Source organism: Kribbella sp. NPDC020701 (genome assembly GCF_055562215.1).
The window spans coordinates 72,072-125,750 of sequence record NZ_JBVHFT010000013.1; the positions used below are offsets into that span (position 1 = coordinate 72,072).

Annotated in this window: 55 protein-coding genes and 1 pseudogene; 21 read left to right on the top strand and 35 right to left on the bottom strand. The window is 68.8% G+C overall.

Annotated elements, in window-relative coordinates:
- Window positions 1-173: 173 nt before the first annotated feature.
- The gene (locus ACZ3HV_RS28595; RefSeq protein ID WP_360376965.1) at window positions 174-521 is read right to left on the bottom strand and encodes a PspC domain-containing protein; all 348 of its coding nucleotides are present in this window, start codon (window positions 519-521) and stop codon (window positions 174-176) included.
- A 157-nt stretch (window positions 522-678) separates the two neighbouring features.
- Between ACZ3HV_RS28595 and ACZ3HV_RS28600 the strand changes: the two are divergent.
- The 4 genes and pseudogenes from ACZ3HV_RS28600 to ACZ3HV_RS28615 form a co-directional block, all read left to right on the top strand.
- Window positions 679-837, top strand: a pseudogene (locus ACZ3HV_RS28600) (SigE family RNA polymerase sigma factor); the annotation flags it as partial.
- 121 nt (window positions 838-958) lie between these two features.
- Window positions 959-1,171: a sigma-70 family RNA polymerase sigma factor gene (locus ACZ3HV_RS28605; protein ID WP_465688811.1), complete on the top strand. Its 213-nt coding sequence runs from the start codon at window positions 959-961 to the stop codon at window positions 1,169-1,171.
- Window positions 1,168-2,010, top strand: a complete 843-nt coding sequence (locus tag ACZ3HV_RS28610) for a PASTA domain-containing protein (RefSeq protein ID WP_465688813.1) — start codon at window positions 1,168-1,170, stop codon at window positions 2,008-2,010. The genes ACZ3HV_RS28605 and ACZ3HV_RS28610 overlap by 4 nt, the downstream gene beginning before the upstream one ends.
- A 31-nt stretch (window positions 2,011-2,041) precedes the next feature.
- Entirely contained in the window at window positions 2,042-2,383 is a 342-nt protein-coding gene (locus tag ACZ3HV_RS28615) for an MmcQ/YjbR family DNA-binding protein (protein ID WP_465688478.1), read from the top strand.
- Here ACZ3HV_RS28615 and ACZ3HV_RS28620 read toward each other — a convergent pair.
- Complete coding sequence (locus tag ACZ3HV_RS28620; RefSeq protein ID WP_465688480.1) at window positions 2,380-2,943, bottom strand: GNAT family N-acetyltransferase; 564 nt, start codon at window positions 2,941-2,943, stop codon at window positions 2,380-2,382. The genes ACZ3HV_RS28615 and ACZ3HV_RS28620 overlap by 4 nt on opposite strands.
- A 234-nt stretch (window positions 2,944-3,177) precedes the next feature.
- Between ACZ3HV_RS28620 and groL the strand changes: the two genes are divergently transcribed.
- Entirely contained in the window at window positions 3,178-4,803 is a 1,626-nt protein-coding gene (groL, locus tag ACZ3HV_RS28625; protein ID WP_465688482.1) for a chaperonin GroEL, read from the top strand.
- A gap of 71 nt (window positions 4,804-4,874) precedes the next feature.
- Here the strand turns inward: groL and ACZ3HV_RS28630 are convergent, their stop codons facing one another.
- Complete coding sequence (locus ACZ3HV_RS28630) at window positions 4,875-5,843, bottom strand: glycoside hydrolase family 6 protein (protein ID WP_465688484.1); 969 nt, start codon at window positions 5,841-5,843, stop codon at window positions 4,875-4,877.
- A 238-nt stretch (window positions 5,844-6,081) separates the two neighbouring features.
- On the opposite strand from ACZ3HV_RS28630, the gene ACZ3HV_RS28635 reads away from it, so the two are divergent.
- Both ACZ3HV_RS28635 and ACZ3HV_RS28640 read left to right on the top strand, forming a co-directional pair.
- Window positions 6,082-7,014 carry a GNAT family N-acetyltransferase gene (locus ACZ3HV_RS28635; protein ID WP_465688485.1) on the top strand — a complete coding sequence of 311 codons (933 nt, stop codon included), beginning with the start codon at window positions 6,082-6,084 and terminating at the stop codon, window positions 7,012-7,014.
- A gap of 124 nt (window positions 7,015-7,138) precedes the next feature.
- Window positions 7,139-7,615, top strand: coding sequence for a hypothetical protein (locus tag ACZ3HV_RS28640; protein ID WP_360374650.1), 477 nt, complete (start codon window positions 7,139-7,141; stop codon window positions 7,613-7,615).
- Here ACZ3HV_RS28640 and ACZ3HV_RS28645 read toward each other — a convergent pair.
- Window positions 7,599-8,789, bottom strand: a complete 1,191-nt coding sequence (locus ACZ3HV_RS28645) for an epoxide hydrolase family protein (protein WP_465688487.1) — start codon at window positions 8,787-8,789, stop codon at window positions 7,599-7,601. The genes ACZ3HV_RS28640 and ACZ3HV_RS28645 overlap by 17 nt on opposite strands.
- 75 nt (window positions 8,790-8,864) lie before the next feature.
- On the opposite strand from ACZ3HV_RS28645, the gene ACZ3HV_RS28650 reads away from it, so the two are divergent.
- Both ACZ3HV_RS28650 and ACZ3HV_RS28655 read left to right on the top strand, forming a co-directional pair.
- Window positions 8,865-9,557 (top strand): Crp/Fnr family transcriptional regulator, encoded by a 693-nt coding sequence (locus ACZ3HV_RS28650; protein WP_465688489.1) that lies wholly within the window; start codon window positions 8,865-8,867, stop codon window positions 9,555-9,557.
- Window positions 9,469-10,338, top strand: coding sequence for an NADP-dependent oxidoreductase (locus ACZ3HV_RS28655; RefSeq protein ID WP_465688490.1), 870 nt, complete (start codon window positions 9,469-9,471; stop codon window positions 10,336-10,338). The genes ACZ3HV_RS28650 and ACZ3HV_RS28655 overlap by 89 nt, the downstream gene beginning before the upstream one ends.
- A 46-nt stretch (window positions 10,339-10,384) precedes the next feature.
- Here ACZ3HV_RS28655 and ACZ3HV_RS28660 read toward each other — a convergent pair whose 3' ends face one another.
- The 12 genes from ACZ3HV_RS28660 to ACZ3HV_RS28715 form a co-directional block, all read right to left on the bottom strand.
- The gene (locus ACZ3HV_RS28660; RefSeq protein ID WP_465688492.1) at window positions 10,385-11,104 is read right to left on the bottom strand and encodes an FHA domain-containing protein; all 720 of its coding nucleotides are present in this window, start codon (window positions 11,102-11,104) and stop codon (window positions 10,385-10,387) included.
- Window positions 11,101-12,378 carry a vWA domain-containing protein gene (locus tag ACZ3HV_RS28665; protein WP_465688494.1) on the bottom strand — a complete coding sequence of 426 codons (1,278 nt, stop codon included), beginning with the start codon at window positions 12,376-12,378 and terminating at the stop codon, window positions 11,101-11,103. The genes ACZ3HV_RS28660 and ACZ3HV_RS28665 overlap by 4 nt, the downstream gene beginning before the upstream one ends.
- Window positions 12,379-12,393: 15 nt before the next feature.
- Window positions 12,394-13,449 carry a protein phosphatase 2C domain-containing protein gene (locus ACZ3HV_RS28670; protein WP_465688496.1) on the bottom strand — a complete coding sequence of 352 codons (1,056 nt, stop codon included), beginning with the start codon at window positions 13,447-13,449 and terminating at the stop codon, window positions 12,394-12,396.
- Window positions 13,446-15,821, bottom strand: a complete 2,376-nt coding sequence (locus ACZ3HV_RS28675; RefSeq protein ID WP_465688498.1) for a serine/threonine-protein kinase — start codon at window positions 15,819-15,821, stop codon at window positions 13,446-13,448. Before ACZ3HV_RS28675 ends, ACZ3HV_RS28670 begins: the two co-directional genes overlap by 4 nt.
- Window positions 15,818-16,942 (bottom strand): hypothetical protein, encoded by a 1,125-nt coding sequence (locus ACZ3HV_RS28680; protein WP_465688500.1) that lies wholly within the window; start codon window positions 16,940-16,942, stop codon window positions 15,818-15,820. The genes ACZ3HV_RS28675 and ACZ3HV_RS28680 overlap by 4 nt, the downstream gene beginning before the upstream one ends.
- A gap of 4 nt (window positions 16,943-16,946) precedes the next feature.
- Window positions 16,947-17,903 carry a glutamate ABC transporter substrate-binding protein gene (locus ACZ3HV_RS28685; RefSeq protein WP_465688502.1) on the bottom strand — a complete coding sequence of 319 codons (957 nt, stop codon included), beginning with the start codon at window positions 17,901-17,903 and terminating at the stop codon, window positions 16,947-16,949.
- A complete protein-coding gene (locus tag ACZ3HV_RS28690) occupies window positions 17,900-19,234 on the bottom strand; it encodes a hypothetical protein (protein WP_465688504.1) in 1,335 nt (444 codons plus the stop codon). The genes ACZ3HV_RS28685 and ACZ3HV_RS28690 overlap by 4 nt, the downstream gene beginning before the upstream one ends.
- Window positions 19,231-20,664 (bottom strand): AAA family ATPase, encoded by a 1,434-nt coding sequence (locus ACZ3HV_RS28695; RefSeq protein ID WP_465688506.1) that lies wholly within the window; start codon window positions 20,662-20,664, stop codon window positions 19,231-19,233. The genes ACZ3HV_RS28690 and ACZ3HV_RS28695 overlap by 4 nt, the downstream gene beginning before the upstream one ends.
- Window positions 20,661-21,233 (bottom strand): hypothetical protein, encoded by a 573-nt coding sequence (locus ACZ3HV_RS28700; protein ID WP_465688508.1) that lies wholly within the window; start codon window positions 21,231-21,233, stop codon window positions 20,661-20,663. The genes ACZ3HV_RS28695 and ACZ3HV_RS28700 overlap by 4 nt, the downstream gene beginning before the upstream one ends.
- Before the next feature lie 31 nt (window positions 21,234-21,264).
- The gene (locus ACZ3HV_RS28705) at window positions 21,265-22,530 is read right to left on the bottom strand and encodes a toxic anion resistance protein (RefSeq protein ID WP_465688510.1); all 1,266 of its coding nucleotides are present in this window, start codon (window positions 22,528-22,530) and stop codon (window positions 21,265-21,267) included.
- A gap of 120 nt (window positions 22,531-22,650) precedes the next feature.
- Window positions 22,651-23,106 (bottom strand): dihydrofolate reductase, encoded by a 456-nt coding sequence (locus ACZ3HV_RS28710; RefSeq protein WP_465688512.1) that lies wholly within the window; start codon window positions 23,104-23,106, stop codon window positions 22,651-22,653.
- Between the two features lie 76 nt (window positions 23,107-23,182).
- A complete protein-coding gene (locus ACZ3HV_RS28715) occupies window positions 23,183-23,974 on the bottom strand; it encodes a thymidylate synthase (protein ID WP_465688514.1) in 792 nt (263 codons plus the stop codon).
- A 33-nt stretch (window positions 23,975-24,007) separates the two neighbouring features.
- Here ACZ3HV_RS28715 and ACZ3HV_RS28720 point away from each other — a divergent pair, with 33 nt between their 5' ends.
- Window positions 24,008-24,658, top strand: coding sequence for a peptidyl-tRNA hydrolase (locus ACZ3HV_RS28720; RefSeq protein WP_465688516.1), 651 nt, complete (start codon window positions 24,008-24,010; stop codon window positions 24,656-24,658).
- Here ACZ3HV_RS28720 and ACZ3HV_RS28725 read toward each other — a convergent pair.
- The 4 genes from ACZ3HV_RS28725 to ACZ3HV_RS28740 are packed head-to-tail and all read right to left on the bottom strand — an operon-like array spanning window position 24,637 to window position 26,636.
- The gene (locus ACZ3HV_RS28725) at window positions 24,637-25,227 is read right to left on the bottom strand and encodes a dihydrofolate reductase family protein (protein ID WP_465688518.1); all 591 of its coding nucleotides are present in this window, start codon (window positions 25,225-25,227) and stop codon (window positions 24,637-24,639) included. The two genes, ACZ3HV_RS28720 and ACZ3HV_RS28725, sit on opposite strands and share 22 nt — an antisense overlap.
- Before the next feature lie 2 nt (window positions 25,228-25,229).
- Window positions 25,230-25,835, bottom strand: a complete 606-nt coding sequence (locus ACZ3HV_RS28730; RefSeq protein ID WP_465688520.1) for a dihydrofolate reductase family protein — start codon at window positions 25,833-25,835, stop codon at window positions 25,230-25,232.
- A gap of 1 nt (window position 25,836) precedes the next feature.
- Window positions 25,837-26,307, bottom strand: a complete 471-nt coding sequence (locus ACZ3HV_RS28735) for an SRPBCC domain-containing protein (protein WP_360374616.1) — start codon at window positions 26,305-26,307, stop codon at window positions 25,837-25,839.
- The gene (locus tag ACZ3HV_RS28740; RefSeq protein ID WP_465688522.1) at window positions 26,304-26,636 is read right to left on the bottom strand and encodes an ArsR/SmtB family transcription factor; all 333 of its coding nucleotides are present in this window, start codon (window positions 26,634-26,636) and stop codon (window positions 26,304-26,306) included. Before ACZ3HV_RS28740 ends, ACZ3HV_RS28735 begins: the two co-directional genes overlap by 4 nt.
- A gap of 124 nt (window positions 26,637-26,760) precedes the next feature.
- Here ACZ3HV_RS28740 and ACZ3HV_RS28745 point away from each other — a divergent pair, with 124 nt between their 5' ends.
- The gene (locus ACZ3HV_RS28745; protein WP_465688524.1) at window positions 26,761-26,985 is read left to right on the top strand and encodes a hypothetical protein; all 225 of its coding nucleotides are present in this window, start codon (window positions 26,761-26,763) and stop codon (window positions 26,983-26,985) included.
- Window positions 26,985-27,506 (top strand): Clp protease N-terminal domain-containing protein, encoded by a 522-nt coding sequence (locus ACZ3HV_RS28750; RefSeq protein WP_465688526.1) that lies wholly within the window; start codon window positions 26,985-26,987, stop codon window positions 27,504-27,506. Before ACZ3HV_RS28745 ends, ACZ3HV_RS28750 begins: the two co-directional genes overlap by 1 nt.
- On the opposite strand, the gene ACZ3HV_RS28755 is transcribed toward ACZ3HV_RS28750, so the two are convergent.
- The 6 genes from ACZ3HV_RS28755 to ACZ3HV_RS28780 form a co-directional block, all read right to left on the bottom strand.
- Window positions 27,503-29,008 (bottom strand): multicopper oxidase family protein, encoded by a 1,506-nt coding sequence (locus ACZ3HV_RS28755; RefSeq protein ID WP_465688528.1) that lies wholly within the window; start codon window positions 29,006-29,008, stop codon window positions 27,503-27,505. The two genes, ACZ3HV_RS28750 and ACZ3HV_RS28755, sit on opposite strands and share 4 nt — an antisense overlap.
- Entirely contained in the window at window positions 29,005-29,436 is a 432-nt protein-coding gene (locus tag ACZ3HV_RS28760; protein WP_465688530.1) for a hypothetical protein, read from the bottom strand. The genes ACZ3HV_RS28755 and ACZ3HV_RS28760 overlap by 4 nt, the downstream gene beginning before the upstream one ends.
- On the bottom strand, window positions 29,433-29,807 hold the full coding sequence (locus ACZ3HV_RS28765) for a hypothetical protein (protein ID WP_465688532.1): 375 nt from the start codon (window positions 29,805-29,807) through the stop codon (window positions 29,433-29,435). The genes ACZ3HV_RS28760 and ACZ3HV_RS28765 overlap by 4 nt, the downstream gene beginning before the upstream one ends.
- A gap of 133 nt (window positions 29,808-29,940) precedes the next feature.
- Window positions 29,941-30,285 carry a hypothetical protein gene (locus ACZ3HV_RS28770; protein WP_360374602.1) on the bottom strand — a complete coding sequence of 115 codons (345 nt, stop codon included), beginning with the start codon at window positions 30,283-30,285 and terminating at the stop codon, window positions 29,941-29,943.
- A gap of 179 nt (window positions 30,286-30,464) precedes the next feature.
- Window positions 30,465-30,680, bottom strand: a complete 216-nt coding sequence (locus ACZ3HV_RS28775; RefSeq protein WP_465688534.1) for a hypothetical protein — start codon at window positions 30,678-30,680, stop codon at window positions 30,465-30,467.
- Window positions 30,681-30,793: 113 nt separating this feature from the next.
- Window positions 30,794-31,831: a LacI family DNA-binding transcriptional regulator gene (locus ACZ3HV_RS28780; RefSeq protein WP_360374598.1), complete on the bottom strand. Its 1,038-nt coding sequence runs from the start codon at window positions 31,829-31,831 to the stop codon at window positions 30,794-30,796.
- Window positions 31,832-31,979: 148 nt separating this feature from the next.
- Here ACZ3HV_RS28780 and ACZ3HV_RS28785 point away from each other — a divergent pair, with 148 nt between their 5' ends.
- The gene (locus ACZ3HV_RS28785) at window positions 31,980-32,684 is read left to right on the top strand and encodes a copper homeostasis protein CutC (protein ID WP_465688537.1); all 705 of its coding nucleotides are present in this window, start codon (window positions 31,980-31,982) and stop codon (window positions 32,682-32,684) included.
- A complete protein-coding gene (locus ACZ3HV_RS28790; protein WP_360374594.1) occupies window positions 32,681-32,953 on the top strand; it encodes a DUF4031 domain-containing protein in 273 nt (90 codons plus the stop codon). Before ACZ3HV_RS28785 ends, ACZ3HV_RS28790 begins: the two co-directional genes overlap by 4 nt.
- A 17-nt stretch (window positions 32,954-32,970) precedes the next feature.
- On the opposite strand, the gene tuf is transcribed toward ACZ3HV_RS28790, so the two are convergent.
- Both tuf and ACZ3HV_RS28800 read right to left on the bottom strand, forming a co-directional pair.
- A complete protein-coding gene (gene tuf / locus ACZ3HV_RS28795; protein ID WP_465688539.1) occupies window positions 32,971-34,158 on the bottom strand; it encodes an elongation factor Tu in 1,188 nt (395 codons plus the stop codon).
- A gap of 345 nt (window positions 34,159-34,503) precedes the next feature.
- On the bottom strand, window positions 34,504-36,885 hold the full coding sequence (locus tag ACZ3HV_RS28800) for an outer membrane protein assembly factor BamB family protein (RefSeq protein WP_465688541.1): 2,382 nt from the start codon (window positions 36,883-36,885) through the stop codon (window positions 34,504-34,506).
- A 176-nt stretch (window positions 36,886-37,061) separates the two neighbouring features.
- On the opposite strand from ACZ3HV_RS28800, the gene ACZ3HV_RS28805 reads away from it, so the two are divergent.
- Window positions 37,062-37,937, top strand: coding sequence for a Gfo/Idh/MocA family protein (locus tag ACZ3HV_RS28805; protein WP_465688543.1), 876 nt, complete (start codon window positions 37,062-37,064; stop codon window positions 37,935-37,937).
- Window positions 37,938-37,947: 10 nt separating this feature from the next.
- On the opposite strand, the gene ACZ3HV_RS28810 is transcribed toward ACZ3HV_RS28805, so the two are convergent.
- A complete protein-coding gene (locus ACZ3HV_RS28810; RefSeq protein ID WP_465688545.1) occupies window positions 37,948-40,209 on the bottom strand; it encodes an outer membrane protein assembly factor BamB family protein in 2,262 nt (753 codons plus the stop codon).
- A 126-nt stretch (window positions 40,210-40,335) separates the two neighbouring features.
- The gene (locus ACZ3HV_RS28815) at window positions 40,336-40,647 is read right to left on the bottom strand and encodes an ArsR/SmtB family transcription factor (protein ID WP_465688547.1); all 312 of its coding nucleotides are present in this window, start codon (window positions 40,645-40,647) and stop codon (window positions 40,336-40,338) included.
- Window positions 40,648-40,735: 88 nt separating this feature from the next.
- Here ACZ3HV_RS28815 and ACZ3HV_RS28820 point away from each other — a divergent pair, with 88 nt between their 5' ends.
- The 3 genes from ACZ3HV_RS28820 to ACZ3HV_RS28830 are packed head-to-tail and all read left to right on the top strand — an operon-like array spanning window position 40,736 to window position 44,389.
- Window positions 40,736-41,926, top strand: coding sequence for an MFS transporter (locus ACZ3HV_RS28820; protein ID WP_465688549.1), 1,191 nt, complete (start codon window positions 40,736-40,738; stop codon window positions 41,924-41,926).
- Between the two features lie 31 nt (window positions 41,927-41,957).
- The gene (locus ACZ3HV_RS28825; RefSeq protein WP_465688551.1) at window positions 41,958-42,980 is read left to right on the top strand and encodes a hypothetical protein; all 1,023 of its coding nucleotides are present in this window, start codon (window positions 41,958-41,960) and stop codon (window positions 42,978-42,980) included.
- Window positions 42,977-44,389, top strand: a complete 1,413-nt coding sequence (locus ACZ3HV_RS28830; protein WP_465688553.1) for a hypothetical protein — start codon at window positions 42,977-42,979, stop codon at window positions 44,387-44,389. The genes ACZ3HV_RS28825 and ACZ3HV_RS28830 overlap by 4 nt, the downstream gene beginning before the upstream one ends.
- Here the strand turns inward: ACZ3HV_RS28830 and ACZ3HV_RS28835 are convergent.
- The 5 genes from ACZ3HV_RS28835 to ACZ3HV_RS28855 form a co-directional block, all read right to left on the bottom strand.
- The gene (locus ACZ3HV_RS28835; protein ID WP_465688555.1) at window positions 44,386-46,404 is read right to left on the bottom strand and encodes a HelD family protein; all 2,019 of its coding nucleotides are present in this window, start codon (window positions 46,402-46,404) and stop codon (window positions 44,386-44,388) included. The genes ACZ3HV_RS28830 and ACZ3HV_RS28835 overlap by 4 nt on opposite strands.
- A gap of 38 nt (window positions 46,405-46,442) precedes the next feature.
- Window positions 46,443-47,234, bottom strand: a complete 792-nt coding sequence (locus tag ACZ3HV_RS28840) for a phosphatase PAP2 family protein (protein ID WP_465688557.1) — start codon at window positions 47,232-47,234, stop codon at window positions 46,443-46,445.
- Between the two features lie 123 nt (window positions 47,235-47,357).
- Complete coding sequence (locus ACZ3HV_RS28845) at window positions 47,358-48,275, bottom strand: carbohydrate ABC transporter permease (protein WP_465688559.1); 918 nt, start codon at window positions 48,273-48,275, stop codon at window positions 47,358-47,360.
- On the bottom strand, window positions 48,272-49,039 hold the full coding sequence (locus ACZ3HV_RS28850) for an ABC transporter permease subunit (protein ID WP_465688815.1): 768 nt from the start codon (window positions 49,037-49,039) through the stop codon (window positions 48,272-48,274). The genes ACZ3HV_RS28845 and ACZ3HV_RS28850 overlap by 4 nt, the downstream gene beginning before the upstream one ends.
- Window positions 48,939-50,837 (bottom strand): type 2 periplasmic-binding domain-containing protein, encoded by a 1,899-nt coding sequence (locus ACZ3HV_RS28855; protein ID WP_465688561.1) that lies wholly within the window; start codon window positions 50,835-50,837, stop codon window positions 48,939-48,941. The genes ACZ3HV_RS28850 and ACZ3HV_RS28855 overlap by 101 nt, the downstream gene beginning before the upstream one ends.
- Window positions 50,838-50,884: 47 nt before the next feature.
- Between ACZ3HV_RS28855 and ACZ3HV_RS28860 the strand changes: the two genes are divergently transcribed.
- Genes ACZ3HV_RS28860 through ACZ3HV_RS28870 form a run of 3 tightly spaced genes read left to right on the top strand, consistent with a single transcriptional unit; the run spans window position 50,885 to window position 53,647 of the window.
- Window positions 50,885-51,958, top strand: a complete 1,074-nt coding sequence (locus tag ACZ3HV_RS28860; RefSeq protein ID WP_465688563.1) for a sialidase family protein — start codon at window positions 50,885-50,887, stop codon at window positions 51,956-51,958.
- A 14-nt stretch (window positions 51,959-51,972) separates the two neighbouring features.
- Window positions 51,973-52,908: a dihydrodipicolinate synthase family protein gene (locus ACZ3HV_RS28865; protein ID WP_465688565.1), complete on the top strand. Its 936-nt coding sequence runs from the start codon at window positions 51,973-51,975 to the stop codon at window positions 52,906-52,908.
- Between the two features lie 28 nt (window positions 52,909-52,936).
- Window positions 52,937-53,647, top strand: coding sequence for a FadR/GntR family transcriptional regulator (locus ACZ3HV_RS28870; protein WP_360374564.1), 711 nt, complete (start codon window positions 52,937-52,939; stop codon window positions 53,645-53,647).
- The last annotated feature ends 32 nt before the right edge of the window (window positions 53,648-53,679 follow it).

Sequence of the window (53,679 nt, forward strand, 5' to 3'; positions counted from 1 at the left end):
TCTTCGGCGTGGGGTGTCCGGTCCTTCCCCCCCCCCCCCCCCACCCCCCCCTCCCCCAACCCCACCAACCCCCCTCGAGATCTCCCCCCTCGTTGGGGGGGGGCGCCGCGGTTTTTCCCCCCCCCCCCCCGCAGTTTGGTCGTGTACTGCGCCCGAGCTCGGCGCAGGTCGGATCATGCTGCCGGCGGCTTGTTGTTGGTGTCGGTCTTGCTGTCGTCGTAGATGCGGGAGGCGATGTCGGCCTCGGGTGAGTTGTGCTGCTGGTTCACCGACTGCTGGACGTTCTGCCAGACCGCCTTGCCGTCGGACTCGGGGATCACGATCCAGGCCACCGCGTAGCCGAGCAGAGCGGTGCCGCCGGTGATCAGCGTCAGGCCGACGATGCCGAGGCGGACCAGGGTGACGTCGATGTTGAAGTACTCCGCGATACCGCCGGAGACGCCGGACAGCATGCGCTGCTCGCGGGAACGACGGAGGACCTTGCCGGAGAGGTTGGAGAACGGTGCGTTGGAGTTCGTCATGGCTCAACTCTCCCGTCCGAGGACCCTCCGGCACATCAGGATCGGTACCGACCGACCCCTGATCCGACCCCTGGGACCCTGATCCAGCCCCCTGACGACTTTCGTGGAACCCGGGCGTGCCGTCAGCCTGTCTTTACGGGTGAAGGGCGGGTGACGAATGGACGACTTCAGCGAGTACGTCGCGGCGCGCTGGCCCACGCTGGTGCGCTCCGCGGTGCTTCTGGGGTGCAGCCATCCGGAAGCCGAGGACCTCGTCCAGACCGCCCTGGAGCGGTGCCTGGTGAAGTGGAACAAGGTACGGGCGGCCGACGACCGCGACGCGTACGTGCATCGGGTCCTGATCAACAGCTTCCTCTCCGCCCGGCGCCGCCGCTGGCACGGGGAGAGACCGACCGCGGTCCTTCCCGAGTCCGCCGGGTACCGACCAGACCGCCGGCGTGGACGAAACCGACGCAGTGATGCGCGCACTCGACCGGCTGCCGACCGACCAACGCACCGCCGTCGTACTGCGGTACTACGCGCACCTGAGCGAGCAGCAGATGGCATCCGCCCTGGGCATCGCCACAGGCACCGTGAAGAGCCGCCTGTCCCGCGCGGTGAAGGCCTTGGCGCAGGACCCGAACCTGGCAGAACTGCGAGAAACCCAATGATCGAATCGAAGCTGACCGAGCTCCTCGAACGCACCGGCGACCAGACGGCCGTCGGCCCGCCACCACTGGCCGCCCTCCGCGCCCGCGCCGCCCGCCGCCGTCACCGCCGTACCGTCACTTGGTCCGCGGTCAGCGCGGTGGCCGTGGCAGCAGTGATCAGTGGGGCGACTCTTCTCGCGACACAGGACCCTGGCGACCCGTCACCGGTCGCCACCGCGACGCCGGGGCCGGTGCCTGCCGGGATGCGGTTGGTCGGTTTGGGGCACGCGGCGATCGCGGTGCCGGAGGACTGGGGGACGAACCAGAGCCAGTGCGGAACGCCGCTGCGGGACACGGTTCTCATCGATGACCCGAGTGCCGCGCAGTATTGCATGAGGGACCTGGTTCGCGGGGTCGAGAGTGTGGAGCTGGCGATCGGCAAGCCGCGCTTCGCCTTCCACGCCGATCAGACCTTCGAGCTCGACGGCGTGCCCGCAGAACGTCAGCGAACCAGCTGCAGCGAGGGCGTGATCAACCACGTCGAGTTCTGCGCAGGCACGGTGTTCATTCCGTCTCTCAACGTGTCGTTCCGGGCGGAGTCCTCGACCAGTGCTGACGAGGTCGACCGCATCCTCGAACGGATCACGCGGGTGCCGGACCAGGTCGGCGTACTCGGCTATCAGTCATTGCCCCGGGCTGCGCAGTACTCCGCCGCGCTCAAGAAGGCCGGGCTGACACCCATCATCGAGACCGCGAAGCCCTACGGATATCCGCTGGGTCAGGTGCTGGGTGTCTCGCCTGCGCCCGGGACGATGCTGCCGGCCGGGGCTTCCGTGCGGATCACGGTCGCTGGGTCCTGAAAGTGTCGGTGGGGGCGCTTACGGTCGGGGGATGGACGTCGACTTGCTGCAGAAGGTCGTGTTGGGACTGCCGGGCGTGGAGGAGCATGAGGGGTGGGCGGGGCAGCCGGTGTTCAAGGTGAAGAACAAGAGCTTCGCCTATATGTCGGAGGACGAGACCAGGCTGCAACTGAAGGCGCTGCGCGAGGAGCAGGAGGCGCTGGTGGCCGAGGACCCGGAGGTGTACTCACCGTCCTGGGCGGGCGGCCGGTTCGCGTGGGTCGGCGTGGACATCGTCGCGGCCGACGACCAGGAGCTGCGCGAACTGGTCACCGAGGCCTGGCGCCTGACCGCCCCGAAGTACCTGATCGCCCAGCTCGGCGCGGAGCTCTAGTCGAGGCTGAGCCGGACCAGGACCCACTGAGGGCTGGTGCGGCTGACTTCCTTGAAGCCGGCGTCCAGGAACACGGACAGCGGGCCGCGGTAGAGGTCGGCCGACGGGGTGCGCCCGGCGAGGGCCGTGTCGACCGCGCAGCCCTCGACGGTCTGAGCGCCGTACTTGCGGGCCATGTCGATGGCGCCGGCGGCGAGCTCGCCCGCGATGCCCTTGCGCCGGTGTCCGACCGGTACGACGAAGCAGGTGATCACCCATGAGTCGGGATGCTCGGTGCGCCAGTTCGGTGACGCGACGACCCGCGGGTACGCCGTGCGCGGGCCGACGGCACACCAGCCGATCGGAGTGTCACCGTCGTACGCCAGGACGCCGGGTGGGCGCTCGCCCTCGCACACCTGGGCACGCAGCGCGTCACGGTTGCTCGCGGGGGTAGCGTCGGACCAGGCGCGGCCGCGGAGGCGGAAGTACTGGCACAGGCAGCGCCCCGGATCGCCGCGTTCGCCCATCACCGCGGCCACGTCCGTCCAGGCGTCCGGACCGGCCTCGCGCAGCGTCACCATGGGTTCACCGTAGCGGGGGCCTGGCTTGCACTCGCTTGGGGCGAGTGCTAATACTTGGTTAGCACTCCAAGGGTGAGAGTGATAAGACTCCCTGCCCGCGGGTGTGACAGAAGACGGCCTCGATGAGGTGCTGGAGACGTGGCGGGACGTGACCGTCGCGGGGCCGGCGCCGTCCGTCGCGGGCATCTCGGCCGGCTGAACCACAAAGACTCGACGCGGGAGGACTCGCGGAGAATGCCCAAGCTGATTTCTTTCAATGAAGAGGCGCGCCGTGGCCTCGAGCGGGGTATGAACACCCTCGCCGACGCCGTCAAGGTGACGCTTGGCCCGAAGGGCCGCAACGTCGTCCTGGAGAAGAAGTGGGGCGCCCCCACGATCACCAACGACGGTGTCTCCATCGCCAAGGAGATCGAGCTCGAGGACCCGTACGAGAAGATCGGGGCCGAGCTCGTCAAGGAAGTTGCCAAGAAGACCGACGATGTCGCGGGTGACGGCACCACCACGGCCACCGTGCTGGCCCAGGCTCTCGTCCGCGAGGGCCTGCGCAACGTGGCGGCCGGCGCCAACCCGATGGGCCTGAAGAAGGGCATCGAGAAGGCGACCGAGGCCATCAGCGAGCAGCTGCTGTCGCTGGCCAAGAACGTCGAGACCCGGGAGCAGATCGCGGCCACCGCGTCCATTTCTGCCGCGGACAACCAGGTCGGCCAGATCATCGCCGAGGCGATGGACAAGGTCGGCAAGGAAGGCGTCATCACCGTCGAGGAGAGCAACACCTTCGGCCTCGAGCTCGAGCTCACCGAGGGTATGCGCTTCGACAAGGGCTACATCTCGCCGTACTTCGTGACCGACACCGAGCGGATGGAAGCGGTCCTCGACGACCCGTACATCCTGATCGTGAACAGCAAGATCTCGAGCATCAAGGACCTGGTCCCGGTGCTGGAGAAGGTCATGCAGACCGGCAAGCCGCTGGCCATCATCGCCGAAGACATCGAGGGCGAGGCCCTGGCCACCCTGGTCGTCAACAAGATCAAGGGCACCTTCAAGGCCGTCTCCGTCAAGGCGCCGGGCTTCGGTGACCGCCGCAAGGCCATGCTGGTCGACATCGCCGTCCTCACCGGCGGCGAGGTGATCTCCGAGGAGGTCGGCCTCAAGCTCGACACCGTCGACCTGGAGCTGCTCGGCCAGGCCCGCAAGATCGTCGTCACCAAGGACGAGACGACCATCGTCGAGGGCGAGGGTGACGCCGACCAGATCTCCGGCCGGGTGAACCAGATCCGCGCCGAGATCGAGAAGTCGGACTCCGACTACGACCGCGAGAAGCTGCAGGAGCGGCTGGCCAAGCTGGCCGGTGGCGTTGCGGTGATCAAGGTCGGCGCGGCCACCGAGGTCGAGCTGAAGGAGCGCAAGCACCGCATCGAGGACGCCGTTCGCAACGCGAAGGCGGCCGTCGAGGAGGGCATCGTCGCCGGTGGCGGCGTGGCTCTGCTGCAGGCGAGCGTGCTGGCGTTCGAGAAGCTGGACCTCGAGGGTGACGAGGCCACCGGTGCCGCCATCGTGCGGTCCGCGGTCGAGGCGCCGTTGAAGCAGATCGCCGTGAACGCCGGCCTCGAGGGTGGCGTCGTGGTGGAGAAGGTTCGCAACCTCGAGCCGGGCTGGGGCCTCAACGCCGCGACCGGTGAGTATGTCGACCTGATCGCCACCGGCATCATCGACCCGGCCAAGGTGACGCGCTCGGCGCTGCAGAACGCGGCGTCCATCGCGGCCCTGTTCCTCACCACCGAGGCCGTCATCGCCGACAAGCCGGAGAAGGCCTCGGCCGCTCCGGGTGGCGCGCCTGACATGGGCGGCATGGACTTCTGATCCACTGAAGTCCAGCAGTACAGAGCAGTACAAAGAGCGGTCCCGGGTCCCAGCCCGGGACCGCTTTGCGTTCACGTGCCGGTGATGAGGTGGTTGGCCAGCAAGGGGGAGAAGGTGCCGGCGGGGATGTCTGGGCCGAGGCCGCAGGTGCCGTCGGAGTCGCCGGGGACTTTGAGCCACGCCACGAGGTCGACGCCGGCGGATTGGGAGGGCTTGCCGGCGACCTGCGTGGAGACGCCGAGCTTGCGGCCGGCCGGGTTGCACCACTGGTTGCTGGATCCGTTGCCGTTCCGGCTGGTGTCGATGACGAACTGACCGGTGCCACCGAGCGCGGCCCGGATCGCCGTGCCCTTCGTGACCGACTGCTCGGTGGTGTAGAAGTTCGAGGTGTTCAGCGCGAACCCGCGCAACTTGCCGACGTCGACCAGCCGCAGCCGCCGCGCCATCTCCTTCGCCTCGATCCAGGTCGCGTTACCGCCGTCCATGTAGGCCCAGGTGTTCCGGTTCCGCAGTGCGAACTGGTTGGCGGCGTACTTGAGCAACGCGATCCGCGTCGGGCGCTCCTTCTCCGGCAGGCAGTCGAGCTGCGCCAGCGCGTCCGGTTCGATCACCACGATCGCGGGCCGGCTGCCGATCCCCGCAGCGAACGCGGCAATCCACTGCTGGTACGCCGCCGGCGACCCCGCACCACCGCCGGAAGGACCACCGCAGTCGCGGCCCGGGATGTTGTAGGCGACCAGGATCGGCAACTTGTCGGCCTGATCGGCAGCGGTCGTGTACGCCGCGATCGCCTTCGTGATGTCACCACTCCAGGCGCCGAACCACCGGGCTCCCGGCTGGTCCGCGATCTTCGCCTTGATCTCGGTCTCGCCCGGATGCTGCTTCACATACCGTGCGGGGCTGGAATCCGGATCGACGTAGAAGCCGCTGGTCAGATCGAGCGGATTGCCGGTCGCGACGGCCAGCCCAGGTGAGGGCCGGCCGCCGGCGATCAGGCCGACGGCAAGCAGGCCGGTCACGGCCGTGCGGAGCATCGACATCGTGAATGAGTCCTTCCGTCCAGGGCGGGATGGTCACTCAACGTGTCGACGACGTTACCCTCCAGGTGTGAATAACGGTTGGACTCTGACCCCGGTCGGGCCCTAGAGTCTGACGCGGCGAGAACGATCCGGAGCGGAAGGAGCGACCGATGAACACACTGACTTGTTTCCCGGCGCGACCGATCCGCTCGCACAGCTCGCACTGAGCGGAGCCGCCGCGCCTCCTGTTGGAGGATTTGTGACCATCCGCACCACCGTCGAGGCTGATCTCGACACCATCCTTTCCCTGATCGAGCAGAAGTCGGTCAACACCGTCACGCTCGACCGCTTCCGCGAGTACCAGGCTGAGGGCTACTACCGCAACGACTGGACCTTGGTCGTCGAAACCGACGGCAAGATCCAGGCGCTGGCTATCTGGTGGGGCATGCCCAACGGCGACCAGCCCTACAGCATCGACGGCCTGTACTACGTCGGCGACGGCGACCCGGTCCCGGTCTGGACGGCGCTCATCGAGCACACCATCGCGTCCCGCCCGGCCGATGCCGAGCCGCCGGAATACCACTTCTTCCTGGACAGCGACTGGCAGGACAACCCGGACGTGGTCGCCGCACTCGAGCCGCGTCGGCAGGCAGCGGCGGCCGCGGGGCTGACCCAGATCACCGACCGGCTGCGGTACGAGTGGAAGCCGGCGTACGGCCTTCCGCCGCGGTCCACCCGGCTGCGGTTCGAGCCGGCCGACGACGAGGCGTTCGTGGACGTCTTCAGCCAGGTCAGCCAAGGCAGCCTGGACGCCGGAACCGCGCGGGAGATCGCGCGGCTCGGGGTCGAGGGCGCGGCCCGCGAGGAGCTGGACATCTACAAGTCGATGCCGGGCGACCGGGCTTGGTGGCGGCTCGCGTACGACGCCGACGGGAAACTGATCGGGTTCGCGATCCCGTCGGCCAACGCCGGCGGGCCGGTGGTCGGGTACCTGGGCGTCCTGCCAGAGCACCGCGGGCACCGGTACATCGACGACCTGCTGGCCGAGATCACCCACATGCTCGCGGAGACCGGCGCCGAGCAGATCAGGGCCGACACCGACTTCGGCAACGTGCCGATGGCGAAGAGCTTCGAACGCCAGGGCTACCGGAACTTCGCAGTCCGCCGGGTGCTGTCCTTCCCGGAGAGCTGAGCACCTCCCTCGGCGTGCCCAAGTGGGCGCGCCGAGGGGGAGACTCTAGCTGCTTCGACGCTTATGCTCCCTGACATGTCAGAGTGCTCCGGGGGGAGCGGGGAGTGCGGGGAGGGGACCGGCGATGCGTGACATCGCGCTGATCCTGCATGTGGTGGCAGGAATCCTGGCGGTGGTGTTCGGACCGCTGGCGATCGTCATGACGTTGCATCGGCGCGGGCTGAACTGGGCCGGCGAGGTCTACCACTGGGCCATCGCGCTGGTCTGCCTGACCGCTCTGGTGATGGTCCCGTACGACTGGGCGCGGCTGTGGTTCTTCTGGCCGATCACGATCGCGTCGTACCTGTTCGTGTATCTGGGCCAGCGGGCCGCCGAAGCGCCCGGCGGCCTGTGGTACCGCGGCGTCCTGCGCGGGTACGGCGGGGGCTGGATCGCCTTGTGGACAGCGATTGCGATCGTCAGCCTGCCGCATCAGCCGTGGGCGTGGGCGGTCCCGATCGTGGTCGGGTCGACCGTGATCGAGTGGCTCTGCTTCAGGCCGTCGCCGAGCTGGACGCATGAGCCCCAGCCCGGCAACGGAGGTCCTACCGCAGTGGCTTGAAGAAGGTTCGCAGGTCGCCGGTGAGTAGGTCCGGCACCTCCATCGCGGCGAAGTGACCGCCACGGTCGTACTCCTTCCAGTGGCTCATCTTGCCGGCCGGGTCCGCGATACTGCGGATCGCGGTCTCGGCACCGAACACGGCGACACCGGTGGGCGGCCCGCTGACTTGCTGGCCTCCCCAGCCTTCGCCGTCGGTCTGGTGCGCGAGCATCGCCTTCCAGGCCTGGACGCCGTCGTACACCGAGTGTGCCGTCGAAGCACCGGAGCCGGTGAACCAGTAGAGGCTGACGTTGGTGAGCAACTGGTCGCGGTCGACCGCTTCCTCGGGAAGCTTGTGGATCGGGTCGGTCCACTCCGCGAACTTCTCCACGATCCAGGCCAGCTGCCCGATCGGCGAATCGTTGAGTGAGTACGCCAGCGTCTGCGGCCGCGTCGCCTGCAGGAAGAAGTAGCCGAAGCCGTCATCGAGCGACTTGTTGAACCGTTCCGCCCGGGCCCGGTCCGACTCCGACAACCCCTCCAGCGGAATCGGGTCCCCGAACGGCGCCCCGGCACCCACCCCGGCCAGATGTACGCCGACCACGTGAGCCGGATCCACCATCGGCAGCATCCCCGCGACCCCGGATCCCGCGTCCGTACCGTGGGCGGCGTACCGCTCGTACCCGAGCCGGTTCATCAACTCAGCCCACATCTGCGCGACCCCGAACAGGTTGAACCCGTTCGGCCCGAGCGGCGTGGAGAACCCGTACCCGGGCAGCGACGGTACGACGACGTGGAACGCGTCGGCCGCGTCACCGCCGTACGCGACCGGATCGGTCAGCCGGCCGATCACCTGCTGGAACTCCACCGGCGACCCAGGCCATCCGTGCGTGAGGATTAGCGGCATGGCATCCGGTGACGCCGACCGCTGGTGGAAGAAGTGGATCCGCTGACCGTTGATCTCGGTCATGAACTGCGGGATCTCGTTCAGCGCGGCCTCCGCGGCCCGCCAGTCGTAGCCGTCGGCCCAGTACCCGGCCAGGCCGCGCAGGTAGGAGACCGGAACGCCGCGGCTCCAGTCGTCCACGGCCGGCGTGGCCGGCCAGCGCGCACCGGCCAGCCGGGCCTTGAGGTCGTCCACCTCCGCCTGCGGGATCTCGATCCGGAAGGGCCTGATGTCCGTGTTCGTTGTCATGTCTTCACGGTAGGAACTATTGCGGCGAGGTTCCTTCCGCAATAGACAACGAATGTGAGCGGGGACAATGGTCAGGTGACCAGCCACTTCGACCGCTTCCTGGCTCAGCTCCCCGAGGTCGATGCCGATCGTGGCCGCGCGCTGTTCCGCCCGGCCCGGGTCGAGCGCGGCGAGTTGCTGGTCCGGGCCGGTGATCGGCCTGAGCGCGTCGGGTTCGTCGAGCGCGGGCTCTTCCGGCTCTACCAGACCGACGCCGCGGGCACCGACCGTACGCTCGCGTTCCGCGCCGAGGGTGAGCTCGTCTGCGCCTACAGCGCGGTGCTGCGCCGGGAGACCTCCCAGGTGACGATCGAGGCGCTCGAGCCCGCCGATCTGATGGTCGCTCCGCGGTCGGCGTACGACGCGATGGTCGCGGCGAGCTCGGGCTGGCAACAACTCGTCGCCAGGCTGACCGAGGCGCTCTACCTGCGCGTCGAGCAGCGGCAGGCCGAACTGCTGCTCGCCGACGCGGCCGAGCGGTACCGGCTGTTCCTGGCCGGCCACGAGGACCTCGCCACCCGGCTCACGCAGCGCCACATCGCGTCGTACGTCGGGATCACGCCGGAAGCCCTCAGCCGGATCCGGCGGCGATTGATCTCGATCAACGACGAGCGGCCGGATGCTGCCTACGGTCGGGATCATGACGACGATGCGCGCGATGGCAACCGATCAGGTCGGCCCCGGAGCACGGCTGCGGCCGCACACCCTGCCGGTGAAGGAACCCGCTGACGGCGAGGTCCTGATCAAGGTGATGGCCGCGGCGGTCAACCCCGCCGACCTCGGCATGGTGGCCGGCAACTACCGCTGGTACGACGAACTCCGGCTGCCACTCGTACCTGGGTACGACGTCGCCGGCGTGGTCGAGGGTGGGGACTGGGTTGCTGGGGCTGCGGTGATCGCGAGTACCGGTCACTCGCGGACGCAGGTTGGCGGGTTCGCCGAGTACGTGACGCTGCCCGCCGCACAGGTGGCGGCGGCTCCCGCGAACCTCGACTGGACCGAGGCGGCCACGCTGCCGCTCGCCGGACTGACCGCGTACCAGGCGCTGGAGCTCCTCGACCTCGCACCGGGCAGCACGCTGCTGGTCAACGGGCCGCGCGGTGCTGTCGGCCGGTTCGCTGCTGAGCTCGCCGTCTCGCGCGGAATCACCGTGCTCACCCCGGATCGGGGAGAGGAGTCGGCGCCGGGGTCGGCCGATGCCGCCCTCGACGTGGTCGGTGGTCCGCGAGCTCGTGCGGCGTTCGCGGCGGTGCGCGACGGCGGGAGCTACGTGACGACCGTGCCGGAGTTCTGGGTTCCGGGCGGTCAGTTCGCCGCGGACCGGGGCATCGATCCCAGGATCGTCCGTGCCGAGCCAGACGGGCGCACGCTGGATCACCTCGCCCGCGCTGCGGAGGCGGGTCACCTCACCGCGACCGTCGCCAAGACACTGGCGCTGACGGACGCTGGGGACGCCCTCGATCTGCTGCAGGCCGGGGGCGTCCGCGGCAAACTCGTCCTGGTCCCCTGACCCGCCGGCCGCTCGGAGCTGGCCCAGCCGCGAGTCGGGTAGCCGGTCAGGCCTGGCCGGCCTGCTCCTCTGGGGTGGCCTTGCGGACGACCAGGCGGGTCCAGGCGCCGACGTAGACGCGGTCGTCCGGGTTCAGCTCCTGGCGCTGGCCCGGGATGATCGGGTCCTCGGGGAGCGGTCCGGCGGCGGGAGCGACGTACGTACCGTTGGAGGACTGCAGATCCTCGACCCACCAGCGCTGGCCGTCCGTGGTGAGCTGCGCCTGGCGCCGGCTCACCCCGGTGTCGTCGCCGCAGTCGATCTCGGGGGAGATGTTGCGGCTGCGGGACGGGCGCCCGATCAGCACGCTCTTCTCGACCAGCGGGATCACCGCCGGCAGGCCCGGAGACGGACACGGGTCGTCGCTCTGCTGCACGGCGTACCAGTCGGGGTCGACCCAGCGTTCGACCACCCAGTCGGCGACCGCGGTCGGCGCGGGCGGCACCGGCGGTGGAGTGGACAGGTCGAGGGACGAAGCCGCCCGCGGCATGGTGCCGGTGGTGAAGTCGTAGCCGCAGTTCTCACAGAAGAGGGCGTCCGTGGCCGCCGGCTCCGAACAGTTCGGGCATGTCTGGGCCGTGGGTGCCGGTGCCGGCGCAGCGACAGCCGGGGCCGGTACCTGCGCGGCGGCCGGGGCACCCGCCGCGGCGCCGATCGGCAGCCCGCAGACGTCGCAGTAGTCGGTCGAGACGGACGGGTGCCCGCTCGGACAGCTGACTGTCGTCATTTCTTCACCCGGGTGGTTTTGGTGGAGGCCGTGTCGAGCGCCATCTCGTCGGCCTTCTCGACCGTCCGCTTGAGCCGCACCGTACCCGTGTCCTGGTCGTCGATGTCGACGACCTTGCGCAGCCGGGTGGTGGCCTCCTCGTTGCCGGTCTGGGCGGCGAGCTGGACCGCGCGGCCGAGCTTCGTGGTCGCCGTCGCGGTGTCGCCCGCGGCCTTCGCGGCCAGGCCCTCCTGGATCGCCTCGGCGAGCTCGGTCTGCCCGGTGTAGTGCGCGACCTCCGGGCTGATCCGCGTGGTCAGCGCCTCGTCGGCGGACCACAGCGCCTTGACCAGGCCCTGCGCGACCACATCGTCGCCGAGCACCAGCTGCACCCGGGCGGCGAGCTGCTCCTGCCCGACGCCCTTGGCGGCAAGGCGGATCGCCACGTGGTAGTCGCGGGACTCGTCACCCCACGAGCCGGTCGGGTACGAGCCGGTCAGCGCGTTGATCGCCGTACGTCGAGTGGTCAGGTCCTCGACCGTGGGAGCGACCTGGCGGACGAACAGGACCTCGGCACCCTGCGGCGCCCAGACCCGGAGGTCGGCCTGCGCGACACCGCGGCTCATCGCGTTCTGGATCAGCTTGGAGAACTCGGCCGCCAGCTGGTCCGGGGCCGGGATGATGTCGACCGTACCGAGGAGCGCTTGTGCGATCCGCCGTACCTCGTCGACCTGCCAGGCCACGCCGACGCCGCGGCAGTCGCACTGGAACTGGCCGGTGACGGCCTGGATGGTCTGGGTCAGTACCTCAGGCGTCTCGTGCTGGTTCTCGCCGTCGGTGAGCAGGATGGCGTGCTTCTGGGTCAAAGACGGCACGGTCGCGAACACCCGCGAGGCGAGCCGCAGCCAGGTGCCCATCGCGGTGCCGCCGTCGGCGTAGAAGCGGGCCACCGCGTCCTTGGCCGCCTGCCGGGTGAACTGGTCCATCCGCACCATCACCGGTTCGGGTGACGGCGGGAACGCCAGCTGGGCGCGGTCGTTGCCGGAGATCACCGCGAACCAGACCCCGTCGAGGATCTGGTCGAGCGCGGTCTGCGCGGCGAACGCGGCGGCCCGGACCCCGTCCTTGCCCATCGAGCCCGACGTGTCGACGATGATGATCTCGCCCGCGTCACCGCTGCCGGACTGTCCGGCCGCGCCGGCGCCGCTGCAGTCCACCGTGACGATGGCGTGCACATCGGTTCCGCCGTCGGGCAGGAATTCGTTCTGGTAGACGGAGGCGGTGAAGTCGGCCATCTCGGGTCCCTCTCCTTAGATTCGCGCCAGCGCGACGGTGATGTTGTCCTGACCGCCCTGGGCGTTGGCCCAGTCGACCAGGGCGGACGCGGTGGCTTTGGGCTCGCCACCGTTCGCCGCAGCGGTCTGACGTACGAGGTCGGCCAGCGGTGCCGCCTCGGAGCAGTAGTTCCACAGTCCGTCCGAGCAGACCACGACCCAGCCGGGACCGGTCACGTGGACTGTCGTCGTACGAGGCGTGTGGTCCGGAGCGTCCTTGCCGAGCCAGCGGGTGATCGCGTGCGCATGCGGACCGGACTCCGCCTCCGCCCGCGAGATGCCGGTCGCGATGAGCTCCGCGGCCCAGGAGTCGTCCACGGTGAGTGCGACGGCCTCGGCGTCGTCCGGGAACCAGTACGCGCGACTGTCCCCTACGTTGCCCGCCACGAGCAGACCGTCCTCCAGGACCGTCGCCACGAACGTGCACGACGCCGGGTTGGGACTGTCCGGACTCGTGTTGTCGATGACAGCGTCATTGGCCGCGTCGGCAGCCGCCTTGAGCCGGGCCACGATCGCACTGCCCCGGGACGACTCGGTGCCCATGCCCAGCGCGTGCCCAGCAGTCAGTACGTCGCGAGCCGCGCGGGCCGCCGCCAGCGAAGCGACATCCGAGTCCAGTGACGAGCTGACACCGTCGCAGACGACCAGCAGCGCCCGGCTGCCCGGCTCAGCGTCCGCAGCGATCGCCATGGCGTCCTCATTGCGGCTGTGCCTGATACCCCGGTCGCACACGCCGGCGACCCACGGCGAGGGCTGCTCGCTGAAGTGATCGCGGACCTTGGCGGCCTTGGTGCCGCAAGTCTCGCAGTAGCCCTCCGCACCGATCACACCGCCACAGGACTGGCACGGGCCCGCGACCGGAATGGCGCCGGTATTGATCTCGATCGTCGGCTCGGTGTCCGTGTCCAAGGCAGGTGTGCTGGGCGTGGCGCTGCCCGGGTTGAGCTCGGCGCCGCAGGCCTCGCAGAAGCGATCGGACTCGGAGACCGGCCCCCCGCAGCTGGGGCAGACCGTCTGGGTCGTACTCGTCATCGCAACGTCCATCCTCGAACTTCGTTGGCCTGGTCAACCAGGGCGATCCGTTCCGGCCGGCTCCCGGCCTGGTCGGCCAGCTGCCGGTAGGTGGCCTCGAGCCCGTCCCGCAGGGCCGGCTCGGTGGCCTCCCGGCCGTCGATCCGCAGCTCCTTCTGCGGACCGGACTGCTGGACCTCGGCCAGCGCGGTCCGGAACACGTCCGCGGCCAGGTTGGCCCGGTCGACCGGGTCGATGGTCAGCGACTCGATGCTGTTCATCGCCTGGGCGAGCGCGGGAAGGCCACGGCCCGATCCTGCCAGGAGTCCGGCTCGCTGGCGACGAGCCCGCACGTACGAGCCGCTGGTGCGCGGCACCAGGTCGAGCGCGGCGAGGGCGCCGTCGAGGTCGTTGCGCTGCGTGCGGATGGCGGCCAGACCGAAGGCCGAGGGGGCGATGTAGTTGGCGTCGGTCCGGGCGCAGGTGAGATAGAGGCCCTCGGCAACGTCGAACTCGTTGCTCAGCTCACAGGCGATCCCCAGCGCGAGCTTCGGCGCCAGCTCTCCCGGGACCTGGCCGTAGACGGCGTTGAAGGCGGACTGCGCGGCTGCCGAGTCGCCACGGGCAAGCGCGACCAGTCCGGCCATCCAGACGGCCCGCCACTCCCACGGGTCCGCCGCGAGCAGGTCGGTCACCGCGGTGTCGACCATCTCGTAGCGGGACTCGCCAACCTCGAGTGCGGCCTCCGCGACCTCCAGCAGGGTTTGCGGAGACTGCTCCGGCGCGTCGACGAGCAGCTCGAGCCGCTTGGCGGGGTCCGGCACGCTGACGGTCTTCAGCCAGCCGGCCATCTTGTCGCTGTCGTCCGGCGCGAGCGAAGGCAGCTGCTGCCATGGTGCGGCCGCGTCACCCAGTCCGGACGCCTTGTCGCCCGGCGTACCGAACAGCAGCGACGACGCGGAGTGCTGCGCCGCCTTGACGCCCTGCTTGTCCGCGACCACCTCACGCAGTACGCCGAGGAGCTGGACCCGGAACTCGTCCGCGCTCTGGAACCGGTCCGCCGGGTCCTGGGCGCAGGCCTTGGTCAGCAGGCGGTACACCGAGTCGTACTTCTGGAACAGCGGTACGTCGGTCACGGGGGGCAGCGAGTCGACGTACCGGGACTGGTAGCCGCGGAACTCCATCGCGAGCACGCACAGTGTCCGGCCGAGCGTGTAGATGTCGGACGCGATCGACGGACCGACCTCGGCCACCTCGGGGGCCTGGAAGCCGACCGTGCCGTAGATCGCGGAGTCCAGGTCGTCGATCCGCCGGACACCACCGAGGTCGATCAGCTTGACCGCGTCACCGACCTGGATGATGTTGTCCGGCTTGAAGTCGCAGTACAGCAGGCCGAGGTCGTGCAGGTACGAGAAGGCCGGCAGGATCTCCAGGAGGTACGCGATCGCCTGGTCGATCGGCAGCGCGTCGTACTGACCGTTGTTCGCGGCCATCCGTTGCTTGAGCAACGTCTTCAGCGAGGTGCCGCCGACGTACTCCATCACGATGTAGCCGGCGCCGTCATGGGTGACGAAGTTGTAGATCTCGACGATCAGCGGGTGCTCGACCCGGGCCAGGAACTGCTGCTCGGCGATCGCGGCCGCGACGGCGTCGGGGTCCTCGGAGTTCAGCAGGCCCTTCAGCACCACCCAGCGGTCGGACACGTTCTTGTCCCGGGCCAGGTAGATCCAGCCGAAACCACCGTGTGCCAGGCAGCCGGCCACTTGGTATTGACCGCCGACCAAGTCGCCCGCCTGCAGCTTCGGCGAGAACGAGAAGCGGTTGCGGCACTTCGGGCAGAAGCCCTCGGTCCGGCCGGGCTGGCCCGCGCGGGACCGGCCGACCGGGTTGCCGCAGTTCGGGCAGTTCCGGCGGTCCTCCGGCACCTGCGGGTTGACCAGGATCGCTTTGCTCGCGTCGATCGCGGGGATCGTCGGTACGTGCGTCAGCCCGGCACCGAGCCGCGCTCCGCGCAACCGGGTGGACGACGTCCCGAGCTTGCGGGTCAGCTTCGACCCGGCCTGGGCGGCCCGGGCGGAACCGAGCGGCGTCGACGCGAGCCGGTTCGACGCGCGGGACACGGTCGACGGCGTACTGATCGGGTCGGGATCGCTGGTCACGGCCGGGGCGCCGGAGACGGCCGACGGGCTCGTGGTGCCGTCGGGCGCGGGGGAGCCGCAGACGTCGCAGTACCCGTCGACGAAGGTGCCGGTGCAGCCGGGCTGATTGCAGGCGCCGGTCGACGGGTCAGTCGACGTGGCGGGGGCCGCGGCCGCGGGTGAGCCGCAGACGTCGCAGTACCCGTCCAGGATCGTGCCCGTGCAGCCGGGCTGGGTGCAGGCGGTGGTCGTCATTTCGTCCCTCCTGTGGCTTCCAGGTAGGCCTGGTACGCCGTCACGAGTGCGCCGAGCCGGAGCGTGTCGACCGGCTCCGCCTCGATCACCTGGCGGCCCCGCCGGTAGAGCTCCGCGAGATCCTCATTGCCTCGGGCAACACTGTTCGCCTTCACCTGGTAGGCGTCCAGCCGGGCGGCCAGCTCGTCGCGGCGTTCGAGTGCGGCGCCGTACGCCGCCTGCGCCTGACCCAGCGCCCGCCGTACGGCGTCCAGCCGGGTCAGGTACTTCTCCAGCTCGGCCGGGGTGTTCGGCACCGGGCCGAGTGCGGTCACATCGGGTACGGCGAGCCGCGGGGCGGGTGTGACCGCGGCGACCGCCTTGTCGGCGAGGGCGCGCACCGCGGTGCCCTGCGCCTCCAGTTCACCGCGCAGGGATCGGGCGCGGGCGACGTCGGCCGCGCGCTCCTTGCGGGTCGCGGCGCCGACGATCAGGTCGCGCTCGGTCCGGGCCGCGTCGATCTCGAGCGGACCGATCAGTCCGCCGATGTCCGCGCCGCGCTTGTTGCGGTCGGTCAGATCGATGACGCGGCGATCGAGGTCGTGGTGCTCGGCGAGCGCCGCGTTGCGGACGGTTGCCGGCTCTTGCTTGACGAGGTCGCTGATCCGCTCGACCTGAGCGCGCAGCTGCCGCAGGTGGGCGGCGAGGTCGGCGTCGCCCGGCTCCAGTGCCAGCTTCGCCCGCAGGCTCGACGCGAGCGCATCCGACAACTTGCATGCCTCAGGCAACGAAACCGCGAGCGACCCGCCGGCGCCGCCGGTGTCCAGGCCGCCCCAGATCAACGTCGAGATCCGCTCGGTTTCCTTGGTCCCGACCCGACCGGAGTCCCAGGTCACCAGGATCAACTCATACCGATCCGATACGGCCTTCCACACCGCCATGCTCAGTACGACGTCCGCACTCAGAGCATCCGCATCCGGCGCATGCAACGCAGCCTGATCCAACTCGTCGAGCTCAGCCTTCCGCCGATCCCGCCAAGTCCCCAACGCATCGAGGAAGGACAGCAGCTCCGAAGCCGGAACGCTGCTCCCCATCCTCCCCGGCGGCGCCGGCGCACTCGCCGTCGGCGTACGAACAGTCATCGATTCACCGGCCGTACACAGGCGCCGGCGGAGCCTTCAGCTCGCCCAGCGCAGGCTTGAGCCACGTGTTGTACGACGTCATCCAGGTGCCGTTCTCCTTCATCTGCGCGAGCACGCCGTTCACGAACTTCACGAAATCCACGTTCTGCTTCGGGATCCCGAGGCCGTACGGCTCCTCGCTGAACCTCTCGTCGAGCACCTTCGCGTACGGGTCCTGCGCGACATCGCCGGCCAGCACCGTGTCGTCACCGCTGATGCCGTCCGCCTCGCCCTGCTGGAACAGCACCAGACAGCCGGTGTCGGTGTCGGCGGTGATCGGCTTGACCGCCGGGTTCGCCTTCTTCAGGTTGTCCAGGCTGGTCGACCCGGCCGGGGCGCAGATCGTCTTGCCGGACAGGTCGGCCACTGTCTTCGCCGTGGAGTCGCTCTGCACCAGCGTCTTCTGGCCGGACCGGTAGTACTCGGCGGAGAAGGCGATCTGCTGCCACCGGGCGCAGTTGATCGTCATGTTCCGCGCGACGATGTCGACCGAGCCGGCCTGCAGGGTGGGGATCCGCTGCGGGCTGGAGATCACCCGCAGCTCGAGGTGCCCCTTGTCAGTGCCGAAGATCGCCGTCGCGACGGCCTTGACCATGTCGATGTCGAAACCCCGGATCTGGCCGGTGATCGGGTCCCGCGCTCCGAGGTTGAAGCTGTCCGCGGAGACCCCGGCGATCAGCCGGCCCCGGTCCTTGATCTTGGCCATCGTGGTGCCGGCCGGCATCGCTCCAGGGGCAGGCAGCGGCCCGTCCGGCGCGTACGACGCCAGCGGGTTCCCGCAGTTGGGCTGGGCGGCCGGCGGTGCCGCCGACGTCACGGTGGGCTGCGGCTTGGCGGGGATCTCGGTGGCGGCGTAGTCGCCGGAGCCGCAGGCGGTCAGCAGCAGGGCGGCCGCGGCGGCGATCGGGATGAGCTTCTTCATCGGTATTCCCCCAGTCGCTGTGACATGCCCCAGGCCACCAGGAGGGCGGCGACGATGCCGATCGGCAGGCCGAGCCAGCCGATCGGCGGGAGGCCGTCGCGGGCGTCGGTCAGTTCGTCGCTGACCGCATCACTCGTGGTCTGCAGCTGGTCGGCCGAGCTCTCGTCGAACGCGGTGAACTTGTCCACGCAGTCGTTCTCGTTCTGCTCGCTGCCGACGGCCAAGGCAACGGCGCCGTCCCAGTCGCCACGCGTGTCTGCCTTGCGGACCTGGCCGTGGACGATCTTGTACGCGGACCAGCGGTCCTGCAGGCCGTCCGTCGTACCCGAGGCCTTGCCGAGTTGGTCGTCGACCACCGCGGCGGCGTCGTTGTAGGCCTTGTCGAAGGCGTCGCCCGAACCGCGCGCGATCAAGGTGAGGCTCTCGTTCGACCTGGCGTCGTACGCCGCGATCCGGGCCCGCGACAACGCCAGGGTCTTGGCGTACGCATTGTCGCCCGTGTCGGACGCCTTCCCGGCGGCGCTGGACAGCGCGACCCCGCCGACGATCGTGGTGAGCAGGACGAGCAAGGCGCCGGCCGCGATCGGGACGTTGACGTAGCGGTGGGTACGGCGGGCCAGCCAGCGGAGCGTGATCGCGAACACCACCAGGGCGAGCAACCCGCTCACGACGACCCAGATCGTGCCTTTCCCGACGCCGTCGAACTCCGTGTTGACCCGTTCCTCATTGGCCTGCACCAACGCCTTCACCAACGGGAGCGAGTCGTTCTGCAGTACGGCGTTCGCGTCCTTCAGGTACTGCGATCCGATCGGGAGGCCCTGCCGGTTGTTCGCGCGGGCCTGCTCGATCAGGCCTTCGTACGTGATCAAGGTCTGGTTGAGCGCACCCAGCGCCTGCTGATCGGCCGGCTGGGCGGTGGCGGCTTCCGTGATCAGAGCGGCGGCGTTGCCCAGCGAGTCGACGAAATGCTGCCGCTGCTCCGGCGGCTCGAGACCGCCGACGAGGAACGCGTTGGTCGCGTCGGCGTTCGCGCTGACCAGGTTGGTGTGGATCGCCTGGATGCGGACCAGTTGCGCGGCGTTGGCCTCGGCGCGATCGAGGGCCCCGTCGGACTGCCGGAAACCCTGGGCGGCGGCGAGACCGAAGATCACGCTCATCGCCGCGGCGGCGAGCAGGAAGGCGCGCATGCGCCCCGGTGTGCCTTCGAACCACGCGGCAACCGCACTCCGCGGGCTGCGCGTCCGCTTGGCCGGCACCTGCTGCGTGACGTTGCTGGGTTGCTGCGCCGGCGGCGACCAGGTCGCGGGCGGCGCACTCTGTGTTTGGGTCACCCGTCGTCTCCTTGCTCGGACTGGTCTGGTTCCTCGGACTCCCCTGGCGGCTCGGGCTCGGGCTCAGGCTCTGCCTCGGGTGGCGGCTCGGGGTCGTCGGTCAGGTCTTCGGCGAGGATCTGACGCAGTTGGTCCTTCGTCGGTGCCGTCACGTCGCGCAGCCGCCAGGCGTGCCGGCCGATCGCGGCTTCGAGCGCGTTCCGGGCGAATCGCCCGTTGCCGAACGAGCTGCCGCGCGGCGTCGTAGCCAGGATCTCCCGGAACTTGTCGAGCGCTTCCGGGACCAACTCGTAGTCGGCGGCCTCGGCGAGGCCGGTGAGGATGTCGGTGAGTTCGTCGTCGGTGTAGTTCTCGAACCCGATCGTGGTCCGGAACCGGCTGGCCAGCCCCGGGTTCGCGGCGATGAACGCCTCCATCGGCTCGGGGTACCCGGCAACGATCACGACCAGGTCGTCGCGCCGGTCCTCCATCTCCTTGACCAGCGTGTCGACGGCTTCCCGTCCGTACTGGTCGGCCCCGTTGTCACCCGAAGTCAGGCTGTACGCCTCGTCGATGAACAGCACCCCGCCGGCCGCGGACGCGACCACCTCGGCGGTCTTCGTCGCGGTCTGGCCGAGATACCCGGCGACCAGTTCGGACCGGTCGACCTCGACGAGCTGTCCCTTCGACAGCAACCCGAGCACCTTGTAGATTCCGCTCACCAGCCGCGCCACCGTGGTCTTGCCGGTGCCCGGATTCCCCACGAACACCAGATGCCGCGTAATCGTCGGGCTCTTCAACCCGGCCTCGATCCGCAGCTTCTCCACCCGCAGTACGGCGACCTGCCGGTGCACTTCGCGCTTTACCCGTGCCAGCCCGGTCAGCTCATCGAGGTCGGCCAGCAACTCCTCAACCGTCTTCGCCGGCTCTGCCTCAACGGCCTCGGCGGCTGCGGCCGGCTCCGCTTGCCCGGCCTCGGCGGCCGACGTCGCCGGGACCGCCGGCGTTGACCCGGCCTGCACCGGCGTCGCCCCAACCTGAAGAGGCCGGGCACCCGCCGCCTGCAGTTGCGCGGCGGCGGCAACAGACGCGTTGCCAATGACCCGCATCGTCGGTTCGCCGAGCGTGCAAGCCGCCGACGCCACCTCGGCGAGCGCCTCGGCATAGGCGACCTTCTCGGCCGACCCCTCGGCGATCAGTTCACTCAGCACCGCGGTCGGTGCACCTCGCCAGCGACGACCGCGAACGGCGCTGTCGAAGAAGTCCCGCGTGGTCGCACCGGGGTTGGCCTTCGCCCAGTCCACGGGCGCGCCTGGAGCGGACTCGGCCAACGCGGCGGCCAGCGACAGCGCCTCCGTGCGGGCGCGATCCTCCGCGACACCGGCGCGCGCGGCGACGGTCAGCAGCTCGGCGAGTGCCTGCTGCAGTGACTTGCCCCCCTCGCCGCTCATGCCCCTCCTCGTCCAGGTGGTGGTTGCAGTGGTCCGGTGTCCGGTGGTGGTGTCGATTCCGTCGGGCCGAGGGCCAACGCTCCACCGGTCGACCCGGTGCCGAACTTCTCCTGCAGGAATCGGCCGTGGGCGATCAGCGCCGCCGCGTCGGCCCGGTTGACCGCGTCGAACACTTTGTCCATCGTCGCGGCCAAAAGGTCCAACTGGTCGATCAGGATCATCAGCGACGTCTTGCCCCGGTCCACGGGCCGCGTGTCCGCCCACTGCCGTGGCAGCCGCAGGTACCCGCCGATCGCCTCCGGCAGGTAGTCGGTCGCCGTCGCCATCACGGAGTACGCCTGCGCGCTGCCACCGAGGTTCCCGAGCCGTGGGATCGTCTCCCGCACGGTCCGGACCACCCGGTTGACCCGTGACGCGACCACGGCCGGTACGGCGCCGTCCGCGACCAGCTGCTCGACGCGGACGAGCGCCGCGAGCAGGTCGTCGTTCGTCGGAGCGCGGGGAGACGGGGCAGGCTCGGGCTCCTGCTTGCGGCCGGTCAGCCGCGCCAAGAAGTCACCGAGTGTCATGCAGTTCCCTGTCCCCCAGTTGACTTCTGCTTCAGCGACCGAGGTCGAGGTCGAGGCTGCCGTGGACGACCCGCTGGTCCTGCTGCGCGACCCGGTCCAGGTAGCTGCGGGACTTGGTCACCTCGGTCTCCAGCGTGCCGATGGTGGCGGCCATGTTGTCGAGCGCCTCGACCTTGAAGGTGTCGATCGCGTCCATGGTCGCGTAGATGTTCGCGAACGCGGCCTGCAGCTGCGGCAGCCCGATCGTCGCGGATGCCGCCTGCTGCTGGATCGCGACCGAGTTGTCCTTCAGCATTTGCGACGTGCGCTCGATCATGTTGCTGGTGGTCGTGTTCAGCGCGCTGATCTGGTCGAGCACGAGCTTCTGGTTGCTGAGGGCCTGCGCCACGATGACCGCAGTACGCAGCGCCGAGACGGTCGTGGTCGAGGCGCGGTCGACGCCCTTGATCAGCTCGATGTTGTTCTTGATCACGATGTCGATGGCCAGGTAGTTCTGGATCGACACGGCCAGCTGGGTGAGCAGGTCCTGGTGCTTCTGCCGGACGTAGAACAGCAGGTCCTCGCGGAACGCCTTCGCCTTGTCCGGGTTGGTCGCGTCCAGCTCGGCGATGGCCGCGGACAGTCGGGCGTCGAGCCGCTCGGCGACGTACACGTACTGGTTCAGCCGGGTCATGGCGTCCCAGAGGTTCTGCTTCTCCAGGTTCAGCGCGGCGTTGTCCTTGCCGAGCTCGTCCTGGCCGTTGCGCAGTGCGTGAAGGATGCCATCGAGGTGGCTCTGCGCGCTCTGGTACTTGCGGAAGTAGTCCTCGATCTTGTTCCCGAACGGGATCATCCCGAGCAGCTTCTTCGGCCCGGCGGCTTCCTTCGGGTCCAGGTCCTCGACCGTACGGCGAAGGTCGAGCAGCGTCTTGCCGACGGTCGACCCTTCGGACAGGCCGCCCTCCTGCAGCGCCCGTACCGGTGCCTTGAGCAGGCGGTTCGAGCTGTCCGCGGCGGCGCGGATGTCGACGTCGCCCATGCTCCGGACGTCACTGGCCTTGGCCGCGAACTCCGGCGACCGCGGCTCGGCCGCCATCAGCGAGGTCAGGAAGGTGTCCACCTTGGCGTCGAGCGCCGGCAGGGCCGCCGCGTCCACGGCCGGTGCCAGACTCGGAGCGGCCGTCGCGGCGACGGGCTGTGACGGTGGCGGAGCGGTCAGTATCAGTCCCGGAGCTGTCGCGGTCGGCGGCTGCAACGGCGACACCGCCGGCTGCGCCGCGGCGGCTCCCGCACCTGCTGTGTTGTCTGCTTCGGTCATCGTCGTTCCCCTCCGGTGGCCTCCGCGAGCGTCCCCTCGCCCGCGCACTGTCACCTCCGTGACGCGCACACAATCTACGCGGTTCCAGGTCTTTCTGACTGTCCCGTTGCCTACTCGTTGTTAGCTGCGACGGTAGCCAACGAACGCAAAGCCGTCGTGGGGGTCGCGGGCGGTTTCGGTCCAGGCGGCGGGGTCGAGATCCGGGAAGGTGATGTCGCCCGTGGGGGACTGGTCGACCTCGGTGAGTTCGAGGCGGTCGGCGTACGGGAGGGCCTGGCGGTAGATCTCGCCGCCGCCGGCCACGTAGAGGTCACCTTCGTACTTGAGCGCTTCTTCGAGGGTGTGGACGACCTCGACGCCGTCGGCGGACCAGTCCGGTTGGCGGGTGACGACGACAGTACGGCGACCGGGGAGCGGCCGGCCGATCGAGTCGTAGGTCTTGCGGCCCATCACGAGGGTGTGGCCGAGAGTGAGCTGCTTGAAGTGCTGCAGGTCCTCGCGGATCCGCCAGGGCAGATCGTTGTCCCGCCCGATCACACCGTTCCGCCCGACCGCGGCAATCAGAATGATGCTCATCCACGTCCTCGCTTCGCTCCGGGCGCGGATGAGACACGAGGCCGGCTGTGCTTGATGATGCCCTCGCTTCGCTCGGTCATACGGCGATGGGCGCCTTGATCCCGGGGTGCGGGTCGTACCCGATCAGTTCGACGTCGGCGATCTCGTAGGAGTCGATCGAGTCGCGCTTGGCGAGTTGGAGGGTCGGGAGCGGCCGGGGCTCGCGGGTGAGCTGCAGGCGGGCCTGGTCGAGGTGGTTCAGGTACAGGTGGGCGTCACCGAGCGTGTGCACGAAGTCGCCGACCTCGAGCCCGGTCTGCTGCGCGACCATGTGCGTCAGCAGCGCGTACGACGCGATGTTGAACGGGACCCCGAGGAAGATGTCGGCCGACCGCTGGTACAGCTGGCAGGACAGCCGGCCGTCGGCGACGTAGAACTGGAACATGGTGTGGCACGGCGGCAACGCCATGCTGTCCACGTCCGCGACGTTCCACGCGCTCACGAGGTGCCGGCGGGAGTCCGGGTTGTTCTTGATCGCCTCGATCACGCCCGCGATCTGGTCGACGTGCCGGCCGTCCGGCGTCGGCCAGGACCGCCACTGGTAGCCGTACACCGGGCCGAGCTCGCCGTCGGCGTCGGCCCACTCGTCCCAGATCGAGATGTTGTTCTCGTGCAGCCACTTGATGTTCGTCGACCCGCTGAGGAACCAGATCAGCTCACCGATCACCGACCGCAGATGCAGCTTCTTGGTCGTCACCGCCGGGAAACCGTCGCGGAGGTCGTAACGCGACTGGTGGCCGAACACGCTCAGCGTGCCGGTCCCGGTCCGGTCGCCCTTCTGCACCCCGTTGTCCAGCACGTGCCGTAGAAGATCCAGGTACTGCTGCATGTGGTCAACCTACAGCCCTGGCAGACTCGCAGCGTGGAACAGGTGCTCACCCTCGTCGTGCGAGTCGAGAAGAACGCGCGGCCCGCGCAGACGGATGCGTTGGAGACGGCGGCGCGGGCGGTGCTGGCGATCCTGGCGGACGAGCGGTCGGCGGATGTGGGGGAGTGGGCCGAGGCGATGCACGCTTGGCAGGACGACCGGATCCGGAAGATCGTGAAACGCGCCCGCGGCATCGAGTGGCGCCGTGCTGAAGGGGTGCCGGGAATCACGATGACCGGGGTGACCGCGGAGGTACGCGTGTTTCCGCCGACACCGGTGGATGCCGTCCCCGCGGAGATCGCCAATCTGCAGGTGAGTGGCACCGACTTCGAGGATCCCGAGGAGCTTCCGGCGCTGGAGCCCGGCGTACCAGTGCTGTGGTTGAACCCAGGGCTGGAGATGTCGAGCGGGAAGGCGATGGCGCAGTGTGGTCACGCGGCGCAGCTCGCCTGGTGGGAGTTGTCGGCCGAGGCGCGCAAGGAATGGGCTGCGGCGGACTTCGCGCTGGCGGTCCGTACGGCAAGTCCGGCCCGGTGGAAGGCCTTGCTGGCCCGCGGCCTACCCGTGGTCCAGGACGCGGGCTTCACCGAAGTTGAGCCCGGGTCCCGGACCGTGATCGCGGATCATCCTTTGCTCACGCGGTAGTGCAGGTGTGTGACGCGGTCACCTACGACGATCTTCGGGTCGTCCAGCAGGATCTGGTCGCCGACGTAGTCACCGAAGAAGCGGACTCCGGTGCCGAATACCACCGGGACCAGGTTGTACGCGATCTCGTCGACCAGACCGGCGGCCAGTGCCTGGCCGGTCAGGTTGCCGCCCGTGACCGAGACGTCGTGGTCGCCGGCGTACTCCTTGGCCTGGGCGACCGCTTCCTCGATCCCGTTCACGAACGTGAACGGCGCGTCGGGGAACGGCCAGTCGGCCGGCGGCTCGTGGGTGACCACGAAGACGTGGTCGCCGACCGCGGGTACGCCGTTCCAGCCGTTGGTGATGTCGAACAGGCGCCGGCCGATCACGCACGAGCGGACGTTCGGCCAGGTCGAGTTGATGTAGTCCGCGCTGGCCTGGCTCACGTGGAACGGCCGGTCCTGGTCGGTTCCGTAGATCTCGATCGGTCCGTTGTTGTACCAGTCGAACAGCGGGCCGACCCCGTCCTCGGTGTCGGCCACCAACCCGTCGAGCGAGACGACCGCCGCGGCGATGACGTTGCCCATGGCTACTTCTCCTTCACGACCCGATAGGTGAGGTGCTGCGCGGCCGGCGTCGAGACGGACTCGACCAGCTCCAGCCCGACAGCAGGTGCGGCGGTGGCCGGGAACAGGCGCGTCCCGTCGCCCAGTACGACGGTTGCCACGTGCAACCGCAGTACGTCGGCCAGCCCGGCCGCGAGCACCTCGTGACAGACCTGACCGCCGCCCATCACGTAAACGTCCTTGTTGCCGGCAGCCGCACGAGCCTGCTCGACGGCGTCCTCGACGGTGCGGACGAACCGGAATCGATCGCCCAGCCGGGTCTTCTCGGGTGCGGAGTGGGTGACCACGAAGACCGGCGGATTCACCTCGCCGGTCGGCTTGGCGCCGTACCCCATCTCCTCGTTCCAGCCGCCGGGACCGTCGATGATGTCGAACAGGTTCCGGCCCTGGATGACCGCACCGGTCGCCTCGAAGGCCGAGTCCAGGATGGCCTGGTCCGCGTCGGTGCCGTGGAAGACCCAGTCGTGCAAGGCCTCGCCACCGTCACCGAGCCCGTTGTCGAGACCGACGTTGGGCCCGGTGACGTAGCCGTCCAGCGACACCGAGATGTCGATGACGACCTGGCTCATGTCAGCTCTCCTTCGCGAGCAGCTCGGCCAGGCGGTCCATCGAGTCGTTGATGCCGTTCGCCATGCCGTACTCGATCGACTGGTCGCGGCTCTCGACCGAGGGGAACACCGACTGCTGGTGCAGGCGGACGCCCTTCTCGGTCGGCTCGAGCGTCATCTTCTCCAGGCAGACCTCGCCCGGCGCGCCCTCCCACTCGAAGGTCTGGATGATCACCTTGTCCTGCTCCACGGTGTGGAAGACACCACGGAAGGCGTACTCACCGGAGTCGTCCTTGTGGATGTAGCGGTACGTCCCGCCCGGGCGTACGTCGTACTTCTCGACCGTCGCGTCGAGGTCGCGCGGGCCGAGCCACTGCACGACCAGGTCCTTGTCGGTGACGATCCGGAACAGCTGCGCCGGGGTGGCGTCGAACTCGCGGATCACCTCGACGAACGGGGTGCCGGCGGGGGTGTTGATGGTTGTGCCACTCATCGTTCTTTCTCCCTCTGCAGTAGTGCTTCCATTCGGCGGAAGCGGCGTTCGGTCTCGAGCCGGTACTCGTCGATCCAGCTCGTCAGCGCTTCCAGGGCGGCCGGCACCAGGTGGCAGGGGCGGCGTTGCCCGTCCCGGGTCCGGGTGATCAGCCCGGCGGCCTCGAGCACCTGGATGTGCCGCGACACCGCCTGCTTGGTGATCGGGAACGGTTCGGCCAGCTCGTTCACGGTGGCCGGCCCGCGGGACAGTCGCGCGATCATCGCCCGCCGGACCGGGTCACCCAGTGCGGTGAAGGCCCGATCGAGCTGGTCGTCGTCAACCGTCATCTTTATCAACCATTCCCTTGATCAACCGATACGTTGAATATAGGAAGGCGGTCTGCCTGGTGTCAAGGGGTCTGTTTAAGCAACCTTGGTTGACATTCGAGCGTTGTCAACCTAAGTTGCTTAGATGACCGAGTTGGTGGATCCCGAGGACCCCGCGGCGGGCCTGGCCGCGGTGGTCGCGTTGCGCCGGCTGGCCGACCGGCTGGAGGACAGCCAGGTGGAGCAGGCGATGCGGGCCGGCTGGAGCTGGTCCGACGTGGCCGAGGTGCTGGGGGTCACCCGGCAGGCCGTACACAAGAAACACGCCCGGCGGCTGCTCGCCGCCGGCGTCGCCCTGAGGAGGCGTTGATGCCGTCGGATGCGCCCGGACGCGATGAGCTGTCCAAATCTGCGAAGGACATTCGCGCGCTGCTGGTCCGCGGCGCGCGCGAGGAGGCCCGCCGGGACGGATCCCGGACGATCGAGGCCGAGCATGTGCTGCTTGCGCTGGCCGCCACGGAGACGACGTCCGAGGCGCGGATGCTGGCCGAGGCGGGGCTGACCGAGGAGGCGATCCGGGCCGCGCTGACCCGCGAGTGGGAGCACAGCCTGGCCGTCGCCGGGATCGCGATCAAGATCGGCTTGTTGCCGATGGCAACAGCTGATGAGCACCGCGACCCGCACATCGGTGAGTCGACCAAGCTGCTGCTCAAGCGCGCGATGGACGCGCCACCGAAGATCGGCGCCGGCCGGATCGGCCCGACCCGCATCCTGGTCGGCCTCCTCGACACCGAGCGCGGCCGCGTCGCCCGCGCCCTCGAGGTGGCCGGCGTCGACCGCGCCGCGCTGCGCGCCAAGGCCGCCGAAGCCCTGGTCCAAGGCGTCCGCTAGATCGTTTCGAAGCCGGCCATCATCGCCATGTCTTCGTGTTCGAGGTTGTGGCAGTGGATGAGGTATTTGCCCTTGTGGGCGGTGAATCTGATCAGAACGTCGACGACCTCGGCCGGCCGGACGTCGACGGTGTCCTTCCAGCCGGCGTCGAACCCGCCGGGCTTGCCACCGCCGCGGCTGAGCACCTGGAAGGGCGCGAGATGGACGTGCACCGGGTGGTGGACGTCGGTGACGAACGACCAGATCTCGTCCTGATCCAGCTTCACCTGCGCCTGCATCACCGCGGGGTCGAACGGTTTTCCGTTGATCGTCCACCCTTTGTGCTCGCCCGCGTCTCCCCGGCTGAACCGCCACTTCCTCCGGACGACACCGGCGGGCTTCGGGAGTACGGCGTACGACGAGAGTTTGGCCGGGATGCTGCTCTCGTCGACGGCCTTGCGGGCGACCTTGAAACGCAGGACGTTGGCGTTGTTGTCCAGCTTGTTGACCAGCGTGACCTCATCGCCAGGCTGGTACGGCGAGAAGTCCACGATCACGTCGAAGCGCTCGGCCGGGGCGATCACCAAGGTCTTGTGCTCGGCCGGTGCGTCCAGCAGTCCACCATCGCTGCCGATCTGGACGAACTTCGCCGTCCCTTTGTCGAACGCGAGCTCGTAGCGGCGGGCGTTGCTCGCGTTCAGGATCCGCAGCCGATAGCGGACCGCGTCCACCTCGTGCACCGCCCACGGTGCGCCGTTCACCAGCGTGACATCACCGATGACGCCTTCCATGTACTGCGGCTCGACGCCGATGCCGTCCTTGGCCACCGGGTACAGGAACCCGCCGTTGTCGTCGAATGCGCGGTCCGCGATCACGAGCGGGATCTCCCGATCGCCTGCAGGCAAAGGCAATCGATCTTCCTCGTCGTCCCGGATGATGTGTACGCCGAACAGGCCGCGATAGACCTGTGGAGCGGTGTAGTCCATCGTGTGGTCGTGGTACCAGAGCATGGCGGCCCGCTGCGTGTTCGGGTACGCGTACATGCGAGTGCCCGTCTTCACGTCACCTCCACGCATGGCGTGGTGACCGGCGTGGCTCTCGCCCGGTGGCATCAGGAGGTCCAGCGGCCAGCCGTCGCTCGTGGCCGGCGTGTGACCGCCATGCAGGTGTACGACGGTCGACGAGTCGAGCTCGTTGACCTGCTCGATCACAGTGGTCCGCCCACTTCGTACGTCGAACGTGGGTCCTGGCAGGAGGCCGTCGTACCCCATCACCTCGGTCTTGAGGCCGGGGAGGATCTCCAGCCTGGCCTTGCGCTGCACGACGCGGTAGTAGTCGGCGGCGGCATCAGTGCGGACGGGCTTCTTCAGCGGTGGTATGGGCAGCGGCACCTTGAACGGCTCGGGCAATGGCGCCTTGCTGCGGAGGAGTTCACCGGCTTGGGCGGGCTTGGCCTCACTTCCGCAACTGGTCAGGGTCAGAGCAGCACCAACGGCTAGGAATCCGCGGCGGGACAGGGTCATCGCTTGGCCTCCCGGCGGCTCAGGCGTGCGGTGGGACGGAACGACCAGACGGTCATCCAGATGACGGTGATGACGATCGCCGTACCGAGTGGGACGTGGACGGCGAAGTTCTGCAGGTAGCCGAAGGTGAGCTGGACGAATTCGGCGACGAACAGCACCGCGGTGAGGAGGGTCGGCCAGACCCGACCGCCGCCGCCCAGCCAGTAGATCGCCGCGGCGACGAACTGGATCATCGCGACCATCCAGACCGTCGACCCGATCGGGCCGTGGATGTTCATCGCGTCGACGTTGCCGGACAGGAAGTAGCCGGCCAGGATCGGTTGCGCTCCGACGAGTACGGCGTGCAGCAGGAGGGTGATCCGGAGTCCCCAGAGGCTCGCGCGTGGCCGGCGTACCTGAGTCTTGATCGGCTCGATGGTGGTCGTCATACCGTCACCTGCACCCTCGTCGGTTGGCGCGCTGTCCAGAACGCGAAGGCGACCGCGGCTGCCACCAGGGCGATGCCTAGCGGGATGTGGATGGCGAGTTGGCGCGAGTACCCCATTGCGACCTGGAGAGCCTCGCCGAGCGTGATGAGCAGTGTCACCGCCGGGGCGAACAGCCGGCCGCCGGACCGCCACCAGATCGTTGCTATGAGCAACTGGATGAGGGCGGTGAAGGTGAGCGCCAGGCCGATCGGCTCGTGCAGGCGCATCGCCGGGCCGGAGCCGTTCAGGTACACGCCCGCGAGGATCGGCTGCAGGCAGATCGCGACGGCATGCACGCCGGCGACCACTCTGAGGGCGGTGAGGGGCTTCATGTAGACAGACAATAGTAGCCTGGCTACATGTAGATCAATCAGGTATCCCCCGGACGCGCAGAACCAGGGTCGGTGCGGTCCGGCGCGGCGTGCGGGGCGGCGTCGGTGCGCTCCGGTGGAGGTTCGGGTGGTGTCAGGTGAGGTGGCCGAGGGGCGCGACGTCGATGCCGGCGCGCTCGCAGACCCAGTGCGGGTCGGGGCCCAGCTCCGGCTCGATGCGGAGCTCGTGGTCGTGCAGGTCGTCGCAGGCGGTACACCGCGGCCAGCGAACACCGGAGTCGACCAGGCGGTCCTGGACATCCTGGGCGACCAGTCCGGCGATGTGTTCCGCGCCGTCCGGCCACTGATCCAGCCACCACTGCCGTCCGGCGACCGCGTCCTCGAGCAGCGACACCATCACGGCATCGTCGAATCCCCGCGCGGCCAGGTCATGCAAAACCATGGCCCGGGCGGTCAGCAACACACCTGGCTCACTCATCGCCCTTCAGAGTGCCAGACCCGACCGACAAAACCCCACGCCTCGCGTAAGACGTGGGGTTTCCCAACACCCATCACAGTGCTTGCGCCCTCACCTGGAGGGTTGCCCGGTCAGATTCTCAGTGGGCAACCCTCCAACTCGGGGGTTAACCACCGAGCTGGAGGGTTGTGCCACCGGGGTTAGGTGGTGGTGGGGCAGGTGGGGTCGATGCGGTCGGCCAGGCGGAGTTCGCGCTGGGCGGCGGTGCGGAGTACGGCGCTGAGCCGGGTGCGGACCGTGATGGCGCGGCGCGGGGCCGGCTCGTCGTACGGCTGCTGGGGAGCGTTCGGGAGCGCCGACTGCGACAGGGCGCGAGCGTTCTCGACTGCTGTGTTGCCGGCGATGAAGTACGTCATGATGCTGCTCCCTTCTGAGAGCATGGTGGTTCGGCCGGCGACCGGTCGGCCGTCGGATGTCGTGCGGTATCAGCCCGGGAACCCGATTGGGTCCTGGGTGTGCTGTGTGGTTGTCAGAGTTTCGGTGCGGGTCCGCTACTCGAGCGGACGACCAACTCGGTGGGCATCAGGAGCTGACGCTCGGTGCTGGCCGGGTCCAGCAGGATCCGGCCGACCGCGCGGCCCTTGTCCTTGATCGGCTGGTGGACCGTGGTCAATCCGGCCGGTCCGGCCGCCGGGATGTCGTCGAAGCCGGCCACGGTCAGGTCCCGTCCCGGGACCAGTCCGCGGACCTTCATCGCCTCCATCACGCCGAGCGCCTGGACATCGCTCAGTCCGACGATCGCGCTCGGACGGTCCTGCGAGTCGAGCACCCACTCCGCGCCGGCGAGCCCGGAGCTGAAGGCGTTGTGACCGCCGGAGACGATCCGCAGCCGGGCATCCGGCATAGCCTTCTGCAGGCCGCGAATCCGCAGCTCACAGTCGGTGTACCCGACCTCGTCGAGCGTCAGCTCCACCGGCCGGCCGCCGGCCGCCTGGGCGTTGTCGACCAGTACGACGATCTCGCGGTGACCGAGCCGGGCCAGGTGCTCGCCCAGCTGGGCGGCCGCTTCCACCTCGTCGATGGCGACCCAGGACAGGTCCGGGTGGTCGCCGCGGTCGGTGGAGACCGCCGGGATGCCGCGGTTGGCGAGGATGTCGAGCGCGGGGTGACCACCTGGGACGCAGAAGATCGCGGCGGCGTCGATGGCGGCCTGCTGGACGGCGTTGCTGCCGCCGGTGATGTCGGTCGAGCTGAGTGGCATCAGCAGCAGGCTGGTGGCGAACTCCTCGGCGACCTCGGCCAGGCCGGCCAGGAAGCCGACCGCGTACGGGTCCGAGAAGGCGTAGGCCAGCTTGTCGGTGAAGAGCACCCCGACCGAACCGGCCTTGCCGCTGCGCAACGCACGGGCGGATGCGTCCGGTCCGGCGTACCCGAGCTCGTGGGCGGTGCTCAGGATGCGCTCGCGCAAGGCGGCGGACAGCTGGTCGGGCTTGTTGTACGCGTTGGAGACGGTCGACGGCGACACACCCACGGCCTTCGCTACGGTCTTCAGCGTGACTCCTGCCATCACTCCACCTCCTCGTCCGGGGACCGCTCTGTGGCAGTCTTCTGTATCGTTCTTCTAAATCGTTCTAGAAAAACGATACAGAAGACTCTGAGGGAGTGCAACACCTATTTCCGCGAGGTCTGACCGCGGGTGCGAGATGATGGCACGCATGGGGTCGTTGCTGGAGGTCATTGCGCTGCATCCGGCGGATGCGGAGGCGGCGCAAGAGGGTGGGGCGGACCGGCTGGAGCTGTGCGCGTCGATGGAGGCGGACGGGTTGTCGCCGTCGGTGTCGACGGTCAGTGCGATCCGGCGGTCGACCGATCTGCCGTTGCGGGTGATGCTGCGCCTGACGGACTCCTTCACGATCAACGGCGCCGAGCTGAACCGGCTGACCGCCATGGCGCAGTCCTATCTGTCCGCCGGCGCGGATGGCTTCGTGCTGGGGTTCCTGACTCCCGATAACGTGGTGGATGCGGAGTCGGCGGGTGCTCTGGTCAGCACGTTCGCCGGTACGCCGTGGACGTTCCACCGCGCGATCGACGCCGTACTGGAGCAGGCGTCGGCCTGGCGTGCGTTGCGGTCGTTGCCCGGGCTCGACTGTGTGCTGACTGCTGGGTCGTCGATCGGAGTCGGGCACGGACTGGACGATCTGTGCAGGCTGGCCAAGGAGGACTCCGCGGTCGCGAGCGTGATGATGGCCGGCGGTGGACTGCAGCCGGAGCACGTGCCGTGGCTGTACCAGAGCGGCGTACGGCGATTCCACGTCGGCTCGTCGGTCCGCCAGGACGGCTCGTGGACCAAGGCCTATGTGAACTCGCGCTTCGTCCGCGCCTGGCGGAACCTGCTCGACGCCCAGGACGCGCGCGAATGATCCTTATCGACCCACCGGCCTGGCCGGCGTGGGACAGAGTCTGGTCCCACTTGGTCAGCGACGAGTCGTACGAAGAGCTGCACACCTTCGCCAAAGCTGCCGGCATCCCGGCCCGGGGCTTCGACCGCGACCACTACGACGTCCCCAGCGACCGCTACGACGACCTGATCGCCGCCGGCGCCGTACCGGTGTCCAGCCGGGAAATTGTTCGGAGACTGACTGCCTCTGGTTTACGTCACCGGAAAGGACAACGGCCCCCAACCGAGTGAGGTTGAGGGCCGTTGTGTCAGTCGAGGAGCTCGGTGACTGTGCCGGCGGCTACGGTGTGGCCGCCTTCACGGACCGCGAAGCCGAGGCCGACGTTCATGGCTACGGGCTTCTCGAGTTCTACTCCGAGCTCGATGGTGTCGCCCGGCATCACCAGGGTGATCTCACCCAGGTGGATGCCGCCGGAGACATCCGTCGTACGGAAATAGAACTGCGGGCGGTAGTCCGCGGCGAAGGGCGTGTGCCGACCACCCTCGGCCGTGGACAGTGCGTGCATGGTCGCCCGGAACTTCCGGTGCGGCCGCACACTGCCCGGCAACGCCACCACTTGGCCCCGACGGACCTCGTCGCGCTTCACGCCACGCAGCAGCACCGCCGCGTTGTCGCCCGCCTCCGCGGACTCCAGCGTCTTGCCGAACGTCTCCATCCCGATCGCCGTACTGGTGACCGTCGGACCGAGCCCGACCACCTCGACGGTGTCGCCGAGCTTCAGCGAACCGCGCTCGACCGCACCGGTGACGACCGTGCCGCGGCCGCTGATGGTGAGGACGTTCTCGATCGGCATCAAGAACGGCTCGCCCAGCACGCGGTCTGGTACCGGCACGTAGGAGTCGATCGCGTCCAGCAGCTCGCCGATCGCGGCGGTCCACTGCGGATCGCCCTCCAGCGCCTTCAGGCCGGAGACGCGCACGACCGGTACGTCGTCGCCCGGGAAGCCGTACTCCGACAGGAGTTCACGGACCTCCAGCTCGACCAGGTCGAGCAGTTCGGGGTCGTCGACGGCGTCCGCCTTGTTCAGCGCGACCACCAGGTACGGCACGCCCACCCGGCGCGCGAGCAGCACGTGCTCGCGCGTCTGCGGCATGGCGCCGTCCTGCGCGGAGACGACCAGGATCGCGGCGTCCACCTGGGCGGCGCCGGTGATCATGTTCTTGACGTAGTCGGCGTGCCCGGGCATGTCGACGTGCGCGTAGTGCCGGGTCGCGGTCTCGTACTCCACGTGCGAGATGTTGATGGTGATCCCGCGCTGGACCTCCTCCGGCGCCCGGTCGATCCCGTCGAACGCGACGAAGCGGTTGACGCTCGGGTCGCGCTCGGCGAGCACCTTGGTGATCGCCGCCGTGAGAGTGGTCTTGCCGTGGTCGACGTGACCCATCGTCCCGATGTTGAGGTGCGGCTTGGTCCGCACGAACTGGCTCTTGGCCATGAAAAGTCCTTACGTGTCAGAAGATTCGTGTGAGCCAGGACCCTCCGGGCAGCCCTCCGCGGCTGTCACCCGCACGGAGGGGGCCGGTGAGCGACCACCCTCCTCCGCGGGTCCTGCTCAGCAGGAGGAGGGTCGGATTCGCGCGCCGGTGCACAAGGCTGAATCGACTGACGCGGCCCACGTGGGAGCGCCCGTCAGGCCGGTGCCTGACAGGTCGAACTCGAAAACCACGCGGAACATGCGCATCACGGTAGAGATGAACGCTGCCTGCAGCAACAGAATTCCCGCGCTGCGCGCGCGACAAGAACGAAAGGAATGAAGGAGGAGTGGAGGGGGAGAGAGACCTCAGTTGAGGGCGAAGAGTCTGCTGCCGTCCGAGAAGATGGGGCGGGCGCCGGCTACTGCGACGGCGGGCTTGTCGCAGGTGACTTCTTCGGACTGGGCGACCGACGTCGCGGTCGGGCCGGCCAGGATCGGGCGGGGCTGGACGCCGGTGGTGCCGATCATCACCGGTGAGCAACTACCGTTCCGCTGCGGCATCAGCGTGACCACGCGTCCGTCCGGCAACATGCTGAACCCGTCCCGCGGGTACTCCGGCTGCTGCAGCTTCGGTGGCACCTCCAGCAGGTGGTGCCACTGCGGTGTGCCGTCCGCGGGGCTCAGCGCGGAGACGTCGTACGTCTGCACCTGTCCGGGGTCGGTGGTGTTCCGGCAGGTGATCAGGACGAGCGAGGCGTGGGTGGCGGCGAGCTGTGCATCGCACGACGAGGACCCGAGCCGCGGCCGCGGTGTGCCGGGCACCGGGGTCGTCCAGATGACACGGCCCTCGGCGACGTCGATGGACCACTGGTAGAGCGTTCCACCCGCAGCGCCGGTCCAGATCAGTCCGGAGACCTCACGGGTGTCGGGTACGGCGACCAGATCGCCGACCCACGTGGTCGGGTCCAGCTCGGCACTCAGGTCGAACCCGTTCCCTAGGTCGACCTCCCAGCGCTGATCGCCGGTCTTGAGGTCCAGACCGCGTACGACGGCACCGTTGCCACCACATGCGTCGACGACGACCGCCTGATCGCCCATCAGCTCGCCCTGCGTCACGTTGCAGCGCAGTTGGGTGCGCCAATGCGTCGGACTGCTCACGCCGTGCGCCACGACGTAGTTGTCCTCCGCGACGAGCAGCTGGTTCTGGTCGACCGCCAGTGCGGTCCCGTCGGTGTGGACCTCGGTCAGCACCTTCCCGGTCACCGCATCCAGTACGGCGTACGTCGGCAGGTCGACGCCCGCGGGTTCGCGGTAGTCGGCGTTGGGGAGGTGTGCGGCGACGGTACGGCCGTCGGCGGAGACCAGCAGGCCCTTGGAACCACTGGATGCGGCGTCCTTGACGTCGGCCCGCGAGTACCGCCACCGGATCTGGCCGGTGGTCGCATCGGACATGACCACGCCGTCCGACCGCAGTTCGGCCACTCCGCCCGCCGTACCGGCGATGGCGCCTGTAGCGGGCACCTCGCGGCTCCAGGCCAGAGTGCCGTCGAGCTGCACCGGGAGCTGGTTGGGCTCGATGGTGGTCGTCGTACTGACCGTGTTGGCGGTCTCCAGCCGGGCCTGCACGAACGGCTCACCGGCCGACACCACCACCCAGGCCAGCAGCGCCCCGCACACCACGGTGGCGCCGACACCCAGCAATCGCGGTGGAGCCTGCGCGTACGGCGGTGCGAGGCGCAGCCGCCTCGCCAACGCCAGGAGCGCACCGGCCAGCACCAGAGCGACCGACGCGAGCATCAGGTACGGCCAGCGCTCTGACATGGCCGCACCGGGCTGCGCGGCGGGCCAGCGCCACCAGCAGAAGCCAACGGCGATCAGGCCGACCACTCCGAACACCAGTGCCGGGATGGTGACCAGTTGCCGCTCGGCCCGCCGGAACCAGGCGCAGGCCAATGCGGCCGACAGCGCCGTACCGGCGATCGGTGCCCAGACCGGGAAGCCGGCGACCTCGTCCGGGTCGGCGGGCCACTTGGCGGCCGCACCGAGGCCACGGCCGAACAGGACGGAGGAGGCGACGACCGCGCCGAGGGCAGCACCGAAGTAGACGATCGGGATCAGCCCGCCGATCGGCCGGGCCGCCTTAGGGCCCCAGGACTCGACCTCCCGGGTGATGTTCTCCCGGGCGGCCTCTTCCCATTCGTCATGGCCTCGCGTGGTCGCGAACAGCCGGGTTTCGGCCAGGGTCTGCAGGAACGACATCCGGCCGCGGGCGAACTCCCGGTCGGCGATGTGCCCGTACTCCTGCCGGATGCCGGCGGAGTACTCGTCGTACCGCTCCGGGTCCAGGCTCAGGATGCGCAGGTCGGCGTCACACAGGACGGCGCCGTTGCGGTCGTCCGGCTCGCAGTCGTGCTTGGCGGTCAGGCGGACCAGCCGGCCGACCTCCTCGACCTGCTCGGCCTCGACGCCGTACGCCGCCAGCTCGAGCTCGGCCAGCTGGGCCGAGACCTCCTCGTTCTCCCCGGGGTCGGCCTGCGGGTCGTAGATCGCGTCGTGGAACCAGGCTGCCAGCCGGACCGTGTCCGGGTCGTCGGCGGCGTCGGCCAGCTCGTCGACGGTCCGCAGTACCTCGGTCAGGTGCCGCTGGTCGTGATAGTGACGATGTTGCTCTGCGTAACGAGCCAGCAGATCCTCGCCCAACGGCTGCGCGTGCGGCAGCAGGCGATTCCACTGGTCGCGCAGGTCCATGGCTGGGAGTCTCGCACCCCTCGGGAGCCTGCGCCGACCGATCCGGCGTTCCCGGATAGGGTCGTGGCCAAAGCGATATCGGCTCGTCACCTTGCCGCTTCGATGGGGGCACCAGGCATCGAGTCGCAGCACTGAAATTGCGGTGCAGATCACATCTGTGGCGGAACGGAGAAGAGATGCGGTTCGGTTTGGTCGGCACCGGTCCGTGGGCGCACCGGACGCACGGACCGGGCCTGACGGCAGCCTCCGGGGTGGAGCTGGTGGGCGTCTGGGGCCGGCATCCGGACAAGACCGCGGCGATCGCGGGTGACCTGGGCGTCACGCCATACGACGACTACGCGGAGTTACTCGAGTCGGTCGAGGCGGTCGCGTTCGCCGTACCGCCGAAGGTGCAGGCGTCGATGGCGCTGGAGGCCGCGGCCGTGGGCAAGCACCTGCTGCTCGACAAGCCGGTCGCGGACTCGCTCGACGATGCCCGGGCACTGGCCGACGAGGTCGCGGACGAGGGTATCGCCTCGGTGGTGTTCTTCACCGGCCGGTTCCAGCCGCCGCTGCGGACGTTCTTCGCCGAGCTGCGGGCGCGTGGCGGGTGGAAAGGCGGCTGGACCCGCATGCTCGCCGCACTCGACGAACCAGGCAAGCCGCTCATCGACTCACCCTGGCGACGCGAGCGGCGTGGCGCCATCTGGGACGTCGGCCCGCACGCCCTGTCCAACCTGACCGCGATGCTCGGCCCGATCGCCGAGCTGGCCGCCGTCGGCGGCGCCGACAGCCTGGTCCACCTCGTCCTCACCCACGAGTCCGGAGCCACCAGCACCGCCAGCATCTCGCTGTCCGCTCCGCCCGCCGGCAGCAACTTCGAGACCGGCGTCTGGGGAGAGACGGGTACGGCGCTCCTGCCGGCCAGCGAGACCTCCGCGGTCGAGGCGCTGCAACTCGCCGCCGAGGAGCTGGTAGCCGCAGCCGAGTCAGGCGAGTCGCACCCAGTCGACGTCGCCTTCGGCACCCGCATCGTCGAGCTCCTAGCCACTGCCGAGCACCAGCTCTCCTGACCCGAGTGAGTCAGCGCAGGGCGATGACTGTGTCCGGGCCTGAGGTGAGGATGAGGTTGCCGATGGCGCGGGCTTCGCGGCCGCAGGAGATGCCGGTGGGCAGAGGGACCTGACGGAAGCCGACGCGGCTGATGACGTTGGCGACGCAGCCGCTTGCGCCGCGGCCGAGCGAGATCACCCGGCCGTCGGCGGTGACGGTGACCTTCACGCGCGGGCTGACCGGTGCGGCCGTCTGCCACGCCGTCAGACCGGTGTTGGCGTCGACGGCCGTGACCACGGTCCGGCGGTTCTCCTGGCTGCTGGGACCCGGGCAGTCCACCACGATCAGGTACTTGCCGGCCGCGTTGAGCAGCGTTCGGCACGCCCAGTTCCGGGGCACCGGCCAGCGCCAGCGGATGTCGCCGGTCCGCGGCTCGATGGCCGTCAGAGCGACGGGTACGTCGGAATCGCCGCCAGGCTCGGCCACGACCACCAGTCCGGCCACCACGACCGGTCGCCGGTAGGTGTCGGCGGAGACCTTGCTCCAGAGCTTCTTGCCGGACCGCAGATCCAGCGCGGTCATCTCGTCGGGCCTGTCGTTGCAGCTGTGGTCGAGGAACGCGACCACGGTCTCGGCGGTCGCGACCGCGCCGATGTCCGTGCAGTCGCCCGGTTCGAACGTCCATCGCTCGTGGCCGTCCGGGTCGACGCCGTGCAGCTTGCCGGAGCCGCCGGACGAAGGCTCGGCGGTCAGCAGCGGTTCGGCCTGTTGCACGAGGTGGTCACGGGTCCGGCCCGGCCAGGCGGCCTTGCGGTGGCCGGTCTTCGCGTCGAGCAGCAGGTAGCCGACGTCGGCGAACTCGGCCAGCACGTAGTCGCCGTTGCCGGTGGCAACGATATTCGGCAGCTCGTCGGAATCGGACCGGCTGTAGCGCCAGCGCAGCTCCCCGGTGGCGGCGTCCAGCATCTCCACCACGCCACTCTGCCGCGGGATGGCGACGCCGTACCTCGTGCCGATCGCGCCCTCGGCGCCCGCGCCGTGCAGCGACCTGCTGACCCAGGCGACCGAGCCGTCGAGGACTGAGGGAGACGCCGTGCCCGGCTCGTTCGGTGTGCCTTCCACTCGCTCGTTGGAACTCAGCACGTAGTTGCGAGCCAGCGGCTGGACGATCAGCAGCAGGATCAGCGCTACCGCTGCCGGTACGGCGAGCCACGCGAGTTGCTGACCGAGGTTGCGGGCAGGGAGAAAGCGAGCCGTTCTGGTGCGCAGCAGTGAGGCGACCAGTGCCGCCACGCCGGCCAGGAGCAGGAGTAGCAGAGCGGCGATCAGTAGCGGCACTCGAAGGCCCACACCGACGGCTGGGTTTGTCCTGGGGGCCTGTGCCCAGGCGACGAGCAGTCCGGTGACAGCGATCGCGACTACGGCTCCTGCGATGAGTCGTGAGCGCTGGCTGGCACTGCGGGCGCAGCGGAACAGCAGGGGTGCGCTGAAGAAGGCGACGGCAGCCAGCGCGACGGGCGGCCAGCCGGCCTCGTTCTGGGCGGTCGGGACCTGCCAGGAGGCGCCGGACGCGGCGATCGCGACTACTGCGGAGGCGATCGCGCTGAAGGTGGCTATGGCGGTCAGTGCGGCTTGCTGCCAGCCACGCCACGGTGCGGGGAGTTGGCTGTCCAGTCCGGCGAGCTCGGACTCGAGGTTGACTCGGGCGACCGGACCGAGCCGTTGCCGGGCCAGTTGGGTGCGGTAGAGGTGGCCGTCGAGCAGTTCACGGACCTCGTCGTACCGGTGCTCGAGTGCGGTCTTGCGGTCGCCCGTGTCCCGCCGTACCTCGGCAGTGTGGACGACGTACCGGCTGGGGTCGGCGGCGAGAATGGCGTTGACGGCGTCGAGCAGTACGTCGCCATTGGCGTCGCGGCGCGGTGGTGCGTAGGCATCCGGCGGGGGAGCCGCCAGGTCGCCGGTGAGGCGGATCAGGCGGGCCACTTCGGCGATGCGGATCGGCGGTACGCCGTACTGCGGGAGACGCTCCTCGGCCAGCCGGGCGGAGGCCTCAGCGTCCTCGGCCGGTGTGCCGCCCGGTTCGTGTACTGCGCGGTGGAACCACGCTGCCAGCCGGACCGAGGTCGGATCGGTGGAGAGCTGGATGAGGGAGTCGAGTGCGGTCAGCACGATCTCCAGATAGTGGTCCCGGTAGGCCCGCCGGGTGCGCTCGACGTACCTGGCGATCAGCTCGTCTGCCAGCGAGGCCGAGCCGGGCACCAGCTCGTCCCACCGCCTACGAAGCTCGACCACTGCCACAGTTTGCCAGTCGCACCCCTACAACCACCGCTCGATCAACCGACCGGCACCTTGCGGTTGCCATCCACATTGGGACAGCTCATCGCGTCCAGGGCGGGTTCACCCGGCGTGTGCGCGTCGTTACTGACGGGCGGCCAGGATGCCGGGGAGGAGGCCGGGGTAGAGGTCCTCGAGGTCGGTCCGGCGGAGTTTGCTGATCCGGCGGGTGCCTTCGGTGTGGGTGGTCAGGATGCCGGCCTCGCGCAGGATGCGCAGGTGGTGGGCCCGGGTGGATGCGGTGACCGGGAGCTCGATGTCGCCGCAGGCGATGCCCTGGGGAGCGTCGGCGAGTGCGCGGACGATCTGCAGCCGCACCGGCTCACCGAGAGCCTGGAGCACCGTCGCGACCTCGATCTCGTCGCGGTCCGGCTGGGGGAGTTCCTTGCTGGTCATGGGTCAATAATACGATATCGGTCGAAGTTCGATGATCTTCGTAGTACGATCTTCATCGAATTACTCGAACTCGTCCGGAAGGTCCCCGATGTCCGCACGGATCTACCTGCTCGGCGCCGGTGCGTTCGCGGTCGGCACCAGCGCGTACGTCGTGTCCGGTGTGCTGCCCGACGTCAGCTCCGAGCTCCATGTCTCGCTGACGGCCGCGGGTCAACTCGCCACCGCGTTCTCCCTGTCGTACGCGATCGGTGCGCCGATCCTGTCCACACTGGCCGGCCGGTGGGAGCGCCGTACCCTCCTGATCGCCGCACTCGTTCTGGCCGCGCTGGGCAACCTCATCGCCGCGGTCGCCACCAACTACCCGGTGCTGATCGTCGGTCGCGTGGTGGCTGCGTTAGGTGCCGCCGCCTACACCCCCGCGGCCACTCTGTTCGCCACCGGACTGATGCGACCCGAGGAACGTGGCAGGGCCGTCGCCATCGTCTTCGGCGGACTGACCTTCGCTCTGGTGATCGGCGTACCGGCCGGGAGTCTGCTCGGTCCGACGCTGGGCTACAAGGGTGTCTTCGCACTCATCACGGTCATCGCCGTACTGGTCGCCATTGTCGAGCGCGTCGCCCTCCCGAAGGTGGACGCGCCTCCAGTGGTCGGACTGCGCGAGCGGTTTGCCGGTGTGGCCGATCGACGGGTGCAGATCGTTCTCGCGATGACTGTCCTCGCGGTGCTCGGCGCCTTCAGCGTTTACATCTACATCGTGCCGCTGCTGAAGCACACGGCCGGACTGTCCGGCAACGCCGCCGGCCTCCTGCTTCTCCTGTACGGCGTGGGCGCAGTGCTCGGGAATCTCGTCGGAGGACGCGCCACGGACCGCTTCGGCAGTCTGCGCACGCTACTGGTCCTGTTGATCGGCATCACCGCCGTTGTCAGCACTCTGGACATCACAGCGAGCACGGAGGTCGGTGCGGGTGCGGCTCTGTTCGTCTGGGGCATGTTCACCTGGGCCTTCAACCCGCCGATCCAGAACCTGCTGCTGGAGCTCGGCGGCGGTCTGCTGATCTCGCTCAACGCTTCCGCGATCTATCTAGGCGCCGGACTGTCCGCAGTGGTCGGCGGTCTGGTCATCCAGATGGTCGGTGTCGGCTACCTGCCGCTGCTGGCCGCCGTACTCTCGCTGGCGGTGCTCGGCCTGCTGTACGTGCTCTGGCGTGACACCGGACTCCAGCGGGTCGAGGAGCTCGAGCGCGAAGAGGACATCTATCTCACTGCTGCAGCTGACTGAAGCGAACCGCGGATAGGGCAGGCTTCTGCCCATGCGTCTGCTTGCTGGGGTCCTCGCCGTCGCGTCTGTACTCGCGCCCACGGCGGCCGCTCTCGGTCCGGATCCGGCGTCCGTCGTGGATGGCTGGAAGACCTCACCGGTGTACGTCGACCCGTCGCAGCGCTCGCTGGTCCCGGACAAGGACGCCGACCAGCTGGCCGAGCGGGTCAGCGACCGCGATCCGGCTATCCGGATCGCGGTCGTACCCGCGGCGACCCTCAACGACGGAAGTGGCGACAACAGCGCGGCCGCTCGCGCGTACGTGGACAAGCTCGTGGACGCGCAGCAGGCCGACGGGATCTACCTGGTGGTGTTCGGCGGGGCGATCACCTGGGGGAGCGCGGTCGGTGTCGACACCCCGATCGCGGACATCCTCACCGACGAGCTGGACAAGCACAGCCGCTCCGACCCGGTCGGCACGCTCAACGGGGTGCTGGACCAACTCGACGTACCCACGACGTCGTCGGGACCAGGCTGGCTTTGGCCGGTGCTGGGGGTCCTGGTGCTGCTGGTGGCCGCTCTCTTCCTCGCCCGTTCCTTGCGATCGATATCACGCAAGAAAGAAGGCCCCGCGCTCTACCGGCCGTCGTACGAAGTTCTGCCGGACGAAGGGGACTCGCTCGAGGAACGGCAAGCGCTGGCGCGCGAGGACGTCACCCGGTTCGGTGAGGAACTGGATGCGGCCGACGTGCGTCTGGACGGCGTGGATAACGCTACGGACGTGCAGGCGGCGATCGATGCGTACGCCGATGCGGGGCGCATCGTCGACGGCGAACCGGACGACGACACCCTGCGCGAGGTGCGCGCAACCGTCGAGTACGGACGCTGGCGACTGGCCTGCGCACAGGCAAAGGTCGCCGGAACACCCGCACCGGCCCGACGTGCCGCGTGCTTCTTCGACCCCGCTCACGGCACGTCCGTGACGGACTGGATGTACACGCCACCCGGTGGGAAGGCCAGGGAAGTCCCGGTCTGCAGTGCCTGCCGCGATCGGCTCTCGGGAGGAGCTCGATGAAACGCCTGCTCGGCGCGTTCGCGCTGGTCGCGGTCTGGGTACTGCCTGCGCTACCGGCGCACGCGGCGACAGACCCCGACGTCTATATGAACACCGTGGCCGGCAACCTCGGTGATCCCGGCGTCTGGGTCGATCCGGACGTCAAGGAGCTGACACCGGCCGAGACCGCCGAGCTCGACGCCGCGGCGAAGAGTGCCGCGGCACCGATCCGGATCGCTGTCATCCCCGCGGCCAAGATCAACACCTCGGACAGCAACTACTACGTGAACCTGGCCTGGGAGGGCGAGGAGATCGCGGACCAGCTCTACGACCGCGTCGGCGTCGAGGGCGTGTACGCCGTACTGGTCGATGCGGACTCGGAGTCCGACGGACGCGGGTTCCATGCGGTCCAACGGGCAGACCGCGGGCCGACGTACCACGTGGGTGACGCAGTAGACCAGGCAGTGGACTGCTGTGCGCCGGACTACGAGGACATGCTGGTCAGGTTCATCCAGCGGGCACAGCAGGTCGACAAGCCTTTCTACGTCGACGCTGCGCCGTACGCCGGTGGTGTGGCCGGTGTGATCGGACTCTGGTACGGCCTGACCGCGCTAGGTGCTCGGCGGGCTCGACGGAAGGACGAGAAGGAGCACCTGGACGTCACGCGGCCGCTGCTGAACGAGGAGATCATCGCGCTGTCGCAGCAGGTCTCAGCGCTGCCTACGACGTCCGACCCTCAGCAATCCAAGCTGTCCAAGGACGTGCTCGACACCGTCGAGAAGGCGCGCCACAGACTCGATGCGGCCAAGGGCGACGCGGACGTCGAGGCGGTGACGACGCTGCTCGGCTCGGCTCGGTACGGGCTGGTGTGCCTCGACGCAGTGCGGGCCGGCAAGCCGATCCCGGAGCCGACGGCGCCCTGCTTCTTCGACCCCCGCCATGGACCCAGTACGGACGCCGTCGAGTGGCAGCCGGAGCGGGGCAGCGTCCGCGTGGTCAGCGTGTGCGCAGCCTGCAAGCAGCGGGCGGTGGCCGGGGAGGAGCCGCAGGTCCGGATGGTCGAGAAGTGGAGCGACAACTTCCGGCCGTACTGGGAGGTCGGCGAGGACGTCTCCGCCTACATCGACGGCTACTGGTCGCAGGGCGACGGGCGGCGCTGGTGGTTCCCGGACGACGACGCCCGGCGGACCAGTGACCGGATGCGGGCCCGCTGGCGCTCGCGCCGCCCGGGGGCACGCTTCAGCCGCTGGAGCTCCGACGTCGGGTCGTCGGTGAGCAGTTGGTCGGCGTCCTCCGGCAACGGCTCGGACAGCGGCAGCGGCTGGTCGAGCGGCAGTTCCAGGCGCTCTTGGTCGTCCCGCACGCGCTCGAGCGGTGGCGGTTCGTCCCGGCGCTCGTCGCGCCGGTCAGGCGGCTCGCGCGGCTTCTAAATGTGCACAGCTAATACCAGGGGCAGGTCCTCGCTGTGCAGGACGGCCAGCGAGGTGACGGCGCGGGTGAGGCAGACGTAGAGGCGGCGCAGGCCGGTTCGTTCGTCGGCCTCGCCGGCCACGATCCCGGCCGGCTCCACGAGGACGACGTGGTCGAACTCGAGGCCTTTCGCGAGTGAAGCGGGCACGACGTCCAGGTGCGCGTCGACGTCGTCCTCGTCGCCCAGCACGGAGAACGCGATTCCCTTGTCTTGCAAGGCCTTCCGGGTCGCGGTCACGATGGCGTCCGGGACGATCAGGCCGATCGAGCCGAGGCGCACCGACACCTCGTCGACGGTCGTCACCGCGGCGGCCAGGCTGTCGGGCACCCGGGTAATGGCGAGCTCACCGCGCGCCCGCCGTACCGCGGTGGGCGGGGTGAGGTGTGGAGCGATCGTGGGCAGCAGACGGGCGGCGTACTCGATTACCTGGCCGGGGACGCGGAAACCGGCGGTCAGCTCTTCGGTGTGGGCGCCGGTCTTGCCGAGGTGCTTCAGCGCTTCGTCCCACGACGGTGTGGCCCACGGAGTGGTGCCCTGGGCGATGTCGCCGAGTACAGTCATCGAGCCGGTCGAGCAGCGTCGCCCGACTGCTCGCAGCTGCATGGCCGACAGGTCCTGTGCCTCGTCCAGCACCACGTGACCGAGTGACGGCGTACGGTCGACCAGATCGGCGATCTCGTCGATCAGAGTGGCATCCGCTACGGACCACTTCGCCGCACCGGCCGAGCGGGGCGCCTTCTCCCAGATGAGCATCGCCTGCTCGTCAGGCGTCAGGATCCCGTCGGCGTGCTCGGCCAGGAGCTCCGGGTCGGTGAAGAGCCGGAAGAGCAGCTTCGCCGGGTCGACAGCCGGCCAGAGTGCTTCGGCGTACTGCTTGACCGGCCGGCTCCGTGCGACCGAGTCCTGCACCCGGTCGTCCGGGGAGTCTCCGGCCGCCTCCATGCGCAGGAGGACGGCGTGGGCCAGTCGCTGCGGCAGCATCGCCCGGCCGGCGCCGTACCTGACTCCGCGGGTCCGAAGCTCGTTGACAAGCTCCTCCGCCTGGTACGCCGCCACCCGCCAGCGGTGTGCGCCGCGCGGCACCACCAGTGCCTCCTTCGGCAGCTGCACCTGCGACCACACCGCCCGGTGCAGCACCTCGGCCAGCCGCGCATCGCCCTTGAGTACGTCGACTGCCGCGGGACCCGGACCCGCGACCTTCACCCGGGCGACGAGCTCCTCGACCGTCGTCTGCTTCGCCTCGATCTCACCCAGTGCGGGCAGTACGTCGCCGATGTAGCGCAGGAAGCTCGCGTTCGGCCCGACCACGAGCACTCCGGCCCGGCTGAGCTGGTCGCGGTACGCATAGAGCAGGTACGCCGCTCTGTGCAGACCCACCGCGGTCTTCCCGGTCCCCGGTGCTCCCTGCACGCAGATGGTGTCGTCGACACCGGCCCGGACGATCACGTCCTGCTCCGGCTGGATGGTCGCCACGATGTCGCGCATCGGGCCGGAACGGGGTCGCTCGATCTCCGCGTCCAGGATGTCGCTGTGCTCGTCGGCCGGGGCGCTCGAGGTCAGGTCCTCGTCCTCGAAGGCCGTCATGTCGCCATGCGTGAAGCCGAACCGTCGCCGTACGCCGACACCCATCGGTTCGGTCCGGCTGGCCCGGTAGAACGGCACCGAGATGTCTGCTCGCCAGTCCACCACCAGCGGCTCGCCGAGCTCGTCGTTCACGTGCCGGCGGCCGATGTGGAACGTCTCGTCGGTCGGCTCGAGGTAGTCCAGCCGGCCGAAGAACAGCGGCACGTCCGGGTCGTCCTCGAGCTCCTTCATCCGCCGCCAGATCGCGGCCTGCAGATACTCCTGGTTGACCCGGTCCGCGCTGTGCACCTCTAGCGCGCCGGTCTTCTCCCGCATCACCGCGAGCGCGGCCCGCGAGCTCTTCAGGTAGTCCTTCTCGGCCTGGAGGGTGTCGGACGTATCGGGGGGCATGCGGGAACCTCCGGGAGGGTCAGGGGAGCCTCGCCACGTTACTTGAGCACCCGCCGTGGGGGAACCGAATTACGGGTCTGCGGCCGGTCGTCGTGCAACCCGGGACGCAGCAGCAGCGGCAGGCTGACCACCAGCAGGATCAGTACGACGATGCCGTCCAGCCAGTAGTGGTTCGCGGTCACCACGACCACGGCGAAGGTGATGATCGGGTGCAGCAGCCACAGCCAGCGCCACTTCGAGCGGGTGATCAGGATCATCGAGAGCGCGATCAGCGACGCCCAGCCGACGTGCAGGCTGGGCATCGCGGCGAACTGGTTCACCGGCCCGCCGGAGTGGTCCGGACCATAGACCGACTGGCCGAACCGCAGGCCGGTGTCGACGAACCCGGGCATCATCCGCGGCGGGGCCAGCGGGAACGCGATGTGTCCGACCAGAGCCAGTCCGGTCACCGACACCATCGTCCACCGAACGTGCGGGTACGCCTTCGGTCGCCAGATGCTCAGCCAGAGCAGCACCGCCGCCGTGAGTGGAGCGTGCACGCTGGCGTAGTACAGGTTCGCGCTCTCGATCAGATGCGGGAACTTCAGTGCCCAGTGCTGGATCGCGGCTTCGTTCGGCAGGTGGAGCCAGTTCTGGATGGCCAGGACGTCATGTGCGTGGTCGAACGCGGAACCGGTATGTCGTGCGGCGATCTGCCGGCCCGCGCTGTAGACCAGGAAGAGGGTGGCCAACAGGACTGCTTCCCGGACCACCCGCCAGAAGGTCTGCGCCCCCCGCTGCCCTTGCTCTGTCCCACCCTGCCCCACCCGCTCCAGCGCCTCTATCCCCATACTGCTCGACGGTACCTGCCGTACCCTCAGGATTTGCCCAGGCGCAACCCTGGCGTTGCCCTGGGCAACCCCTGGTCACGCTCGGGGACCACGGGTCGTGACGCGACCGTCACGCCGCTGCGATCAGCCCTTGACGGCGCCGGTCAGCACGCCTTTGGCGAAGTGGCGCTGGAGGAACGGGTACACCAGCAGGATCGGCACGATCGAGACGACCAGGATCGCCATCTGGATCGACGCCTGCGGTGGCAGCAGTTCGGTGCCGAGCTCCGCGCTGCCGAGTTGAGTGTCGTTGATGACGTACGTGCGCAGCACCAGTTGCAACGGCCACAGCTTGGAGTCGTTGAGATACAGCAGCGCGGAGAAGAACGCGTTCCAGTACGCGACCGCGTAGAACAGGCCGATCACCGAGAGCACTGCCTTGGACAGCGGCAGCACGATGTAGCAGAACGTCTTCAGCTCACCCGCGCCGTCGATCCGGGCGCTCTCGGTGATCTCGTTCGGCAGGTTCATGAAGAACGCCCGCAGCACCACCACGTTGAACGCGCTCACCATCGTCGGCACGATCAGGGCCCAGATGCTGTCCAGCAGCCCGACACCCTTGACCGTCAGGTACGTCGGGATGATGCCGGGGGAGAACAGCATGCTGAACAGGATCACCAGCAGGATCGGCCGCCCGGCCGCGAACCCCGGCCGGGACAACGCGTAGGCGAGCAAGCACGACACGGTCAGGCTGAGCAGCGTGCCGATGACCGTGACGAAGATGCTGACGAAGAGCGCCTGCGTCACCACCCCGCCGGCGAACAGCGACTCGTACGCGGCGAAGTTGACCGACTTCGGGAACAGCACCAGCCCGCCGGACTCGTTGATCTGCTTGTTCGGCGCGACGCTGGTCGAGATCACGCCGACGAACGGAATGATCACCACCGCGCAGAACACCAGCAGGACCAGTCCCTTGAAGATCCGCATCGGCCAGGACGGCATCGGCACGCCCTGCACGATCCGGCGGGGCGCGACCCGCCGGGACACGACTGCCTGTGTCATCGGTTGTACACCCCTTGCTCCCCGAAGATGTGGGCGACCTTGTTCGCGGTGAGGACGAGGATGACGCCGACGATGCCCTTCACCAGGCCGACCGCGGCCGCCACGCCCCAGGCGCCGCCGAGTACGCCGTTGTTGTAGACGTAGGTGTCCAGCACTTCACTGACATCCCGGCCGACGGCTTGCTGCTGCAGGATGATCTGCTCGAAGCCGACGGTCAGCGAGTCGCCGAGCCGCAGGATGAACAGCAGGATGATGATCCCGCGCAACCCTGGCAGCGTGACGTGCCAGAGCTGCTTCATCCGGCTCGCGCCGTCCACACTCGCCGCCTCGTACAACTGCGAGTCGATCTGGGACAGCGCGGCCAGGAACAGGATCGTCGCCCAGCCGGTGTCCTTCCAGATGATCTGCGAGGTCAGCAGGACGTGGAACAGCTCGGAGTTCCCGATGATGTTGATCGTGGCCAGGTCGTGCGACCGCAGGTAGTTGTTCAGCAACCCGCTGCCGCCGAGCATCTGCTGGAACAGCGCGACCACGATCACCCAGGACATGAAGTGCGGCAGGTAGAGGATGCTCTGCGCGATCCGCTTGATGCGCTCGGAGAACAGTGAGTTCAGCAGCAGCGCGAGCAGGATCGGCGCCGGGAACACGAAGACCGACTGCAGGCTAGTCAGGATCAGCGTGTTCTTCAACGCCCGCAGGAACGTCGGGTCGCCGTTGAAGATCACGCTGAAGTTCGCCCAGCCGGACCAGTCGCTGCCGCCGATCCCGAGGAACGGCTGGTAGTCCTTGAACGCGATCACGTTGCCGAGCAACGGTACGTAGTGGAACGCGATGATCAGCGCGGTCCCGGGCAGCGCGAACAGCAGCAGCACCCGGTCCCGGAGCAGGCGCCGCCCCAGGCTCAGTTGCTGCTGCGGCCGCGTCTTGGTTCGTTGCAGCATCTACTTCCCTGCCGTGGCCGTGAGAGCCTGCTCGAGCTCGGTGCGGATCGTCGCCGCCCGACGACTTCCAGGTCTGCACGCCCGCGGCCCAGTCCGAGACCGGCTTCTTGCCCTGCACGATCTGGCTCTCCAGGTCGTTCATCGTCTTGGTGAGCTGCGCCTGCTTCTTCGACAGGGTGTCGGAGTACAGGCCGTACGACGCGTCGTAGACGAGCCGGTCGGCGACCTTCTCCTGGATCGCGTGCTGCTTCTGCGGTACGTCGGGCTTGCCGGCCCAGTACAGCGCCAGCGTGCTGTCGCTGATGTACTGCAGACCGATGCCGGTCTCCACCAGGCCGACCTTGGTCGGCACCGGATCCGTGCCCTGCAGGGTGTAGTGCCGGCCGGTCACGCCGTACTTGCGGAACATGTACTCCTCGGTGCCGAACGGCGCAGCCATCCAGTTGGCGATCTTCAGCAGCGTCTCGGCCGAGTGCTTGCTGTCCTTGCTGAACGCGGTCACGTTGTTGAGCGCCGAGCCCATCCAGGGCTTGCCCTCGCCGCCGTCGAAGCCCGGTACGTCGAGCATGTTCACCGCGAACGCGTCACCGGCGGTGTTGTCGGAGTAGTACTGGTTCCAGGCAACGAAACTGTCGTAGTCGAACGCCGCGATACCGCCGTTGAACCACTGCTTGCGGGCGCTGGCCTTGTCGTTGAACGCGTCCGGGTTGATCACGCCGGCGGCGACCATCTTGCGGGCCGCCTCGAGCGCGTCGGCGTTCGCCTCGTGCTCGTAGACCGAGGAGAACTTGCCGCCCTCTTCCTTCCAGACGTTCGGCAGGCCGAGCATCTGCCGGATGGACGACGTCGGCACCCGGGTCCAGGCCCACTTGTTCTGCTTGGCCGCGGTCATTTCCTTGGCCAGGTCGAAGAACTCCTCGAAGTTCTTCGGCGCCGGGTTCTTGATCCCCTTGGCCGCCAGCAGGTCCTCGCGGTACAGCGCCAGCGAGGTCCGCGACATCCCGCGCGGCACCGGCACGCCGTAGATCGCGCCGTTGAAGACGCAACCCTTCCAGTACTCGGCCGGGATGTTGGCCAGGAACGGGTACTTGCTCACCGCGTCCCCGGACAGGTGTTCGCTCAGATCCATGCACTTGGCCTTCACCAGGCCCGGGATCTGCGCGGTGTCGGTCGGGATGTTCAGGATGTCCGGCAGGTCGCCGCCCGCGATCCGGGTGGCGAACTTGTCCTTGTACTCGTCGTTCGACGCCATGCTGATCTGCAGCTCGGAGCCGAGCCGCTGGTTCAGCGCCTGCCAGAACTGGTTCTTGTCCACGGCCGGCGGGATCGCGCCGGGGATGTTGGTCAGGAACGTGATCGGCTGGCCGTCGCCGGGCACGTCGGTGATCGCCTTCACCGGGTTGGCCGGGTACTTGAGGAATCCGTCCAGCACCACGCCGGTGCCGGGCAGGTCCGGCTTGATCTGGCCGTACTTCGTGTACGTCGGCAGCTTCACGGCCGCGTTCGCCGCGGCCGCGGTCTTCTTGTCCGAAGCACACCCCGCCAGCAGCGGCGTACCCGTGACCGCGACAGCGGCGGCCGCCAGGCCGCCGCCGAGGAATGTTCTTCTGCTGACTGGCATGAGGCCTCACTTCCATCGGGGGGCCACACCATGACATAGTACGTCCTATGTCTTCAAGAGTCGGCGCCGTGGAAATCGCCGGACCGGTGTTCGATCCGGCCGGCAGCGGCTACCACACGTTCCGCATCCCGTCCGTGCTGGCGCGCGGCGAGTTGGTGCTCGCCTTCTGCGAGGGACGGCTGCACGGGTCCGGCGACGCCGGCGAGATCGAGGTCGTGCTGCGGCGCTCGCTCGACGGTGGACGGACCTGGCTGCCGCTGCAGGTGGTGTCGGCCGAGCCGGGCAAGACGTGTGGCAACCCGGTGCCGGTGATCGACCCGGTGAGCGGCGACATCGTGCTGGTGACCGTGCAGAACGGCGCGCACGCGGTGGAGATGTCGCTTGCCCGCGGCACCGATCCGGAGTCCGGCCGGCGCGTGTTCGTGCAGCGGTCCGCCGACGACGGCGCGACCTGGAGCCCGACGGCGGAGATCACCGCGCAGGTCAAGCCGTCCGACTGGGGTTGGTATGCGACCGGGCCGTGTCACGGGATCGCGTTGGCCAGTGGGCGAATCGTCGTACCGGCGAACCACTCGTTCGTGCCGTCGGGACCTGTGGATGACCTGATCCGGCTGAACGGCGGGCACTGCATCGTCAGCGACGACGGCGGTGTCACGTGGTCGGTCGGCTTCGTCGATCGCAACGACGGCGCCGAGATCAACGCGAACGAGACGGCTGTGGCCGAGTTGCCTGATGGGCGGGTGTACTTCAACGCCCGCAACCACCAGGGCACCGGCCCGGCGCGGGTGCACGCGTGGTCGTCCGATGGCGGTCTGACGCTCGATGCGCCGTACGCCGGGATTCCTGAGATCACCGCGCCGGGGATCCAGGGGAGTGTGCTCACCCTGCCCGACGGCCGGCTGCTGCTGTCGACTCCGGTGAACCCGACGAGCCGCCGGGAACTGACCGTCTTCGTCAGCTCGGATGCCGGTGTCTCGTGGAAGCCGGCCCTGGTCGTGCACCCGGGAATGGCCGGGTACTCCGATCTGGTGCTGCTGCCTGACGGCTCGGTCGGCATCTTCTACGAGGCCGGTGAGACGTCCTCGTTCGCGACCTTGCGCTTCGCCACATTCGCCCTTTGACGTTGGGAGACCCCTTGACCGACCCCGCCCAGTTGACCGGCGTCGTACCGCCGCTGGTCACCCCGCTCACCCCCGAGTACGACGTCGACACCGCCTCGCTGGCCCGGTTGATCCAGTACCAGTTGACCGGGGGTGTGGACGGGGTGTTCGTGCTCGGCACCTCCGGCGAAGGCACGTTCCTGACCGACGAACAGCGGCAGGTCGTGCTGGAGACGACCGTGGCGGAGGTGTCGGGGCAGGTGCCCGTGCTGGCCGGTGTCATCGACACGTCGACCTCCCGCGTCAGTGCGCACGTGTCGGCCGCACTGAAGGCCGGTGTCGACGGTCTGGTCGCGACGGCGCCGTTCTATGCCGCTACGCATCCGGCGGAGATCGAGCGGCACTTCACCCGGCTGGCTTCACTGTCCGGGGATACGCCGCTCTATGCCTATGACATTCCGTCGCGGGCGGGGACCAAGCTGCCGGCGTCGCTGATGATCTCGCTCGGGCAGCAGGGCGTGATCGCCGGCGTGAAGGACTCCAGTGGGCAGGAGACATCGCTGCGTCAGTTGGTCCTCTCGCGCAGGGATGCGGGATTGGACGGGTTCGCGATCATGACCGGATCCGAGGTGACCGTCGACTCCGCGCTGGCTTTTGGTGTGGATGGCGTCGTACCGGGGTTGGGGAATGTGGATCCGGCCGGGTACGTGCGGTTGTTCGACGCGGCGTCGGCGGGTGACGCGGCGGCGGCCCGGGCGGAGCAGGACCGGCTGTTCCGGTTGTTCGAGATCATCAACGTGGCGGACCGTTCGCGGATGGGCGCTTCGTCGGCGGCCTTGGGTGCGTTCAAGGCGGGGCTGTACCTGCTCGGCGTGATCGACTGCCCGGTCACGGCGTACCCCTGCATTCCCTTGAACGACACGGAGATCGCCGCGATCCGCCCCTTGCTGGACCGCGCCGGATTACACTGACGGGTCCTATTCCAAAGGAGGGACCGGCGTGACAACGGGTGGGCTCGGCCGGGCACGTGGTGCGGCGGGGAATCAGTCCTTCATCCGCGACCAGATGAAGTCGTACATCCTGGAGCGTGGGCTGAAGGCGGGTGACCCGCTGCCCAACGAGCAGGAGCTGATGGCTCAGCTCGGGGTCGGGCGGCACCCGCTGCGGGAGGCGATGAAGGCGCTGCAGGCGGTCGGCATCATCGAGATCCGGCACGGGTACGGGACGTACGTCGGCGAGGTCTCCCTGCAGTCACTGGAAGACGGTCTCGCCTTCCGGATGTCGCAGTCGATGGCCGGCGATCTCCGCGACGTACAGAACGTCCTGGAGGTCCGCCAGGCCATCGAAGTCGGCCTGGCGGACGACGTTGTCGCGTATTTCACGTCCCACGGGAATGCCGACCTCGAGCCGATCGTCGAACGGATGGAAGCCAAGGCGGCCGCCGGCGAGTACTTCCCCGACGAGGACTGGGCCTTCCACCAGGCGCTCTACGAGCCGCTGGGCAACGCCCTGGTGATCGACCTGCTGTCAGTCTTCTGGCGCACGTTCTCCCAGGTAGACGCCCGCCTCCCCGGCGCCCGCTACTCACCCGCCGACGCCGCCGCCTGGCACCGCGACCTCCTGGTAGCCCTAGGATCCGGCGACCCCGACTCCTTCGCCCGTTCGATGAAGAAACACTTCAACGGCATCCACACCCGCCTAGGCGAATAGCCTGTGCAGTTCGACAGGACGTATGCCTCCAC

What these genes read in the sequence shown, in the direction of transcription:
- ACZ3HV_RS28695 (WP_465688506.1), bottom strand. Translation starts at nt 20,664, where the DNA reads ATGAGCGGCGAGGGGGGCAAGTCACTGCAGCAGGCACTCGCCGAGCTG.
- ACZ3HV_RS28840 (WP_465688557.1), bottom strand. Translation starts at nt 47,234, where the DNA reads ATGGGGATAGAGGCGCTGGAGCGGGTGGGGCAGGGTGGGACAGAGCAA.
- ACZ3HV_RS28615 (WP_465688478.1), top strand. Translation starts at nt 2,042, where the DNA reads ATGGACGTCGACTTGCTGCAGAAGGTCGTGTTGGGACTGCCGGGCGTG.
- ACZ3HV_RS28710 (WP_465688512.1), bottom strand. Translation starts at nt 23,106, where the DNA reads ATGAGCATCATTCTGATTGCCGCGGTCGGGCGGAACGGTGTGATCGGG.
- tuf (WP_465688539.1), bottom strand. Translation starts at nt 34,158, where the DNA reads ATGGCCAAGAGCCAGTTCGTGCGGACCAAGCCGCACCTCAACATCGGG.
- ACZ3HV_RS28785 (WP_465688537.1), top strand. Translation starts at nt 31,980, where the DNA reads ATGGGGTCGTTGCTGGAGGTCATTGCGCTGCATCCGGCGGATGCGGAG.
- ACZ3HV_RS28845 (WP_465688559.1), bottom strand. Translation starts at nt 48,275, where the DNA reads ATGACACAGGCAGTCGTGTCCCGGCGGGTCGCGCCCCGCCGGATCGTG.
- ACZ3HV_RS28620 (WP_465688480.1), bottom strand. Translation starts at nt 2,943, where the DNA reads ATGGTGACGCTGCGCGAGGCCGGTCCGGACGCCTGGACGGACGTGGCC.
- ACZ3HV_RS28775 (WP_465688534.1), bottom strand. Translation starts at nt 30,680, where the DNA reads ATGACGTACTTCATCGCCGGCAACACAGCAGTCGAGAACGCTCGCGCC.
- ACZ3HV_RS28665 (WP_465688494.1), bottom strand. Translation starts at nt 12,378, where the DNA reads ATGGCCGACTTCACCGCCTCCGTCTACCAGAACGAATTCCTGCCCGAC.
- ACZ3HV_RS28685 (WP_465688502.1), bottom strand. Translation starts at nt 17,903, where the DNA reads ATGAAGAAGCTCATCCCGATCGCCGCCGCGGCCGCCCTGCTGCTGACC.
- ACZ3HV_RS28715 (WP_465688514.1), bottom strand. Translation starts at nt 23,974, where the DNA reads ATGCAGCAGTACCTGGATCTTCTACGGCACGTGCTGGACAACGGGGTG.
- ACZ3HV_RS28645 (WP_465688487.1), bottom strand. Translation starts at nt 8,789, where the DNA reads ATGACAACGAACACGGACATCAGGCCCTTCCGGATCGAGATCCCGCAG.
- ACZ3HV_RS28855 (WP_465688561.1), bottom strand. Translation starts at nt 50,837, where the DNA reads ATGCCAGTCAGCAGAAGAACATTCCTCGGCGGCGGCCTGGCGGCCGCC.
- ACZ3HV_RS28830 (WP_465688553.1), top strand. Translation starts at nt 42,977, where the DNA reads ATGAAACGCCTGCTCGGCGCGTTCGCGCTGGTCGCGGTCTGGGTACTG.
- groL (WP_465688482.1), top strand. Translation starts at nt 3,178, where the DNA reads ATGCCCAAGCTGATTTCTTTCAATGAAGAGGCGCGCCGTGGCCTCGAG.
- ACZ3HV_RS28790 (WP_360374594.1), top strand. Translation starts at nt 32,681, where the DNA reads ATGATCCTTATCGACCCACCGGCCTGGCCGGCGTGGGACAGAGTCTGG.
- ACZ3HV_RS28640 (WP_360374650.1), top strand. Translation starts at nt 7,139, where the DNA reads ATGCGTGACATCGCGCTGATCCTGCATGTGGTGGCAGGAATCCTGGCG.
- ACZ3HV_RS28800 (WP_465688541.1), bottom strand. Translation starts at nt 36,885, where the DNA reads ATGGACCTGCGCGACCAGTGGAATCGCCTGCTGCCGCACGCGCAGCCG.
- ACZ3HV_RS28700 (WP_465688508.1), bottom strand. Translation starts at nt 21,233, where the DNA reads ATGACACTCGGTGACTTCTTGGCGCGGCTGACCGGCCGCAAGCAGGAG.
- ACZ3HV_RS28725 (WP_465688518.1), bottom strand. Translation starts at nt 25,227, where the DNA reads ATGGGCAACGTCATCGCCGCGGCGGTCGTCTCGCTCGACGGGTTGGTG.
- ACZ3HV_RS28780 (WP_360374598.1), bottom strand. Translation starts at nt 31,831, where the DNA reads ATGGCAGGAGTCACGCTGAAGACCGTAGCGAAGGCCGTGGGTGTGTCG.
- ACZ3HV_RS28755 (WP_465688528.1), bottom strand. Translation starts at nt 29,008, where the DNA reads ATGACCCTGTCCCGCCGCGGATTCCTAGCCGTTGGTGCTGCTCTGACC.
- ACZ3HV_RS28760 (WP_465688530.1), bottom strand. Translation starts at nt 29,436, where the DNA reads ATGACGACCACCATCGAGCCGATCAAGACTCAGGTACGCCGGCCACGC.
- ACZ3HV_RS28770 (WP_360374602.1), bottom strand. Translation starts at nt 30,285, where the DNA reads ATGAGTGAGCCAGGTGTGTTGCTGACCGCCCGGGCCATGGTTTTGCAT.
- ACZ3HV_RS28610 (WP_465688813.1), top strand. Translation starts at nt 1,168, where the DNA reads ATGATCGAATCGAAGCTGACCGAGCTCCTCGAACGCACCGGCGACCAG.
- ACZ3HV_RS28730 (WP_465688520.1), bottom strand. Translation starts at nt 25,835, where the DNA reads ATGAGCCAGGTCGTCATCGACATCTCGGTGTCGCTGGACGGCTACGTC.
- ACZ3HV_RS28670 (WP_465688496.1), bottom strand. Translation starts at nt 13,449, where the DNA reads ATGACGAGTACGACCCAGACGGTCTGCCCCAGCTGCGGGGGGCCGGTC.
- ACZ3HV_RS28675 (WP_465688498.1), bottom strand. Translation starts at nt 15,821, where the DNA reads ATGACGACCACCGCCTGCACCCAGCCCGGCTGCACGGGCACGATCCTG.
- ACZ3HV_RS28655 (WP_465688490.1), top strand. Translation starts at nt 9,469, where the DNA reads ATGACGACGATGCGCGCGATGGCAACCGATCAGGTCGGCCCCGGAGCA.
- ACZ3HV_RS28860 (WP_465688563.1), top strand. Translation starts at nt 50,885, where the DNA reads ATGTCTTCAAGAGTCGGCGCCGTGGAAATCGCCGGACCGGTGTTCGAT.
- ACZ3HV_RS28825 (WP_465688551.1), top strand. Translation starts at nt 41,958, where the DNA reads ATGCGTCTGCTTGCTGGGGTCCTCGCCGTCGCGTCTGTACTCGCGCCC.
- ACZ3HV_RS28835 (WP_465688555.1), bottom strand. Translation starts at nt 46,404, where the DNA reads ATGCCCCCCGATACGTCCGACACCCTCCAGGCCGAGAAGGACTACCTG.
- ACZ3HV_RS28815 (WP_465688547.1), bottom strand. Translation starts at nt 40,647, where the DNA reads ATGACCAGCAAGGAACTCCCCCAGCCGGACCGCGACGAGATCGAGGTC.
- ACZ3HV_RS28595 (WP_360376965.1), bottom strand. Translation starts at nt 521, where the DNA reads ATGACGAACTCCAACGCACCGTTCTCCAACCTCTCCGGCAAGGTCCTC.
- ACZ3HV_RS28705 (WP_465688510.1), bottom strand. Translation starts at nt 22,530, where the DNA reads ATGACCGAAGCAGACAACACAGCAGGTGCGGGAGCCGCCGCGGCGCAG.
- ACZ3HV_RS28820 (WP_465688549.1), top strand. Translation starts at nt 40,736, where the DNA reads ATGTCCGCACGGATCTACCTGCTCGGCGCCGGTGCGTTCGCGGTCGGC.
- ACZ3HV_RS28805 (WP_465688543.1), top strand. Translation starts at nt 37,062, where the DNA reads ATGCGGTTCGGTTTGGTCGGCACCGGTCCGTGGGCGCACCGGACGCAC.
- ACZ3HV_RS28740 (WP_465688522.1), bottom strand. Translation starts at nt 26,636, where the DNA reads ATGACGGTTGACGACGACCAGCTCGATCGGGCCTTCACCGCACTGGGT.
- ACZ3HV_RS28765 (WP_465688532.1), bottom strand. Translation starts at nt 29,807, where the DNA reads ATGAAGCCCCTCACCGCCCTCAGAGTGGTCGCCGGCGTGCATGCCGTC.
- ACZ3HV_RS28680 (WP_465688500.1), bottom strand. Translation starts at nt 16,942, where the DNA reads ATGACTGTTCGTACGCCGACGGCGAGTGCGCCGGCGCCGCCGGGGAGG.
- ACZ3HV_RS28750 (WP_465688526.1), top strand. Translation starts at nt 26,985, where the DNA reads ATGCCGTCGGATGCGCCCGGACGCGATGAGCTGTCCAAATCTGCGAAG.
- ACZ3HV_RS28630 (WP_465688484.1), bottom strand. Translation starts at nt 5,843, where the DNA reads ATGTCGATGCTCCGCACGGCCGTGACCGGCCTGCTTGCCGTCGGCCTG.
- ACZ3HV_RS28660 (WP_465688492.1), bottom strand. Translation starts at nt 11,104, where the DNA reads ATGACGACAGTCAGCTGTCCGAGCGGGCACCCGTCCGTCTCGACCGAC.
- ACZ3HV_RS28735 (WP_360374616.1), bottom strand. Translation starts at nt 26,307, where the DNA reads ATGAGTGGCACAACCATCAACACCCCCGCCGGCACCCCGTTCGTCGAG.
- ACZ3HV_RS28745 (WP_465688524.1), top strand. Translation starts at nt 26,761, where the DNA reads ATGACCGAGTTGGTGGATCCCGAGGACCCCGCGGCGGGCCTGGCCGCG.